56 protein-coding genes (1 of these 56 only partly in view) are annotated in these 56,019 nt (G+C 65.3%); 24 read left to right on the plus strand and 32 right to left on the minus strand.

Going from position 1 to position 56,019, the window contains the following annotated elements:
* Window positions 1-110: 110 nt before the first annotated feature.
* Together cueR and A6A04_RS05170 are read right to left on the minus strand one after the other, a co-directional pair.
* Window positions 111-506, minus strand: a complete 396-nt coding sequence (gene cueR / locus A6A04_RS05165; protein ID WP_068490583.1) for a Cu(I)-responsive transcriptional regulator — start codon at window positions 504-506, stop codon at window positions 111-113.
* Window positions 503-2,638, minus strand: coding sequence for a heavy metal translocating P-type ATPase (locus A6A04_RS05170; protein WP_068490733.1), 2,136 nt, complete (start codon window positions 2,636-2,638; stop codon window positions 503-505). Before A6A04_RS05170 ends, cueR begins: the two co-directional genes overlap by 4 nt.
* Window positions 2,639-2,828: 190 nt before the next feature.
* Here A6A04_RS05170 and A6A04_RS05175 point away from each other — a divergent pair, with 190 nt between their 5' ends.
* Window positions 2,829-3,197, plus strand: a complete 369-nt coding sequence (locus A6A04_RS05175; RefSeq protein ID WP_068490584.1) for a response regulator transcription factor — start codon at window positions 2,829-2,831, stop codon at window positions 3,195-3,197.
* Here A6A04_RS05175 and A6A04_RS05180 read toward each other — a convergent pair.
* On the minus strand, window positions 3,194-4,120 hold the full coding sequence (locus A6A04_RS05180) for a hypothetical protein (RefSeq protein WP_068490585.1): 927 nt from the start codon (window positions 4,118-4,120) through the stop codon (window positions 3,194-3,196). The genes A6A04_RS05175 and A6A04_RS05180 overlap by 4 nt on opposite strands.
* A 169-nt stretch (window positions 4,121-4,289) precedes the next feature.
* Between A6A04_RS05180 and A6A04_RS05185 the strand changes: the two genes are divergently transcribed.
* The 5 genes from A6A04_RS05185 to A6A04_RS05205 are packed head-to-tail and all read left to right on the plus strand — an operon-like array spanning window position 4,290 to window position 8,307.
* Window positions 4,290-5,204 carry an ABC transporter permease subunit gene (locus tag A6A04_RS05185; RefSeq protein ID WP_068490586.1) on the plus strand — a complete coding sequence of 305 codons (915 nt, stop codon included), beginning with the start codon at window positions 4,290-4,292 and terminating at the stop codon, window positions 5,202-5,204.
* A 1-nt stretch (window position 5,205) separates the two neighbouring features.
* Window positions 5,206-6,435, plus strand: a complete 1,230-nt coding sequence (livM, locus tag A6A04_RS05190; protein WP_068490588.1) for a high-affinity branched-chain amino acid ABC transporter permease LivM — start codon at window positions 5,206-5,208, stop codon at window positions 6,433-6,435.
* Complete coding sequence (locus A6A04_RS05195; protein WP_068490590.1) at window positions 6,432-7,262, plus strand: ABC transporter ATP-binding protein; 831 nt, start codon at window positions 6,432-6,434, stop codon at window positions 7,260-7,262. Before livM ends, A6A04_RS05195 begins: the two co-directional genes overlap by 4 nt.
* The gene (locus A6A04_RS05200; RefSeq protein ID WP_068490592.1) at window positions 7,256-7,969 is read left to right on the plus strand and encodes an ABC transporter ATP-binding protein; all 714 of its coding nucleotides are present in this window, start codon (window positions 7,256-7,258) and stop codon (window positions 7,967-7,969) included. The genes A6A04_RS05195 and A6A04_RS05200 overlap by 7 nt, the downstream gene beginning before the upstream one ends.
* Window positions 7,966-8,307, plus strand: a complete 342-nt coding sequence (locus tag A6A04_RS05205) for a DUF6867 family protein (RefSeq protein ID WP_156612485.1) — start codon at window positions 7,966-7,968, stop codon at window positions 8,305-8,307. The genes A6A04_RS05200 and A6A04_RS05205 overlap by 4 nt, the downstream gene beginning before the upstream one ends.
* A 54-nt stretch (window positions 8,308-8,361) precedes the next feature.
* On the opposite strand, the gene A6A04_RS05210 is transcribed toward A6A04_RS05205, so the two are convergent.
* Entirely contained in the window at window positions 8,362-8,823 is a 462-nt protein-coding gene (locus A6A04_RS05210; RefSeq protein ID WP_068490594.1) for a hypothetical protein, read from the minus strand.
* A 164-nt stretch (window positions 8,824-8,987) separates the two neighbouring features.
* On the opposite strand from A6A04_RS05210, the gene A6A04_RS05215 reads away from it, so the two are divergent.
* The 5 genes from A6A04_RS05215 to A6A04_RS05235 all read left to right on the plus strand — a co-directional run bounded on the left by A6A04_RS05215 (window position 8,988) and on the right by A6A04_RS05235 (window position 13,369).
* Window positions 8,988-10,094: a branched-chain amino acid ABC transporter substrate-binding protein gene (locus A6A04_RS05215; RefSeq protein WP_068490595.1), complete on the plus strand. Its 1,107-nt coding sequence runs from the start codon at window positions 8,988-8,990 to the stop codon at window positions 10,092-10,094.
* Between the two features lie 65 nt (window positions 10,095-10,159).
* Window positions 10,160-10,489, plus strand: coding sequence for a four-helix bundle copper-binding protein (locus tag A6A04_RS05220; protein WP_068490603.1), 330 nt, complete (start codon window positions 10,160-10,162; stop codon window positions 10,487-10,489).
* A 13-nt stretch (window positions 10,490-10,502) separates the two neighbouring features.
* The gene (locus A6A04_RS05225) at window positions 10,503-10,781 is read left to right on the plus strand and encodes a hypothetical protein (protein WP_068490604.1); all 279 of its coding nucleotides are present in this window, start codon (window positions 10,503-10,505) and stop codon (window positions 10,779-10,781) included.
* Window positions 10,782-11,966 (plus strand): MFS transporter, encoded by a 1,185-nt coding sequence (locus tag A6A04_RS05230; RefSeq protein ID WP_068490606.1) that lies wholly within the window; start codon window positions 10,782-10,784, stop codon window positions 11,964-11,966.
* Window positions 11,967-11,998: 32 nt separating this feature from the next.
* Entirely contained in the window at window positions 11,999-13,369 is a 1,371-nt protein-coding gene (locus tag A6A04_RS05235) for an FAD-linked oxidase C-terminal domain-containing protein (protein WP_068490612.1), read from the plus strand.
* Window positions 13,370-13,502: 133 nt separating this feature from the next.
* Here the strand turns inward: A6A04_RS05235 and A6A04_RS22205 are convergent, their stop codons facing one another.
* The 3 genes from A6A04_RS22205 to A6A04_RS05245 form a co-directional block, all read right to left on the minus strand.
* Window positions 13,503-13,685 carry a hypothetical protein gene (locus A6A04_RS22205; RefSeq protein WP_156612486.1) on the minus strand — a complete coding sequence of 61 codons (183 nt, stop codon included), beginning with the start codon at window positions 13,683-13,685 and terminating at the stop codon, window positions 13,503-13,505.
* A 111-nt stretch (window positions 13,686-13,796) separates the two neighbouring features.
* The gene (locus A6A04_RS05240; RefSeq protein WP_068490616.1) at window positions 13,797-13,991 is read right to left on the minus strand and encodes a hypothetical protein; all 195 of its coding nucleotides are present in this window, start codon (window positions 13,989-13,991) and stop codon (window positions 13,797-13,799) included.
* Between the two features lie 146 nt (window positions 13,992-14,137).
* On the minus strand, window positions 14,138-14,914 hold the full coding sequence (locus tag A6A04_RS05245; protein WP_082914716.1) for a DUF2189 domain-containing protein: 777 nt from the start codon (window positions 14,912-14,914) through the stop codon (window positions 14,138-14,140).
* 263 nt (window positions 14,915-15,177) lie between these two features.
* Here A6A04_RS05245 and A6A04_RS05250 point away from each other — a divergent pair, with 263 nt between their 5' ends.
* Both A6A04_RS05250 and A6A04_RS05255 read left to right on the plus strand, forming a co-directional pair.
* Window positions 15,178-15,618, plus strand: coding sequence for a MarR family winged helix-turn-helix transcriptional regulator (locus A6A04_RS05250; RefSeq protein ID WP_068490618.1), 441 nt, complete (start codon window positions 15,178-15,180; stop codon window positions 15,616-15,618).
* A gap of 80 nt (window positions 15,619-15,698) precedes the next feature.
* Window positions 15,699-16,478 (plus strand): crotonase/enoyl-CoA hydratase family protein, encoded by a 780-nt coding sequence (locus tag A6A04_RS05255; protein WP_068490620.1) that lies wholly within the window; start codon window positions 15,699-15,701, stop codon window positions 16,476-16,478.
* A 70-nt stretch (window positions 16,479-16,548) separates the two neighbouring features.
* Here the strand turns inward: A6A04_RS05255 and A6A04_RS05260 are convergent, their stop codons facing one another.
* Window positions 16,549-17,631 (minus strand): 3-hydroxyacyl-CoA dehydrogenase family protein, encoded by a 1,083-nt coding sequence (locus A6A04_RS05260; RefSeq protein ID WP_068490622.1) that lies wholly within the window; start codon window positions 17,629-17,631, stop codon window positions 16,549-16,551.
* Between the two features lie 180 nt (window positions 17,632-17,811).
* On the opposite strand from A6A04_RS05260, the gene A6A04_RS05265 reads away from it, so the two are divergent.
* The 9 genes from A6A04_RS05265 (at window position 17,812) to A6A04_RS05305 (ending at window position 27,844) form a co-directional block, all read left to right on the plus strand.
* Window positions 17,812-19,065, plus strand: a complete 1,254-nt coding sequence (locus tag A6A04_RS05265; protein WP_068490628.1) for an ABC transporter substrate-binding protein — start codon at window positions 17,812-17,814, stop codon at window positions 19,063-19,065.
* A gap of 31 nt (window positions 19,066-19,096) precedes the next feature.
* Window positions 19,097-19,966, plus strand: a complete 870-nt coding sequence (locus A6A04_RS05270) for a branched-chain amino acid ABC transporter permease (RefSeq protein ID WP_068490632.1) — start codon at window positions 19,097-19,099, stop codon at window positions 19,964-19,966.
* Window positions 19,963-20,955 (plus strand): branched-chain amino acid ABC transporter permease, encoded by a 993-nt coding sequence (locus A6A04_RS05275; RefSeq protein WP_068490635.1) that lies wholly within the window; start codon window positions 19,963-19,965, stop codon window positions 20,953-20,955. Before A6A04_RS05270 ends, A6A04_RS05275 begins: the two co-directional genes overlap by 4 nt.
* Window positions 20,952-21,686 (plus strand): ABC transporter ATP-binding protein, encoded by a 735-nt coding sequence (locus A6A04_RS05280; RefSeq protein ID WP_068490638.1) that lies wholly within the window; start codon window positions 20,952-20,954, stop codon window positions 21,684-21,686. The genes A6A04_RS05275 and A6A04_RS05280 overlap by 4 nt, the downstream gene beginning before the upstream one ends.
* A 5-nt stretch (window positions 21,687-21,691) precedes the next feature.
* Entirely contained in the window at window positions 21,692-22,396 is a 705-nt protein-coding gene (locus A6A04_RS05285; protein ID WP_082914723.1) for an ABC transporter ATP-binding protein, read from the plus strand.
* A 68-nt stretch (window positions 22,397-22,464) separates the two neighbouring features.
* Window positions 22,465-24,297 carry a feruloyl-CoA synthase gene (locus A6A04_RS05290; protein ID WP_068490641.1) on the plus strand — a complete coding sequence of 611 codons (1,833 nt, stop codon included), beginning with the start codon at window positions 22,465-22,467 and terminating at the stop codon, window positions 24,295-24,297.
* An 89-nt stretch (window positions 24,298-24,386) separates the two neighbouring features.
* Entirely contained in the window at window positions 24,387-25,610 is a 1,224-nt protein-coding gene (locus tag A6A04_RS05295) for a thiolase family protein (RefSeq protein ID WP_068490642.1), read from the plus strand.
* Between the two features lie 74 nt (window positions 25,611-25,684).
* Window positions 25,685-27,349: an acyl-CoA dehydrogenase family protein gene (locus A6A04_RS05300; RefSeq protein WP_068490643.1), complete on the plus strand. Its 1,665-nt coding sequence runs from the start codon at window positions 25,685-25,687 to the stop codon at window positions 27,347-27,349.
* A 219-nt stretch (window positions 27,350-27,568) separates the two neighbouring features.
* Window positions 27,569-27,844, plus strand: coding sequence for an HU family DNA-binding protein (locus A6A04_RS05305; protein ID WP_068490645.1), 276 nt, complete (start codon window positions 27,569-27,571; stop codon window positions 27,842-27,844).
* Window positions 27,845-27,930: 86 nt separating this feature from the next.
* Here the strand turns inward: A6A04_RS05305 and A6A04_RS05310 are convergent, their stop codons facing one another.
* From A6A04_RS05310 to gltB, 3 genes are all read right to left on the minus strand, one after another.
* Complete coding sequence (locus tag A6A04_RS05310) at window positions 27,931-29,619, minus strand: methyl-accepting chemotaxis protein (protein ID WP_068490647.1); 1,689 nt, start codon at window positions 29,617-29,619, stop codon at window positions 27,931-27,933.
* Window positions 29,620-29,919: 300 nt separating this feature from the next.
* Window positions 29,920-31,338 carry a glutamate synthase subunit beta gene (locus A6A04_RS05315; protein ID WP_068490651.1) on the minus strand — a complete coding sequence of 473 codons (1,419 nt, stop codon included), beginning with the start codon at window positions 31,336-31,338 and terminating at the stop codon, window positions 29,920-29,922.
* A gap of 1 nt (window position 31,339) precedes the next feature.
* Window positions 31,340-35,962 (minus strand): glutamate synthase large subunit, encoded by a 4,623-nt coding sequence (gene gltB / locus A6A04_RS05320; RefSeq protein WP_068490653.1) that lies wholly within the window; start codon window positions 35,960-35,962, stop codon window positions 31,340-31,342.
* Window positions 35,963-36,308: 346 nt separating this feature from the next.
* On the opposite strand from gltB, the gene A6A04_RS05325 reads away from it, so the two are divergent.
* Window positions 36,309-37,757, plus strand: coding sequence for a methyl-accepting chemotaxis protein (locus A6A04_RS05325; protein ID WP_068490656.1), 1,449 nt, complete (start codon window positions 36,309-36,311; stop codon window positions 37,755-37,757).
* A 31-nt stretch (window positions 37,758-37,788) separates the two neighbouring features.
* Window positions 37,789-38,484: a Crp/Fnr family transcriptional regulator gene (locus A6A04_RS05330; RefSeq protein WP_068490662.1), complete on the plus strand. Its 696-nt coding sequence runs from the start codon at window positions 37,789-37,791 to the stop codon at window positions 38,482-38,484.
* A gap of 218 nt (window positions 38,485-38,702) precedes the next feature.
* Here A6A04_RS05330 and A6A04_RS05335 read toward each other — a convergent pair whose 3' ends face one another.
* From A6A04_RS05335 to A6A04_RS05435, 21 genes are all read right to left on the minus strand, one after another.
* Window positions 38,703-39,158, minus strand: a complete 456-nt coding sequence (locus tag A6A04_RS05335; RefSeq protein ID WP_068490666.1) for a type II toxin-antitoxin system RatA family toxin — start codon at window positions 39,156-39,158, stop codon at window positions 38,703-38,705.
* Window positions 39,158-40,099 (minus strand): lipoyl synthase, encoded by a 942-nt coding sequence (lipA, locus tag A6A04_RS05340; RefSeq protein ID WP_068490668.1) that lies wholly within the window; start codon window positions 40,097-40,099, stop codon window positions 39,158-39,160. Before lipA ends, A6A04_RS05335 begins: the two co-directional genes overlap by 1 nt.
* A 114-nt stretch (window positions 40,100-40,213) precedes the next feature.
* On the minus strand, window positions 40,214-41,602 hold the full coding sequence (lpdA, locus tag A6A04_RS05345; protein WP_068490670.1) for a dihydrolipoyl dehydrogenase: 1,389 nt from the start codon (window positions 41,600-41,602) through the stop codon (window positions 40,214-40,216).
* Window positions 41,603-41,617: 15 nt separating this feature from the next.
* Window positions 41,618-42,064 (minus strand): hypothetical protein, encoded by a 447-nt coding sequence (locus A6A04_RS05350; RefSeq protein ID WP_245651079.1) that lies wholly within the window; start codon window positions 42,062-42,064, stop codon window positions 41,618-41,620.
* Window positions 42,065-42,110: 46 nt separating this feature from the next.
* Window positions 42,111-42,686 (minus strand): hypothetical protein, encoded by a 576-nt coding sequence (locus A6A04_RS05355; RefSeq protein ID WP_068490678.1) that lies wholly within the window; start codon window positions 42,684-42,686, stop codon window positions 42,111-42,113.
* Between the two features lie 10 nt (window positions 42,687-42,696).
* On the minus strand, window positions 42,697-43,998 hold the full coding sequence (locus tag A6A04_RS05360) for a pyruvate dehydrogenase complex dihydrolipoamide acetyltransferase (protein WP_068490680.1): 1,302 nt from the start codon (window positions 43,996-43,998) through the stop codon (window positions 42,697-42,699).
* Between the two features lie 16 nt (window positions 43,999-44,014).
* Complete coding sequence (locus A6A04_RS05365; protein ID WP_068490681.1) at window positions 44,015-45,394, minus strand: pyruvate dehydrogenase complex E1 component subunit beta; 1,380 nt, start codon at window positions 45,392-45,394, stop codon at window positions 44,015-44,017.
* Between the two features lie 19 nt (window positions 45,395-45,413).
* On the minus strand, window positions 45,414-46,412 hold the full coding sequence (gene pdhA / locus A6A04_RS05370) for a pyruvate dehydrogenase (acetyl-transferring) E1 component subunit alpha (RefSeq protein WP_068490683.1): 999 nt from the start codon (window positions 46,410-46,412) through the stop codon (window positions 45,414-45,416).
* Window positions 46,413-46,685: 273 nt separating this feature from the next.
* Complete coding sequence (locus A6A04_RS05375) at window positions 46,686-46,883, minus strand: hypothetical protein (RefSeq protein WP_068490684.1); 198 nt, start codon at window positions 46,881-46,883, stop codon at window positions 46,686-46,688.
* Window positions 46,884-46,992: 109 nt separating this feature from the next.
* Window positions 46,993-47,247 carry an FtsB family cell division protein gene (locus A6A04_RS05380; protein WP_245651080.1) on the minus strand — a complete coding sequence of 85 codons (255 nt, stop codon included), beginning with the start codon at window positions 47,245-47,247 and terminating at the stop codon, window positions 46,993-46,995.
* 245 nt (window positions 47,248-47,492) lie between these two features.
* Complete coding sequence (locus A6A04_RS05385; RefSeq protein WP_172822735.1) at window positions 47,493-47,999, minus strand: TIGR00645 family protein; 507 nt, start codon at window positions 47,997-47,999, stop codon at window positions 47,493-47,495.
* A 75-nt stretch (window positions 48,000-48,074) separates the two neighbouring features.
* Window positions 48,075-49,352 (minus strand): phosphopyruvate hydratase, encoded by a 1,278-nt coding sequence (gene eno, locus A6A04_RS05390; protein ID WP_068490689.1) that lies wholly within the window; start codon window positions 49,350-49,352, stop codon window positions 48,075-48,077.
* Window positions 49,353-49,385: 33 nt separating this feature from the next.
* Window positions 49,386-50,234 carry a 3-deoxy-8-phosphooctulonate synthase gene (gene kdsA / locus A6A04_RS05395; protein WP_068490690.1) on the minus strand — a complete coding sequence of 283 codons (849 nt, stop codon included), beginning with the start codon at window positions 50,232-50,234 and terminating at the stop codon, window positions 49,386-49,388.
* 8 nt (window positions 50,235-50,242) lie between these two features.
* Window positions 50,243-51,868: a CTP synthase gene (locus A6A04_RS05400; RefSeq protein ID WP_068490693.1), complete on the minus strand. Its 1,626-nt coding sequence runs from the start codon at window positions 51,866-51,868 to the stop codon at window positions 50,243-50,245.
* A 96-nt stretch (window positions 51,869-51,964) separates the two neighbouring features.
* Entirely contained in the window at window positions 51,965-52,303 is a 339-nt protein-coding gene (secG, locus tag A6A04_RS05405; protein WP_068490695.1) for a preprotein translocase subunit SecG, read from the minus strand.
* 252 nt (window positions 52,304-52,555) lie between these two features.
* Window positions 52,556-53,311: a triose-phosphate isomerase gene (tpiA, locus tag A6A04_RS05410; protein ID WP_068490696.1), complete on the minus strand. Its 756-nt coding sequence runs from the start codon at window positions 53,309-53,311 to the stop codon at window positions 52,556-52,558.
* A 76-nt stretch (window positions 53,312-53,387) separates the two neighbouring features.
* The gene (locus A6A04_RS05415; protein WP_068490698.1) at window positions 53,388-53,786 is read right to left on the minus strand and encodes a type II toxin-antitoxin system VapC family toxin; all 399 of its coding nucleotides are present in this window, start codon (window positions 53,784-53,786) and stop codon (window positions 53,388-53,390) included.
* Entirely contained in the window at window positions 53,786-54,031 is a 246-nt protein-coding gene (locus A6A04_RS05420) for a type II toxin-antitoxin system Phd/YefM family antitoxin (RefSeq protein WP_068490700.1), read from the minus strand. Before A6A04_RS05420 ends, A6A04_RS05415 begins: the two co-directional genes overlap by 1 nt.
* Before the next feature lie 128 nt (window positions 54,032-54,159).
* Window positions 54,160-54,687, minus strand: coding sequence for a hypothetical protein (locus A6A04_RS05425; RefSeq protein ID WP_068490702.1), 528 nt, complete (start codon window positions 54,685-54,687; stop codon window positions 54,160-54,162).
* An 11-nt stretch (window positions 54,688-54,698) separates the two neighbouring features.
* Window positions 54,699-55,838, minus strand: coding sequence for an NAD(P)/FAD-dependent oxidoreductase (locus A6A04_RS05430; protein ID WP_068490704.1), 1,140 nt, complete (start codon window positions 55,836-55,838; stop codon window positions 54,699-54,701).
* An 89-nt stretch (window positions 55,839-55,927) separates the two neighbouring features.
* On the minus strand, window positions 55,928-56,019 hold the 3' end of the coding sequence (locus tag A6A04_RS05435) for a sulfurtransferase TusA family protein (RefSeq protein ID WP_068490706.1). Its footprint extends 139 nt past the window's final position; the window shows 92 of its 231 coding nt (coding positions 140-231); the start codon falls outside the window, past its right edge; it ends in the stop codon at window positions 55,928-55,930.

Here is a 56,019-nt window from a genome sequence, read left to right on the forward strand (position 1 = left end):
AAACAGACCCGGAAACGCCGATCAACCGCAATTCACGCCCGGAACAACTCTCAAACCGTCAGAATGAAGAGGTTTCCGGAGGTGCCCAGGTCGGGAGGGGGGCCTCAGCCTCAGCCGACTTCCGACGCCAGTCGGTCCAGGATCGGGCAGTCGGGGTGGTCGTCGCCGCAACAGCGGGTGGTGAGGTCCAGCAAGGTGCGGCGGATGCTGTCCAGTTCGGCGATCTTGCGCTCGATCTCGCCCACATGCCGGAGCGCGATGGCCTTGACGTCGGCGGAAGCGCGCGAGCGGTCGCGCCACAGTTCCAGCAACGCGCCGACCTCGTCCACCGAGAAGCCCAGCGAGCGGGCGCGCTGGATGAAGCGGAGCGTCTCCACCTCGTTGGCGGTATAGGCGCGATAGCCCGAACGGGTGCGCCCCGCCGCCGGGATCAGGCCGATGCCCTCGTAATAGCGGATGGTCTTGGCCGAGACGCCCGAGCGCCGGGCCGCCTCGCCGATATTCATGTCATCCTCCAGCGCCGCAGCAGCAGCGAGTTGGACACCACCGACACCGAGGACATGGCCATGGCGGCGCCCGCGATCACCGGGGTGAGCAGGCCGAAGGCGGCTGCGGGAATGGCGATGACGTTGTAGCCGAAAGCCCAGAACAGGTTCTGCCGGATCTTGGCGGTGGTGGCGTGGGAGATGGACAGGGCCTCGGCCAGCAGCGACAGGTCGCCGCGCATCAGGGTGATCCCCGCCGCCTGCATGGCGACGTCGGAACCGGTGCCCATGGCGATGCCGATATCCGCCGCCGCCAAGGCGGGCGCGTCATTGACGCCGTCGCCCACCATGGCCACCACCCGGCCGCCGGATTTCAACTTGGCCACCTCGGCGGTCTTGTCCTCGGGCAGCACCTCGGCCACCACCCGGTCGACGCCTACCGCCTCGGCCACCACCTGGGCGGCGCGGGCGTTGTCGCCGGTCAGCATCACCGTCTCCACCCCCATGGCCTTCAAGGCGGCGACCGCCCCGGCGGCGGAGGGCTTGACCGGATCGGCCACGGCGATGAAGCCCAGGGCACGCGGCGGCTCGGCCACCCACATCAGGGTACGGCCCAGCCTTTCCTGTTCCGCCGCCGCGTCGGTGAAGGCCGACAGGTCCAGCCCCTGCTCGGCCATCAGGCGGCTACTGCCCAGCAGCAGCGAGTGGCTCTCCACCACGGCGCGGAGGCCCCGCCCGGGCAGGGCGGCGAAATCACTGACTGGGCTCAGGGACTCCGGCGGCACCACCGCCAGCACGGCGCGGGCCAGGGGATGCTCGCTGCCGGCTTGCGCCGAGGCGGCGAGGCGCAGGAAATCGGGCTGTCCCCCATCCACCACATGCACCACCGCCGGACGGCCCTCGGTCAGGGTGCCGGTCTTGTCGAACACCACCACCCGGGTGTGATGGGCACGCTCCAGCGCCTCGGCGTCCTTGATCAGGATGCCGCGCCGGGCGGCCAGCCCGGTTCCCACCATGATGCCAGTGGGAGTGGCCAGCCCCAGGGCGCAGGGGCAGGCGATCACCAGCACCGAGACGGCGGCGACGAAGGCGGTGGCGGGATCACCGGCCAGCAGCCACCAGCCCAGGAAGGACAGGACGGCGATGACCACCACCACCGGCACGAAGATGGCCGAGACCTTATCCACCAGATGCTGGACCGGCGCCTTGGCCGCCTGGGCGCCCTGGACCATGCGGATGATGCGGTTGATGGTGGAGTCCGCCCCCACCCTTGTGGCGGCCAGGCGCAGTAATCCGTCGCCATTGACGGCGCCCGCCACCACGACATCACCGGGACCCTTGGGCACCGGCAGGCTTTCGCCGGTGATCAGGCTTTCGTCCATCTGACTTTCACCGCTCAGCACGCTGCCGTCCACCGGCGCCGCCTCGCCCGGACGCAGCACCACCACCTCGCCCATCGCCACCAATGCTGCGGGAACCTCCAGGATCAGGCCGTCGCGCTCCACCCGCGCCACATTGGGCCGCAGCCGCATCAGGGCGCGGATGGCTCCAGCGGCCGAGCGCTTGGCCCGGGTCTCCAGCAGCTTGCCCAGCAGCACCAGGGTGATGACCACGGCGGCACCCTCGAAATAGAGGTTGTGGTGATGGGCGTCACCCACCGCCACATGCCAGGCCGACAGGCCGAAGGCCGCGCTGGTGCCCAGCACCACCAGCACGTCCATATTGCCCATGCCGCCCCGAAGCGAGGTCCAGGCCCCCTTGTAGAAGCGGGCGCCGATGACGAATTGCACCGGAGCGGCCAACGCCAACTGCAACCAGCCGGGAATCATGACGGGGATGCCGGAAAGATCGAGGATCATCTGCCCCACCAGCGGCAGGGTCAGCAGCGCCGAAATACCCAGCGCCACGAGATGGTGGCGGGCCTCGCGGGCCTGCTCGGCCTCGGCGCGGTCCAGATCCTCCTCGCCGGACTGGGTAAGGTCGGCCTGGAACCCGGCCTTGACGATGGCGGCCACCAGTTGCTCGGGCCGCGCCAGGGCGGGGTCGAAGCGGATATCGGCCCGCTCCGCCGCCAGGCTGACCAGGGCGCGCTCGACGCCCTCCACCTTGCCCAGCACCCGTTCCAGCCGGGTCGAGCAGGCGGCGCAGGTCATGCCCTTGACCGGCAGGGACAGACTGGCGGGCGAAGCCTGATGCGACACGATTTGATCCTCCGATGGCACTTATGACGGCATTGTTGGGCTTCCAGTCACTGGAAGGTCAAGCTCCATTCCATCCCTTGCCGCCTGGCCTGATTGCCGGTATCAATTCAACTGGATGTCGAAGCCGTTACAGCGAGGGGCCATGAGCCGCATTCTGATCATCGAGGACACCAAGCTGATGCGCGACACTCTGGTGGATGTGCTGGGCGCCGCCGGTCACGAGGTGATTACCGCCGACAATGGCGCCATCGCTACAGAGATGGTGACGGAAGGCCAGTCCTTCGAGATCATCATCACCGACATCATCATGCCGGAAATGGACGGCATCCAGACCATCTTGGAATTGCAGACCATGCTGCCCGCCGCCCGCATCATCGCCATTTCCGGCGGCAGCGCCCGCCTGGAGAAGACCCAGGGGCTGGAAACCGCCAAGCGCCTGGGCGCGGTGGCGGTGCTGGAAAAGCCGTTCGAGGTCGATACCCTGCTGGCGGCGGTGGCGGCGGCGGCCTAATCCGCCGATCCGGCCCGCACCGCGTCGATGGTGCGACGCACGTAGTTCCAATAGTCCCGCACCGGCCCCAGCGCCTCGGGTGGCGCGTCGGGAGCCAGGCAGGCCCAGGCCGAGCCATCGGCATAGGCAGACGGCGAGGCCAATCGGATCGTGGCACGCCCGTCATCGGGAATTGGCGCCGGTTCCGCCGGACGGTGGGCCTCGGCGAAGCCCAGTTGGGCCGCATCATCGCCATGAGCGAAAATCCAATCGCACAGGACCCGCGACCAGGCGACGAAATCGTCGCGCTCGGCCACGGTGGCGAATTCCAGGCTCTGGCGCGCGAAGGCATAGCTGAGCGCGGCGAAGGCGCGGCCGTCCGAGCACTGGCTGCGCTGGGCGAAGCGCTCCACCAGCACCTGCTTGGACAAATGCCGGTCAGCCTCCCGAGCCACGCCCTTGGTGCCCTCGGCATCGAACACCCTGGCCTTGAGGCGGCCATCGGCCCCGGGGACCACGCCGACCAGGGCATGGCCCACATGGGACGACAACTCGGTCAGGAAGGCGTCGATGGCCTCGCGCCCCACCGGCTGCGCCAGCACCACATAGATGTAGAGGGGCGGCAGGTCGACCACCCGCTCCTCATTGCCCTGGACCAGATCACAGACCGCGCTGTCGGGAATCTCGTCCCCGGCGGCATAAAGGCTGCCATCGGGAAAGCCCACATAGGCCCCCAGGATGGCCCCCACCCCCTCGTCCACATAGGCGTATTCCACCAGCCGGAAGGGCGCCAGCTCGCGCCAGATGGCGGTAGCGGCGGGATTGGCCGGGCGTCGGGTCTCGCCCTCCGCCGCCTGCTCCGCCAGCAGGTCGAGGAACGCCGCCACCGCCCGCGTGGTGTCGATGCGAATACGGATGACATCGTCCATGATCTCTGGCGGCATGATTCTTGATTTCCCTCCAAGACCAGGAAGTTTAGCAGAGCCCGCGCCAAGCGCGATCAAAAAGCAGACCATCCCCTGGCCGATGCGGCCTTCCCGGTTGACAGAACCGGCGTGACGAGTAGGTTTCATCTGAACACACTGAAACCAACCGTATATGCGGGAACGGTGAATGGAGTATTTCCTCCAGCAGTTAATCAACGGACTGACCCTGGGTGCGATCTATGGCCTGATCGCGCTGGGTTACACCATGGTTTACAGTATTTTGGGCATGATCAATTTCGCCCATGGCACCATCTACATGATGGGAGCGTTCATTTCGTTGATCGCCTATCTGGCCGCTACCACCATCGGCGGTGCTTCGGTGGTGGTCGCCCTGTTCGTCGCCCTGTTCGCCACCATGGGATTCACCGGATTGTGGGGCTGGACCATGGAGCGGGTGGCCTATCGCCCGCTGCGCGCCGCGCCCCGGCTGGCACCACTGATCTCCGCCATCGGCGTGTCCATCATCTTGCAGAACTTCGTCGCCCAGGCCCAGGGCGCGCGGGTCAAGCCGCTGCCCCCGGTGATCCGGGGCGGCTTCAGCCTGATGGAAGGAGACGGCTTCGCCATCAGTCTGAGCTGGATGCAGATCATCGTGGTTCTCACCACCCTGGCGCTGATGGCGGGCTTCACCTGGATGATCACCAGCACCTCGCTGGGCCGCGCCCAGCGCGCCTGCGAGCAGGACATGAAGATGGCGGCCCTGTTGGGCATCGATGTCGACCGGGTGATTTCCACCACCTTCGTCATCGGCGCCTCGCTGGCCGGAGTGGCCGGGCTGATGGTGACGCTGTATTACGGCGTCATCGACTTCTATATCGGCTTCCTGGCGGGCATCAAGGCCTTCACCGCCGCCGTGCTGGGCGGGATCGGCTCGCTGCCCGGCGCCATGCTGGGCGGGCTGCTGATCGGCCTGATCGAGGCGCTGTGGTCGGCTTATTTCTCCATTGAATACAAGGATGTCGCCACTTTCGGCATCCTGGTGATGGTACTGGTCTTCCGTCCCACCGGCCTGCTGGGTCGGCCGGATGTGGAGAAGATTTGACATGACGGCGGCGCTGCGCGACGCATTGCTGGCCGGGTTCGTCGCCGCCGCCATGGCCCTGCCCATCCTGGGCTTCCGACTGGTGGACAGCGCCAACGGCCTGTCCCTGGCCGGGCGCTTCGATCTGGTGGCATGGTCGGCGGCCATCGTGTTCTGCGGCCGCTTGGCGGTCAAGCTGGTGCTGCCCGCCCTGCCCCGCCTGCCCGCGCCGCCCGCCGCTTTCGGCAATCTGCGCCAGATCGCCGGTTGGGGCATGGCCGGTTTCGCCCTGGTGCTGCCCTTCCTGCCCTTCGCCGACCGCAACCTGGTGGACAAGGCCACCTTGGTGCTGATCTACGTCATGCTGGGCTGGGGGCTGAACATCGTGGTCGGCCTGGCCGGGCTGCTGGATTTGGGCTTCGTCGCCTTCTACGCCGTCGGGGCCTATTCCTACGCCCTGCTGTCCCAGACCTTCGGCCTGTCCTTCTGGGTCTGCCTGCCGCTGGCGGGAGTGTTCGCCGCCGGATTCGGCATCCTGCTGGGCTTTCCGGTGCTGCGCCTCAGGGGCGACTATATCGCCATCGTCACCATGGGCCTGGGCGAGATCATCCGGGTGATCCTGCAGAACTGGCAGGATGTCACCGGCGGCCCCAACGGTATTTCCGGCATCGAGCGCCCCTCGCTGTTCGGCCTGTCCTTCAAGGCGGTGCCGCCCGAGGGCCAGCGAAGCTTCGCCGAGGTCGTCGGCCTGGACTTTTCCGCCGACCACCGGGTGATCTTCCTCTATTTCCTGATCCTGGTCCTGGCCCTGGCCACCAATCTGTTCACGCTACGCATCCGCAGGCTGCCGGTGGGCCGCGCCTGGGAGGCGCTGCGGGAAGACGAGATCGCCTGCCGCTCGCTGGGCATCAACCCCACCACGGTCAAGCTGTCGGCCTTTGCCCTAGGCGCCATGTTCGCGGGCTTCGCCGGGTCGTTCTTCGCCACCCGCCAGGGCTTCATCAGCCCGGAAAGCTTCACCTTCCACGAATCGGCGGTGATCCTGGCCATCGTGGTGCTGGGCGGCATGGGCAGCCAGATCGGCATCGTTCTGGCCGCCCTGCTGCTGGTGGGCCTGCCGGAATGGTTCCGCGAGTTGCAGCAGTTCCGCATGCTGGCCTTCGGCGGCGCCATGGTTTTGATCATGCTGTGGAAGCCGTCAGGGCTGCTGTCGCACCGTGAACCCACCATCCGGCTGGGTGAAACGCGATGAGTGCCGCGCCCCTCCTTACCATCGAACACGTGACCATGGCCTTCGGCGGCCTGTTCGCGGTCAAGGACCTGTCCTTCCAGGCGGCCGAGCGCCAGATCACCGCCGTCATCGGCCCCAATGGCGCGGGCAAGACCACCCTGTTCAACTGCATTACCGGCTTCTACAAGCCGCAATCGGGGCGCATGTGCCTCAGCCATTCCGGCGGCGAGTTCCTGCTGGAACGCCTGGACGACCATGCCATCACCCGCAAGGCCGGGGTGGCGCGCACCTTCCAGAACATCCGACTGTTCGCGGGCATGAGCGTGCTGGAAAACCTGATGGTGGCGCAGCATACCCGGCTGATGGCGGCCTCGCTGTTCTCGGTGGCGGGATTGTTGGGGATGGCGCGCTATGCCCGCGCCGAGAAGGCAGCGGTGGACCAGGCGCGCCATTGGCTGGACCGGGTCGGCCTGACCGGTTTCGCCGACGAGGAGGCGGGCAGCCTGCCCTATGGCCACCAGCGTCGGCTGGAGATCGCCCGGGCCATGTGCACCGGGCCGCGCCTGCTCTGCCTCGACGAACCGGCGGCCGGGCTCAACCCCAAGGAATCGGCCGAGTTGAACGCGCTGCTGCGCTCCATCCGTGACCAGGACGGTATCGGCCTGCTGCTGATCGAGCACGATATGAGCGTGGTGATGGAAATTTCCGACCGGGTGGTGGTGCTGGACTACGGCAAGAAGATCGCCGACGGCACCCCCGCCGAGGTCAAGCGCGACCCGGCGGTGATCCGCGCCTATCTGGGCGAGCCCGACGATTCCGACCTGCCGCCGGAGGTTTCGCCATGCTGAGGGTGGAGGGCCTGTGCTCGGGCTATGGCCGCATCCAGGCGCTGCACGGCGTCGATATCCACGTGGCCAAGGGCGAAATCGTCACCCTGGTGGGCGCCAACGGCGCGGGCAAGACCACGCTTCTCATGACCATCTGCGGCAATCCCCGCGCATCGGCGGGCAAGGTGCTGCTGGACGGCGAGGACATCACGCGGCTGCCCACCCATCTGATCATGCGCAAGGGACTGGCCCATAGCCCGGAAGGCCGCCGGGTGTTCCCGCGCATGACCGTGCTGGAAAACCTGCAGATGGGCGCCGCCCTGGGCGATCCCCGCCATTTCGACCAGGATTTGGAGCGGACCCTGGCGCTGTTCCCCCGCTTGAAGGAGCGCCTGAACCAGCGCGGCGGCACCCTGTCGGGCGGCGAGCAGCAGATGCTGGCCATCGCCCGCGCCCTCATGAGCCGCCCCCAGGTGCTGCTGCTGGACGAGCCCTCGCTGGGGCTGGCGCCGCTGGTGGTCCGCCACATCTTCGAGATCATCGCCGCCATCAACCGTGACCACGGCGTCACCATCTTCCTGGTGGAGCAGAACGCCTTCCACGCCCTGAAGCTGGCCCATCGCGGCTATGTCATGGTCAACGGCAAGGTGGCGCTAAGCGGTACCGGCGCAGAATTGCTGGCCAATCCGGAAATCCGCGCCCATTACCTGGATGGAGGCGTGTCGTGATCACCTCCATGGGCGTGTTCATCGGCCTGACCCTGGTGCTGTTCGGCGGCTGCGCCTTCATGACCGGCCAGGCGCTGTCGGCCAGTTGGCGGCCGTGGTGGCACACGGTGCCCTATGCCTTGCTGCTGGCGGCCGCCGACCGCTTCCTGGGCTTCGCCCTGTTCGGCGGCGATCTGCTGTCGCTGGCGGGATTCGCCCTGGATGGCGCCATCCTGGTGGCCATCGCCCTGGGCGCCTGGCGACTGACCCGGGCGCGGCGCATGGCGGAGCAGTATCCCTGGCTGGTGGAACGCACCGGCCCCTTCACCTGGCGTGATTTGCCCCGTCAGGCGCAATAGCAGCCCCCGGACCGCGGGAGACATTAGCGATCCGGGGGCCGGGTCGATGCCGATTTACGACTTCGCCAGCGCCTGGGCCACCACCATGCGCACCCATGCGGCACGGGACAGACCCAGCGCCTCGGCGCGGGCATCGACCTGGGGAATCTGCTCGTCATCGAAGCGGATGATCACCGCCTCCTTCTTCTTCTTGTCCTTCTTCTTGCCCTTCTTTTCCTTCTTGTCCTTCTTGTCCTTGCGGGCGGCCTTGTCCTCGGTCACCTCGGCCGCAGCCACAGGGGCCGTAACCGGCTTGGCCTTGGCGGGCTTCTCGGCCTTGGCCGGCTTTTCTGCCTTGACGGACTTCTCGGCCTTGACCGGCTTCTCCGCCTTGGCGGGCTTGGCAGCGGGGACCGGCTTCGCGGCCTTGGCCTTGGGAGCGGATTTCGCCTTGGTGGCAGGCTTCGCCCTGGCTGCTTCGTCCTTGACGGCTTCAGGGGCCGGAGCAGCGGCGTCCGGCTTGGGTTCGGTGGTCATGGTGATTACTCCTGAATTTCGGCGGGGCATCTGCCCCAGAAAAACTATATCGAAGCGATATCGCTTTTCGAAGTTAAGGTTTTATGACAGCCATTCGGGGTGGCGAATACCGGCAGCCCTGCTAAACTGCCAGGCATGCGTTGCAACCCAACAAGGAGTGCCCCATGAGCAGGACAAGACTTCTGGCCCTGGCCGCCACTGCCCTTTGCGCCGTTTTCGCCGCCCCGACGGCCCGCGCCGACATCACCATCGGCGTCGCCGGTCCGCTTTCCGGTTCCGAGGCCGCCTTCGGCGAACAGTTCCGCCGCGGCGCCGTCAAGGCGGTGGAGGACATCAACGCCAAGGGCGGCGTCCTCGGACAGAAGCTTGTGCTGCATCTGGGCGACGATGCCTGCGACCCCAAGCAGGCGGTGGCGGTCGCCAATGAGATGGCGGCGCGCAAGGTGCCGTTCGTGGCCGGGCATTTCTGCTCCGGCTCCTCGATCCCCGCCTCGGACGTCTATGCCGAAACCGGCATCCTGCAGATTTCCCCGGCCTCGACCAATCCGAAATTCACCGAGCGTGGCCTGGGCAACGTGTTCCGCACCTGCGGCCGTGACGACCAGCAGGGCCAGATCGCGGCGGGCTATATCGCCAAGCAGCTCAAGGGCAAGGTGGTCGGCATCATCCACGACAAATCGGCCTATGGTAAGGGCCTGGCGGACCAGACCAAGGACGCGCTGAACAAGCTGGGCGTCAAGGAAGCGGTCTACGAGGCCATCACCGCGGGCGAGAAGGACTATTCCGCCCTGGTGACCAAGCTGAAGCAGGCCAAGGTCGAGGTTCTGTACCTGGGCGGCTACAAGACCGAGGGCGGACTGATCGTGCGCCAGATGCGCGACCAGGGCCTGAAGACGGTGCTGATGGGCGGCGACGCCCTGGTGACCGAGGAATACTGGTCCATCACCGGCGCCGCCGGTGAAGGCACCTTGATGACCTTCAGCCCCGACCCGCGCAAGAACCCGGCCAATGCCGATCTGGTGAAGTTCTACCGTGCCCAGAACTACGAGCCCGAGGCCTATACCCTGTATACCTACGGCACCATCCAGGCCTGGGCCCAGGCGGCGGAAAAGGCCAAGTCCACCGACGCCAAGAAAGTTGCCGCCGTGCTGAAGGCCGAGAAGTTCGACACCGCGCTCGGCAAGATCGGCTTCGACGCCAAGGGTGACGTCGCCGCGCCGGGTTATGTCATGTATGTGTGGAAGAACGGCAAATACGACTACGCCGAATAAGAACGGCTTGCTCCGGCCCGGCAAACAGGGTGCCGGGCCGGTTTTAACCTCAGGGGAGAAATGAAATGCCTTTGTCCGAATGCATCGAGGCCTGCGAACAGGCCCATCGCGCCTGCACCGAATCCGTCATCCATGGCTTGCAGCATGGCGGCAAGGCGGCGGAATGGGAACTGGTCCAGCTTCTTCTCGATTGCGCCGATATCAACGAGACCGCCGCCGACTTCATGCTGCGTTCGTCGCGGCTGCACCACCTCACCTGTCAGGTGGCCGCCGAGGTCAGCGACAAATGCGCCACCGCCTGCGAGAAGCTCTCCAAGGAGGATGTGCGCCTGAAGGAATGCGCCGAAGCCTGTCGCCGCGCCGCCACGGCGTGCCGCAAGACCATCAAGAACTGACGGAGTTTCGCCGATGAGCGAAGAAACCCGCATCGTCGGCGACCTGCCCAATCTGCGCGTGGAAATCCTCCATCGCCAGGACAGGGACGGCATGGCGGAACATGTGATCCTTCACCTGACCGCCACGCCGTCGTTCCAGGCGGCGGAAAGCCTGCTGCTCGGCGGGCTGTCGCCTGCCGCCTGGACCAATCCCTGGACCCTGTGGACCACCATGGCCCAAGCCATGCTGGCCCCCTGGTCCAATGCCATGACCGCCGCCAATCCCTGGCTGCCGCACCCCAAGCAAGACTGAATGGACCCGTCCCGCACCAGTTGGCCCGCCGTCTTCCTGGCGGTGGGAGCCGGAATCGTGGCGGCGTTCCAGGTGGGCAAGGCCCCCATCGCCCTGCCTTTCATCCGCGACGAGATGGGTCTCAGCCTTTCGGCAGCCTCGTGGATTCTGTCCATCTTCGCCCTGATGGGAGCCAGCGCGGGCGCTTCCATGGGCAGCATCGTCACCCGCCTCGGCGCGCGCCGCATGCTGCCATTGGGCCTTGCCCTGCTGGCCGCCGCCAGCCTGCTGGGCTCTGGCGCGCCGTCCCTGATGCCGCTGCTCGCCAGCCGGGTGGCCGAGGGGCTGGGCTATATGCTGGTCGCTATCTCGGCGCCCGCCCTGATCGCCCTGCTGACCCATCCCGACCAGCGCCAGACGGCCTTTGGCCTGTGGGGCTGCTTCATGCCGGTGGGCATGGCGGTGGCCATGACCGCCGCCCCTGCCCTGCCCCTGGTGGGCTGGCGCGGCCTGTGGCTGGCCATGGCGGTGCTGCTGGCCGCCTATGCCGTCCTGGTCCATCTGCGCATGCCCCATCCGCCAGTCCCCGTCCGGGACGAGGACGACCAGCATCTGCTGCGGGATATCATCGCCACGGTCAAGGCACCGGGACCGCTGATCCTGGCCGCCACCTTCCTGCCCTATTCCGCCGCCTATGCCGCCCTGACCGGGTTCCTGCCGACCTTGCTGATCGAGCGCATGGCGGTCAGCCCCGGTACCGCCGGACTGATGGCGGCGGCGGTGACGGCAGCCAATATCGTCGGCAATCTCGCCACCGGTCCCGCCCTGCGGGCGCGGTTGCCCCGGCGCTGGGTGATGGCCGCCTCCAGCCTGGTCATCGCCTTGTGCAGCCTGGGCATCTTCCTGCCCATCACAACGCCCGAGCAGTCCTATGCCCTGTGCCTGGTATTCTCGGCGGTGGGAGGCCTGCTGCCCGGCTGCATCCTGGGCGGCGCCGCGGTCTATGCCCCCAACCGCCATCTGGTGCCGGTGGCCCTGGGCCTGATCATGCAGGGCAGCAATCTGGGCCAGTTGCTGGGACCGGTGGTGGTGGGCGCCGCCGTCGCCGCCTGGACCTGGCCCGCCGCCGCCGCCGTGCTGGTTCCGGCTTCCTTGATCGGGATCACCCTGGCCCTGGCCTTGCGCCGGGCGGGCAAGGAACCGTAATGTGACGTGGTAAGACCACCGAGGTTGCCACCATGCCCCTGCCCACCGCCCTGCTTGATGACCTTGCCGCCGTGTTCGGCGATCGCCTGTCCACTGCCCAGGCGGTACGCGAGCATCACGGCAAGGATGAAAGCCATTTCCCCCCCTGCCCGCCCGAGGCGGTGGTCTTCGCCTTGACCACCCAGGAGGTGTCGCAGGCGGTCAAGGCCTGCGCCCGGTATGCAACCCCGGTGATCGCCTTTGGCACCGGCACCTCGCTGGAAGGCCATATCGCGGCGCTGAAGGGCGGTGTCTGCATCGATGTCTCGGGCATGAACGCGGTGCTGGAGGTACGCCCCGAGGACCTGGACGTCACCGTCCAGCCCGGCGTCACCCGCAAGCAGGTCAACGAGTATCTGAGGGATTCCGGCCTGTTCTTCCCCATCGATCCCGGCGCCGACGCCTCGCTGGGCGGCATGGCGGCGACGCGAGCGTCCGGTACCAACGCGGTGCGCTACGGCACCATGCGCGACAACGTGCTGTCGCTGGAAGTGGTGCTGCCCGACGGGCGGGTGATCCGGACCGCGCGCCGCGCCCGCAAGTCCTCGGCGGGCTATGATCTGACGCGGCTGTTCGTGGGCTCGGAGGGCACGCTGGGCATCATAACAGAATTGACGCTCCGCCTGCACGGCATCCCCGAGGCGGTTTCCGCCGCCACCTGCCCCTTCCCCTCGGTGGAGGCGGCGGTGCAGACGGTGATCCTGACCATCCAGTCGGGCATTCCGGTGGCGCGGATCGAGTTCATGGACGAGGTCATGGTGGACGCGGTCAACCGCTATTCCAAGACCAGCCATAGGGTGGCGCCCACCCTGTTCTTCGAGTTCCACGGCAGCCAGGCCAGCGTGCGCGAGCAGGCCGAGCGGGTCGAGGCCATCGCCACGGAATTCGGCGCCCAGGGGTTCCAATGGGCCACCGGCGCCGAGGAGCGCACCCGGTTGTGGGCGGCGCGCCACAACGCCTATTACGCCGGAATCGCGCTGAAGCCCGGCTGTCGCGCCTGGACCACCGATGCCTGTGTTCCCATTTCACGGCTGGCGGAATGCCTGTTGGAAACCAAGGCCGACCTGGAGAAGTCCTCGCTGACCTCGGCCATTGTCGGCCATGTGGGCGACGGCAATTTCCACGTCATGCTGCTGGTGGACCCCGGCAGGCCCGAGGAGATCGCCGAGGCCGAAGCGGTCAACCACCGCATCGTGCGCCGGGCCCTGGCCATGGACGGCACCTGCACCGGCGAGCATGGGGTGGGCCACGGCAAGATGGAGTTCCTGGAAGAGGAATTCGGCGAGGCCCTGGACATCATGCGCCGGGTCAAATCCGCCATCGATCCCCAGGGCATCATGAATCCCGGCAAGATCGTCGGCTGAGGTTTTACACCGCTTGAAGTCCGATCTGGCTTTTCACGTCATCCCACCGCCCGAGCCAGCGATGCCGTTTCTGAAAAGCCATGCCAGGACAAGATCCCTCCTACCGATAGTCGTCGGGATGACGGAGCCTTTCCTAAGCCTCGGCCAGGGTGGGCAGCACCAGATCGACCATGAACCGGGCGATGGTGGGGGTTTCATGGGGCATGGCGGCCATCAGAGCGGCCACGGCGGCGTCCCGCTGGTCCTGTTGATCCAGACCAACACTCCGCGCCCGGGTCACCACATGGGTGACCAGATCGATCATTGACTGACTCACGGCACCCTCCCCTGCTTGAACGCTTCCCTGCCCGCTGAACAGAGAATGCGATATCGCTGGCGTTTATGCCACCAACGAAAGGGAAGGAAATGTAATGGCGGCTGGCGGCCCTCAGGCGGCGGCGCTCATCTCGGCGACGAAGGGATACAACTGCTCGACGATCAGATTGGCGATGGAGGGCGACAGGCTGGGGATCATGGACATCAGCACCGCCTCAGCCGCGGCGCGCTCCTCCGATCCGGTCAGTCCCTGTCCGCGCGCGGATAGCACGGCCTGCTTGATGATTTCGATCAGCGACGGGTCCATGGCGGAACCTCCGGGGACAACAACTGTCAAGATTACATATGCATTATCTTGACGTGTCGCCCCTCGGGCTTCCACCGACTTACGGAAAGGAGTTGTGACGCCCTGTCACGCTCCGACCAAGACAGGGCGTCAACCGTGTCAACCCGTCACGCCTGACCGATGGCGTCACGATAGGCGTGCCAGCTGGCATGGCCGATCAGGGGCAGGGTGAAGGCCAGGCCGACGAATACCAGCCCCATGCCGAAGAAGGTCACCACCGCGATGGTGGCCGCCCAGCCGATCATGGTCCGCCAGTTCAGCAGCACGGCGTGAATGCTGAAATCCATGGCCTCCATCACGCCGACATCGCGGTCGAGCAGCATGGGCATGGCGAAGACACTGACGGCGAAGGCGATGGTGGCGATGGCGCCTCCCACCACGGTTCCCACCAGCAGGAAGCGGGGGGAATCGGGCTGCAGCACCACATTGACCACGAAATTGTCGAGGCTGAGCGGAACCCCCGGCGGATGGAACAAGGCAAAAATCAGCAATCCCGCCAGCATCCATACCATCATCAGCATGGACAGGATCAGGCCGAGATTGCCGATCTGGCCGCCCCGGCGCATCACATGACCGACCACCAGGGTGAAGCTGACCGGCTCGTTGGCTTCCAGCCTGCGGCTGATCTCGTAGAGGAACACCGCCGCCAGCGGCCCCACCAGCATGAAACCGGCCACCAGGGGAAACAGCAACGATCCCATCTCCAGGCTCGACAGCAGAAGATAGATCATTCCGCCACCGCCGGCATAAACGGCCCCGAATCCGAGGCTGAGAAGTGGTTGGCGCCACATGTCGCGCCACCCCGCCGTCAGCCATTCCGAGGCCTGGGCGGGCGAAATCAAGCGGGACACCGGCGGATGGGAATCGGCGGTCAAGGTCATCATGGCTGCCCCCTAGGGTCTGAGGGGAGCAAGCCGCTCCCCATACAGATAGGTGGAGTCGCCTCCCCGCCGCCACAAGGCCCCCCAACCGCAGGGATATAATGATTTCTCCCCATCGAGCACGATACGGGCACGAAGGCAGTTGTGCCTCCGGCCGGAAACCAATAAATGTTGGTGGTCACAACAGATACGAGGACACCTTGGCCACGCGAACCGGCGGCAAGAAGACAAAAGCGAAGGCAGGGCCGGACAGGAATGGACTTCCCGTGGCTCCGACCAGCGGTCTTTGCCTGGACATGCTCGACGACATCGTCGGTTATCGCCTGCGCCGTGCCCAGGTCTTGGTCTACCAGGACTATGTCCGCACCGTCGGCTCATTGGACATCCGCCCCGCCCAGTTCGCCGCCATGACCATCATCGGCGCCAATCCCGGCCTCAGTCAGACCACCCTGGCGGCGACCATGGGCATCGACCGCTCGGGGGCGGTGATCCTGATCGACGCCCTGGAGGAAAAGGCCCTGGCCGCCCGCGTGCCTTCACCGGTGGACCGTCGTACCTATGCCATCGTGCTGACCGACAAGGGCCAGGCCACCCTGGCCCAGTTGAAGCAGTTGGTGATGGAACACGACGATCGCGTCACCGCTTGCCTGACGCCGGAAGAACGGGTCCAGCTCAACGCGCTGCTGCTTCGGCTCTACCAGGGCTGAAATACGCCTCGGGTCAAATTGTTGTTGCGCACAACAATTTTGGCAAATAACATCTCTCCCAAGAATCAGGGAGAAGCGGCATGTCCACCCAAGCCTTCACGTTGTTGACCGTCGAAATGCAGGGCCCCGTCGCCGTGGTGGGGCTGAACCGCCCCGACAAGCGCAACGCCATCAACGATCCGCTGATCGACGAAATCTGTGCCTTCTTCGCCGCCCCGCCCAGCGAGGCCCGGGTGGTGGTGCTGCACGGCCACGGCCCGCATTTCTCGTCGGGCCTGGATCTGGCCGAGCACCGCGACCGTGAAGCCTTCGAGGTGATGATGCATTCCCAGAAATGGCATCGCACCTTCCACCATGTCCAGATGGGCGGCCTGCCGGTGGTTTCGGCGCTGAAGGGCGCCGTGGTGGGCGGCGGCCTGGAACTGGCCACCTCGACCCATGTGCGGGTGGCCGAGCCTTCCACCTTCTACGCCCTGCCCGAGGGAAGCCGAGGCATTTTCGTGGGCGGCGGCGGCAGCGTGCGCGTCGCCCGGGTGATCGGTGCCGGGCGCATGGCGGAAATGATGCTGACCGGCCACGCCTACAACGCCCAGGAAGGTCAGGCCATGGGGCTGTCCCATCATCTGGTCGGCGAGGGCGAGGCCCTGCCCAAGGCGCTGGAATTGGCCGGGCGCATCGCGGGCAACGCGCCGCTGTCCAACTATGCGGTGATCAACGCCCTTCCCCGTATCGCCGACATGGCGCAAAGTGACGGCCTGTTCGCCGAGTCACTGATGGCCGCCATGGCCCAGACCAGCCCCGAAGCCCGCGAGCGCATGCGCGCCTTCCTCGAAAAGCGCGCCCCCAAGGCCGGAAGCTGACGACCCCTTTCATCCTCCCGGATGAAACACTGGAGACCTGAACGCCCCGGCGTCAGGTCTCCTCCTTTTTTCAGCGGAACAGACCGTCCAGGCTGCGCGGCAGAGCCCGCCCCTGGAAATGGCGGGCCACCATGCGCTCCACCGCCGCCCGGCCCAGGCTTCGTGCCCCGGCGCAGGGTTGCCATTGCCATTGCAAGCCGATGCGGGCGCCCAGGTCGAAATCCTCGGGCGCCGCCACCCCTTCGTCCAGGGCCTCCAGCACGGCGGTCAACACCGCGCCCTGCAAGCGCTCGACGATGCTTGCGGCCTCGGCGGCGGGAATGTCTGCGGGAAGGGCGGCATTCCACGACTCCCCTGATTCCCCCTTGGTCACCAGCGAGGCGGCGGGCAGGTAGAACCTCCCCATCACCGCCAGCGTGCGACAGGCGTGCAGGGCGATCACCGGCTTGGAAATATCCATCAGCTTGAACGGCCCCACACTGGTGCCGAACCCCCGGGTGACGGCCAGATCGATGGCGCCGGGATCGACGCCCTCGTCCAGCAGCCGCACCGCCTCGTTCAGATAGGGGACGAAGTAGCGGTTGACGGCGAAGCCGAAGGCATCCTTGCAGCGGATGGCCTGCTTGCCGGTGGCCCTGGCGAAGAACTCGGCAGCCACCAGGGTGTCTTCCGAGGTCTTGGCGCCGCGCACGATCTCCAGCAACGGATTGATGGCCGCCGGGAAGAAGTAGTGCAAGCCCAGGAAGCGCCCCGGCCCGGTCACTGCCGCCGCCAGATCATCCACCTTCAGCGAACTGGTATTGGTGGCCATCAGCGCGTCCGGCGCCAGAATGCCCGACAGAGTCCGGAACAGGCCGCTCTTGGCGTCGAAATTCTCGATGATGGCCTCGATCACCAGCGCCGCTGGCGCCATATCGGCCAAATCAGAGGAAGGGGTCAGGCGAGTGAAGGCTGCCTCCGCCTCGGCTGAAGACAGCTTGCCCCTATCCACCGAACGCCCCAGCGAGGCCTTGATCTGGGCCATGGCGCGATCCACCACCGCCGGATCGCGGTCGTTGAGCACCACCGCGAAACCGCTCATGGCGGCGCCCTGGGCGATGGCCGCCCCCATGGTCCCCGCCCCCACCAATCCGATCACGCTGTCGCGGTCCATGACACCCTCCCCCACCGAAATCCATCCATGCTCCATCATGCGATTTTTGTTGCGACGCGCAACAGTTTTTATGCCCAACAATAACTCTTGACGAAATCGGATGCTCGGATCAGGATCATCGCCAACAAGTCGCCAAAGAGCGACCTCCGGAGGTTTTTCATCTGAGAAAGGGGACGTTCAATGTCTGACAACGCCACGATTCCGTCCGCGCTCCACGCCCTGACCCGCCGCCAGTTCACCGCCGCCGCCGGTGCCGGTGCCCTGGCCGCTTCCATCGGCCTGCCCGCCCGCAGCGCCCGCGCCGCCACACCCTTGAAGCTGGGTGTGCTGCTGCCGCGTTCCGGCCATCTGGCCCTGATCGGCCAAGCCTGTCAGCGCGGCGCCGAAATCGGCCTGCCCATGCTGAGGGACCTGGGCTACACCATCGAATTGATGAACGCCGACACCGAATCCAACCCGGATGTGGGCCGGACCCAGGCGGAAAAGCTGATCCGCGAGGGTGCCCATATGCTGATGGGCTGCTTCGATTCCGCCACCACCCTGGCCGTCGCCGGTGTCGCCGAACAGAAGGGCATTCCCTTCGTGGTCAACATCGCCGCCGAGCCCAAGCTGACCGAGCAGGGCTTCAAATACACCTTCCGCAACTTCCCCAGCGCCGGCATGCTGGGCAAGGGCGGCCTGCTGCTCTACAAGGACATGTTCGCCGCCAGCGGCGTCACTCCCAAGACCGCCGTGCTGCTGCACATCAATGACAGCTTCGGCATGGGCATGCTGGCGGGCATCAACGCCCTGATGCCCAAGCTGGACCTGCCGTTCCAGATCGTTGAGACCATCGCCTACGACCCCAAGGCCCGCGACCTGTCCATCGAGGTGGCCAAGGCCAAGGCGGCCAAGGCCGACTTCGTCATGACCGTGACCCGCCTGAACGACGCCATCTTGCTGGTGCGCGAGATGGTCAAGCAGCAGGTCGACACCATGGGCATCACCTCGCCCGGTTCGCCCGGCATGTATGACAAGCAGTTCCTGAAGGCGCTGGGCAAATACGCCGATTTCTGTTCGGTCAACATTCCGTGGTTCGACCCCAAGCAGGACATGGCGGGAGTGCTGCAGAAGACCTTCGAGAAGGCCTATCCCGACGAAAGCTGCGACCTCAATGTCGGCTTCAGCTTCGAGGGCGTGCTGATCGCCGCCGACGCCCACAAGCGGGCGGGCAGCACCGATGCCGCCGCCCTGACCGAGGCCCTGCGCGCAACCAACCTGGCCAACCGGGTCATGCTGGGCGGCGCCATCAAGTTCGAGGCCAACGGCCAGAACATGAACCTGAAGTCGGCGGTGGTGCAGAACCTGGGCGGCAAGCCCACCGTGGTGCTGCCCACCGAGTCCGCCGAAGCCAAGCTGGTCTTCCCGGCCCCCGCCTTCAAGAGCCGCGGCTGATCCTTCCTTACCGCTCGGCCGGGAGTCCGGAATGGACGCGACCTTCTTCCTGAACGTAACCAGCGCCGGTCTCCTGACCGGCCTGGTCTACGGCCTGATGGCCCTCGGGCTGTCGGTGATCTTCGGCGTCATGCGCGTGGTCAATTTCGCCCATGGCGACATGATGGTGGTGGCCATGTACGCCGCCTTCCTGCTGTTCACCAAGTTGGGCATCCAGCCGGTTCCCGCGCTGCCGCTGGTGGCCGGTGGCCTGTTCGTCCTCGGCTACCTGCTGCAGCGCCTCGTTATCAACCGCTTCCTCGGCGCTACCGAGCACATCCAGTTCCTGCTGCTGCTGTCCATCGCCATCATCATCACCAATGGCGTGCTGATGGTGTTCGGACCCGACGCCCGCAACATCCAACTCGACGCCAGCTTCGAAAGCTATTCCGTCGGGCCGCTGGTGCTGGACAAGGTCCGGGTCATCGCCGCCATCACGGCGGGCGGCGTCGCCGCCCTGCTGTGGGCCTTCTTCCGCTACACCACCACCGGCACCGCCATCCGCGCCTGCGCCGACAATCCCGTCGGCGCGCGGGTAGTGGGCCTCAATGTCGAGCAGCTTTACGCCGTCACCTTCGGCATCGGCGCCGCCTGCGTCGGCGCGGCGGGCTGCCTTTTGCTGCTGCTGGTGGACGTGCATCCGCACCTGTCCTCTGACTATACCCTGCTGGGCTTCATCATCGTCATCCTGGGCGGGCTGGGCAGCCTGGGCGGCGCCCTGCTGGGCGGCATCCTGGTGGGGCTGTCGGAAGCGCTGTCGGGCGTGCTGATCGCCCCCAGCCTCAAGAGCATGTTCAGCTTCGGCCTGCTGATCCTGGTGCTGCTGCTGCGACCCCAGGGCATCCTGGGGAAGAAGCCGTGAGCGCCGCCGCCTTGCTGTCCGGACGCGGCCCCCGCCTGCTGCTGGCCCTGCTGGCCGCCCTGGTGGCGGCACCGCTGGGGGTGGGCGACTATGCCCTGTCCATCCTGATCGCGGTGCTGCTGCAGGCCTATCTCGGCATGTCGTGGAACGTGATGATGGGCTTCGCCGGTCAGTTCTCGCTGGGCCACGCCCTGTATGTGGGCCTGGGCGCCTATGCCTCGGGCACGCTGTTCGTCCATTTCGGCACATCGCCCTGGATCGGAATGCTGGCGGGAATGGCGGTGTCGGCCGCCGTCGGCTCGGTCATCGGCCTGCTGGGCTTCCGCTTCAAGGTCATGGGGGTCTATTTCGCCCTGCTGACCATCGCCTTCGCCGAATTCACCCGGGTGCTGTTCGACCACTGGGGCTGGGTCGGCGCCTCGTCGGGACTGGTGCTGCCGGTGACCAACCGCGCCAGCGACGATCTGTGGCTGCTGCGCGGCTCGCCCACCATGTTCTACTACCTGATCCTGGCCATGACCGTGGGCGGCTTCCTGTTCTCGCGCTCGCTGCTGATGCGGCGCATCGGCTACTACTGGCAGGCCATCCGCGAGAACGAGGACGCCGCCGACGCCCTGGGCATCCCGGTGTTCCGCTGCAAGATGATCGCGGTGGCGGTCTCGGCGGCCATGACCAGCATCGGCGGCATGTTCATCGCCTTCTTCAGCAACAACCTGTTCCCCGAGAGCATCTTCTCCATGCACCGCTCGCTGGAGCTGATCCTGGGGCCGATCATCGGCGGCGTCGGCACCCTGTTCGGGCCGATCCTGGGGGCGGTGCTGCTGACCGCCATGGGCGAGGCCTTCACCCTGATGGGCGAGACCATCGGCATCGACGGGGTCAAGCAGATCGCCTATGGCGTCTGCCTGCTGGTCATCCTGATCCTGAAGCCGGGGGGGGTGTGGCCGTGGCTGCGAACCCGGTTTGGGCTTGATGGAGGCGGAAAATGAGTACCGCTCCCATGCTGTCGGTGGACAATATCGGCAAGAGCTTCCGTGGCCTGCGCGCCGTCAACGCCGTCACCTTCCAGGTGCCCCGGGGCGACATCGTCGCCCTGATCGGCCCCAACGGCGCGGGCAAGACCACCACTTTCAACCTGATCGCCGGGGCGCTGCCCCTGTCCGATGGACGGGTGATGCTGGACGGCAGGGACGTCACCGGCCTGGGTCAGGCCCGCATCTGCCGCGAGGGCGTCGGCCGCACCTTCCAGATCGTCAAGCCCTTCGCCGGGTTGAGCGTGGTCGAAAATGTCATGGTCGGCGCCTTGCGCTATGACGGCGGCGACGTGGCCAAGGCGCGGGCCGCCTCGCTGGACATCCTGAATCTGCTGGAGCTGGGCGACAAGGCGTCGCTGCCGGCCCAGACCCTGACCTTGCCCGACCGCAAGCGACTGGAAGTGGCCCGGGCCCTGGCGACACGGCCCAAGCTGCTGCTGCTGGACGAGGTCATGGCGGGCCTGCGGCCGGTGGAATGCGACCGCATGGTGGCGATCCTGCAGGGCCTCAACCGCGAGACCGGCCTGACCATCTTGCTGATCGAGCATGTGATGCGGGCGGTGATGGCGCTGTCCGACCATGTGGTGGTGCTGCATCACGGCGAGAAGATCGCCGAGGGCACTCCGTCCGAGGTCACCAGCCACCCCAAGGTGCTGGAATGCTATCTGGGCGAGGAGCACGCGTGATGGCCATGCTGGAGGTCCAGGGACTCGACCTGTTCTACGGCGACGCCCAGGCCCTGGCGGGCGTCTCGCTCGACGTGGCCGAGCACGAGGTGGTGGCCATCGTCGGCGCCAACGGCGCGGGCAAGACCTCGCTGATCCGCGCCATCGCGGGCATGGCGCGCCCGGCGGCGGGCAAGGTGCTGTTCGAGGGCAAGGACATCACCGGCCAGGCCTCGTCGCGCATCTGCGACATGGGGGTGGCCCAGGTGGCCGAGGGCCGCCAGATCTTCCCCACCCTGTCGGTGCTGGAAAATCTGGAAATGGGCGCCGTCATCCCCCGCGCCCGGGCCAAGCGCAAGGACATGCTGGAACGCTGTTTTCAGTTGTTCCCCAAGCTGAAGAGCCGCCTGGACCAGTCGGCGGGGACGCTGTCGGGCGGCGAGCAGCAGATGCTGGCCATCGGCCGCTGCCTCATGGGCCAGCCGCGCCTGATGATGTTCGACGAACCCTCGCTGGGCCTCGCCCCCGCCGTGGTCAGCGAGATGTTCAAGATCATCCGCGACCTGCATGCCGAGGGCATGACCGTCATCCTGGTGGAGCAGAACGTGCAGACCTCGCTGAAGCTGGCCGATCGCGGCTATGTACTGGAAAACGGCGCCGTCGTCCTGTCCGGCACCGGCACCGGACTGCTGAACGACGACGGGGTCAGGCAGGCCTATCTGGGCCTGTAGGGCCAAGGGCCGAGGAACAACAGGCGGGGCAACAATGCCTCGCCGATAATAAGGTGGGAGGTTGCGTCATGACCTGGGGACCGATCAATTTCGCGCCCGCGCGCGTAGATGTGGAGCACCTGCCCGGCGGCGGCATGATCCTGCGTTCGCCCGACAGCCTGAAGCCGTTCTCGCGCTGCGTCGGCGACCTGTTGCACCACTGGGCCGACCGCATCCCCAACCAGACCTTCCTGGCCCAGCGCGGCCCCGACGGTACCTGGCGCAAAGTCAGCTGGGCCGAGGCGCTGCGTTCGGTTGAGGCCATCGCCCAAAGCCTGCTGGACCGGGGCCTGAACAAGAACCGGCCGGTGATGATCCTGTCGGACAACAGCATCGACCACGCCCTGCTGGCCCTGGCGGCCATGCATGTGGGGGTGCCCGCCGCCCCCATCTCCCAGGCCTATTCCCTGGTGTCCAAGGACCATTCCAAGCTGAAATACATCGCCGAGCTGCTGCGGCCCGGCCTGGTCTATGCCCATGACGGCGCCCGCTTCGCCGACGCGCTGCACATCCCGGAACTGGCCCGGGTCGAGGTGGTGACCAGCATCAATCCCCTGCCCGGCTCGTCCAGCTTCGCCGATCTGCTGGCCAACACCCCCGGCCCGGACGTGGAAACCGCCTTCGCCGCCGTGCGGCCGTCCACCGTCTCCAAGATTCTGTTCACCTCGGGCTCCACCGACCTGCCCAAGGGCGTCATCAACACCCAGCGCATGATGTGCTCCAACCAGCAGGCCATCCGCCAGTGCTGGCCGTTCCTGGCGGATTCCCACCCCGTCCTGGTGGACTGGCTGCCGTGGAACCACACCTTCGGCGGCAACCACAACTTCAACATGGTGATGCGCCACGGCGGCACGCTCTATATCGACGAGGGCAAGCCCATGCCCGGCCTGGTGGAAAAGACCGTGGCCAATCTGCGTGAAATCTCGCCGACCCTGTATTTCAACGTGCCGCGCGGCTACGACATGCTGATCCCGCTGCTGGAAAGCGACGAGGCGCTGCGCGCCAATTTCTTCAAGAACCTGAAGCTGATCTTCTATGCCGGCGCCGCCCTGCCCCAGACCCTGTGGGAGAAGCTGGAAGCCCTGTCCATGAAGGCGCTGGGATACAAGGTGCGCATGGTGTCGTCCTGGGGCTCCACCGAGACCTCGCCCATGGTCACCACGGTGCATTACGACATCGAGCGCGCCGGCAATATCGGCCTGCCCGCGCCGGGCACCGAGCTCAAGATGATTCCCAATGGCGGCAAGCTGGAACTGCGGGTGCGCGGCACCAATGTGACGCCGGGCTATCACAAGCGCGACGACCTGACCAAGAAAGCCTTCGACGAGGACGGCTTCTACATCATCGGCGACGCGGGCAAGCTGGCCGACGAGAACGACCCGGCCAAGGGCGTGCTGTTCGACGGCCGCGTCGCCGAGGACTTCAAGCTGATGTCGGGCACCTGGGTGCCGGTGGGCGCGCTGCGCGTCGCCGTCATCGACGCCGCCCAGCCGGTGCTGCAGGACGCGGTGATCACTGGCCACGACCGGGAAGAGGTGGGCGTGCTGGGCTTCGCCAGCCCCCAGGGCTGCCTGTCGCTGTGCCCCGGCCTGCCCGCCGACACGCCGTTGAAGGAGCTGATGGCGCAACCGGCGGTGCGCGACAGGATGGCCGCCGCCCTGAAGGCCTTGGCCGCCCAGGGCAAGGGAACCTCGCACCGGGTGGCCCGCGCCCTGTTGATGAGCGACCCGCCCAATATCGACGCCAATGAAATCACCGACAAGGGCTACATCAACCAGCGCGCCGTGCTGACCCAACGGGCGGCCCTGGTGGAGCGGCTTTACGCCGAGGGCAACGACCCCGAGGTCATCCGCCTGGGGTGAAGTGTTTCAACGTCACCCCCGGGCTTGACCCGGGGGTCCATGGATGCCCGGATCAAGTCCGGGCATGACGAGCCGGGAGATTAAGAGCGATGACCAACGGGCTTGGCACCGTCTATGACGATATTTGGCTGGTGGATGGGGTGCGGACCGGCTTCGCCGACTATACCAGCACGCTCAGCGCCATTTCCCCCACCGATCTCGGTATCAAGGTGGCCCGCGAGGTCCTGGCCAAGACCGCCATTCCGGCCGATGACATCGACATGGTGGTGGCGGGCAACATGGCGCAAAGCAGCTTCGACGCCTATTTCCTGCCGCGCCATATCGGCCTGTATGCCGGGGTGCCGATTCCGGTGCCCGCCCTGCTGGTGCACCGGCTGTGCGGCACCGGCTTCGAGACCATCATCCAGGCCGCCGACGCCATCACCCTGGGCAAGGCGTCCAAGGTGCTGTGCGTCGGCACCGAATCCATGTCGCGCAATCCGGTGGCGTCCTATACCTCGCGCACCGGCTTCAGGATGGGCCAGGTGGAGTTCAAGGACTTCCTGTGGGAGGCCACCAAGGATACCGCGTCCTCCACCGGCATGGGCGACACCGCCGAGAATCTGGCCAGGAAATACGGCATCACGCGGGACGAGGTGGACGCGTTCGCCGCCCAGAGCTTCGCCCGCGCCGAGGCCTCGGCCGAGTTCCGCGCCGGTGAGATCGTGCCGGTCATCAGCGAGACCTTCTCGCGCGAGGGCTACAATGATCGCGGCATCAAGCTGCCCCGCGGCGTGAAAAGCTTCGCCGTGGACGAGCATGTGCGGCCCACCCCCATCGAGGTGCTGCGCGAGTTGAAACCCGCCTTCAAGGGCGTGCAGACCGGCGGCAACAGCTCCGCCGTGGTGGACGGCGCCGCCGCCGCCATCGTGGTGGGGGGCCGCACCGTCAAGGAACGCGGCCTGACACCGCTGGCCCGGGTGGTCGCCGCCGACATCGTCGGCGTGCCGCCCGAGATCATGGGCATCGGCCCGGCGCCCGCCATCGCCAATGTAGTCAAGCGGGCGGGGCTGAGCCTTTCCGATATCAACCGCTTCGAGATCAACGAGGCCTTCGGCGCCCAATACCTCGCCGTGGAGAAGGAACTGGGCCTGGACCGAGACAAGGTCAATGTCAATGGCGGCGCCATCGCGCTTGGCCATCCGCTCGGCGTTACCGGCGTGCGGCTGTGCGTCACCGTGGCGCGCGAGTTGAAGCGGCGCGGCCTCAAGCGCGGCATCGCCTCGGCCTGCATCGGCGGCGGCCAGGGGGTCGCGGTGCTGCTGGAAGTGTAGAGACCCGGAGCGCGGGCATCCTGCCCGCCCCATTCCTGCGGGCGGGAGGCCCGCGCTCCAGCCGGGACAACCCAATGATCGACTACAAGACTCCCCTGCCCGATATCCTGTTCACCCTGAAGCACGGCGCGGCGGCCGACCGGCTGGAGCACTGGGACGACGAACTGGCCTCGGATGTGCTGACCCATGCGGCGGCCATGGTCGACGGCGTCATCGCGCCGCTGGACCCCATCGGCGATATCGAGGGCACCCATCTGGTGGACGGCCGCGCCATCATGCCCAAACCCTTCGTCGAGGCCTATGCCCAGTTCCGCGACGGCGGCTGGCAGGGACTGGCGGTGGACGAGGCCCATGGCGGCCAGGGCCTGCCCCATATCCTGGCCTCGGCCCTGTCGGAAATGCTGTCGGGGGCCTGCATCACCTATCAGATGGTGCTGTCCCTGGCCCATGGCGCCATGCGTACCCTGATCGCCAGCGGCTCCCCGGAGCAACGCGACCGATGGGTTCCCCGGCTGGCCTCGGGCGAGTATCTCGCCACCATGTGCCTGACCGAACCTCAGGCGGGCTCCGACCTGGGGCTGGCGAGAACCACCGCCACCCCTCACCCTGACGGGTCCTGGCGCATTTCCGGCGGCAAGATCTTCATTTCCGGCGGCGACCAAAACCTGACCGATGGGCGCATCATGCATCTGGTGCTGGCCCGCACCCCCGGCGCCCCCCCCGGGGTCAAGGGTCTGTCGCTGTTCCTCAGCCCCTCCCACCTGCCCGACGGATCACGCAACGCCATCAGTGTCGTGCGGCTGGAGGAAAAGATGGGCATGCATGCCTCGCCCACCTGTCAGGTGGCCTTCGACGGCGCCGAGGCCGAAATCATCGGGGCGCCGGGCGAGGGGCTGGCCCGCATGTTCACCATGATGAATGCCGAGCGCCTGGACGTGGCGGTGCAGGGCGTCGGACTGGCCGAGGTGGCGGCGCAACGATCCTTGGCCTATGCCGCCGAGCGCAAGCAGGGGCGCGCCGGTTCCGGGTCCGGCCCCGACCCCATCAGCCAGCACGGCGACGTGCGGCGCATGCTGCTGACCCAGCTGGCCCTTTCCATGGGCTGCCGCGCCATGGTCTACCGCACCCTGGTGGACCTTGAACTGGGGCGGACCCCGGCGCTGATGGAGCTGATGACGCCGGTGTGCAAGGCCTTCGCCACCGACGCGGCGCAGGAAGCCGCCAGCCTGGCCATCCAGATCCACGGCGGTTACGGCTTCCTGCGGGAATACCGGGTGGAACAGATCGCCCGCGATGGCCGGATCACCCCCATTTATGAAGGCACCAACGGCATCCAGGCCGCCACCGTGGCCGGTCGGGTCATCCGGCTGGATAATGGCGCCGCCCTCGACCAGTTCCATGACGAGATCATCGACGCCATCTCCCAGGCCGGTCCGGAATGGGCAGAGGTGTTGAAGCGAGGCCTGTCGGCCCTGGATCGTGCATCCAAGGCCATGCTGGGCAGACGCGACATCGGCCTGACCGCCACCAGCTATTTGCGCCTGTTGGGCCTGCTGGCCTTCGGCGCCGCCTGGGCGCGGCTGGATGCCGCCGCCGGGCAAGCCCCCAATCCCAGCCGTATCCGTGCCGTCGCCGCCTTCGTCCGCGACTGGCTGATGGGCGAGGTGGATTTCCTGGCTGATCGATGCCAAAGCGGCATGGAACTGGCGGCGGCTCCCGAGGATGTCTTCACGCCTTGAAGATTCCTGTGGGAAACTGGCCGAAAGCCTGGGGTATACGGTTGTATTGTTGACGGATTCACGAGACATTAGCACCCTGTCTGGCGCAGAACGCGCCGTACGGCGCCGTGCCGGGCAGATAGAATCATCTGGCGACCGACTGGTGGCGGCCCGAATTCAGGGTTGACGCCGTGGGCCGTCGTGGCATCTTTTCCGTTTCGACAGTCAATTGGGGGTCTCATGAACAAGCAGGATCTGGTGAACAAGGTTGCCGAGCTGAGCGGTCTGTCCAAGGCGACGTCCGACAGCGTGGTCGATGCCACCTTCGCCGCCATTACCGCCGCTCTCAAGGCCGGCGACGACGTTCGCCTGGTCGGTTTCGGCTCGTTCTCGGTGACGCAGCGCGCCGCCAAGGAAGGCCGCAATCCCCGTACCGGCGCCACCATCAAGATCGCGGCCTCCAAGGCCCCGAAGTTCACCGCGGGCAAGGGCCTCAAGGACGCCGTCAACGGCTGATCCTTACCCTTTTCCAGGGGTGGAATGCAAAAGGGCCCTCGGAGGAAACTCCGAGGGCCCTTGGCATTTCAGCCTGAGATGGCAGACTACATGCCCCTGACCTGACCGACGAAACGATCGACACCCTGGCGCAGGGAATCGGCCTCGCGCGCCAGTCCTCCCGCCGCCTCCAGCACGTCACGAGCCGCCTCCCCCGCCTCTTCCGAAGTCCGACTGACGGATTCGATATGGGTGGAGACATCACGCGCCCCGGCGGCCGCCTCGTTGACGTTGCGGGCGATTTCCTGGGTGGCCGCCCCTTGCTGATCCACCGCGTCGGCGATGGAAGAGGCAATCTCGTCCATGCGCCCGATGGTGCGGCCGATTTCCTCGATGGCGCCCACCGCTTCCCCGGTGGTGGTTTGGATCGAGGAAATCTGATTGGCGATCTCATCGGTGGCCTTGGCGGTCTGGCTGGCCAGATGCTTGACCTCGTTGGCGACCACGGCGAAGCCCTTGCCCGCCTCGCCGGCCCGCGCCGCCTCGATGGTGGCGTTGAGCGCCAGCAGGTTGGTCTGTCCGGCGATGTCGTTGATCAGGCTGACCACTTCGCCGATGCGGTTGGCGGCATCGGACAGGCCGCGAACCACGCCGTCCGTCCGGCGAGCCGCTTCCACCGCCGAGCGGGCGATCGAGGTGCTTTGCCCAACCTGGGAACTGATCTCGCGGATCGAAGCCGCCAATTCCTCGGCGGCAGCGGCAACGGTCTCGACATTGGCGCTGGTCTGGTGCGCGGCGGCGGCGATGGTCTGGGCCTCATGGGCCGCGGACTGAACCGCGCCTTCCAGGGCCGAGGCGTTGTTGCGCATGCGCTCGGCCGACTGGCTGACCGTCTCGACGGTGGCACGGACCCCGCTTTCCAGATCCTTGGCCAAGCCGTTCAGGGTGGATTTGCGCTCGGCCTCGGCCTGTTCGCGCATGGCGGCGCGTTCCTCGGACATCCGCTTGACCTCGATGGAACTAGCCCGGAACACCTCGGCGGCACGGACCAGTTCGCCGATCTCGTCCTTACGCCCCGCCCCCTCGAACCGGACGCCGATATCCCCATCCGCCAGGGCGCGGATGCCATCGGTCAGCCCCTTCATACCGTTGACGATGCCATTGCCGATCCACCACGACACCAGCAGCACGCAGAACAAGACCACCAGGGTAATACCACCCTGGGTGATCAGCTTTTCGCGGAAGGTACTGTCGACGTCATCCACATAGATGCCCGACCCCACCAGCCATCCCCAGTCATCAAGGCCCTTGACGTAGGAAATCTTGGGAACCGGCTGATCCAACCCCGGCTTGGGCCACAGATAGGAGACGAAGCCAGCCTTGTCCTTCTTGACCACGTCGATCATCTCGGCGAAGAACGGCTTGCCGGACGGATCGGTCATCCCCATCAAATCCTTGCCCGTCATGTCGGGGCGCATGGGATGCATCACCATCTTGCCGGCAATGCTGTTGATCCAGAAGTATTCCTTCTCCTCGTAGCGCATGGTCTTGACGGCGGCCATGGCGGCCTCCTGGGCGGCCTCGGTGGTCATGCGACCGGCCTTGGCCTCGCCCACATAAAAACCGATCAGGCTGTGGGCCGTCTCGACCACATGCCGGGTCTTGAGCTGACGGGTCTCCATCAGTTCCTGGCGCAAATTGCCCATGCTGGCCAAAATCAGACAGGCCATGCCAACCAGGGATGCCGCCACGATGACCAAAATCTTGGACTTGAAGCTCAGATTTTCGACCGTCATTCCGCCATGAACCCCACCATGCGACGGACCCGCCCGACGCGAAAGAGATTTTCTAAGACATCCATATGCCATTCGTCAATTGTGGACTTCACTAATTGCAATAGCCGCCAGGCCAGAGAGCCTACGGCAACTTCAATAACTGGTGTGACCACCAACATTTTCACAAAACAACCCGAAACACATTCGTTATCGCGTGATAATTTTTATCGAATATTTGATGGCTTTTTTTGATTTACTTATGAACTTGCAAATTGAAAGCCCGCACCCTGACGAGTGCGGGCTGCATCTACAAGTTAAATTTCAGCACAACGGCAGGTCACTGCTTCCCATCAGGAAGGTATCCACAGCTCGCGCCGCCTGACGTCCTTCGCGAATAGCCCAGACCACCAGACTTTGACCACGGCGGATATCGCCGGCAGCGAATATCTTTGGATTAGATGTTTTGTATGTTTGAACATCCGCCTTCACGTTGCCGCGCGGGTCCTTCTCGATTCCCAGCCCGTCCACCAGCCCAAGGTGAACCGGATGGACGAAGCCCATGGCCAGCAACACCAGATCGGCCTCCAGCTTGAACTCGGTGCCGGGAATCTGTTGGAACTTGCCATCAACCTCGAAGCAGTCGAGGCCGACCACGCGGCCATTCTCGCCCCGGAAGGCGGCGGTGGAGACCGACCAGCGACGGGTGCAGCCCTCGTCATGGGAGGACGAGGTGCGCAGGCGATTGGGCCAGAGCGGCCAGGAGGTTCCCTTGTCCTCGGCGGCGGGCGGCTTGGGCATGATCTCGATCTGGGTGACCGAGGCGGCGCCCTGGCGGTTGGAGGTGCCGACGCAGTCGGCGCCGGTATCGCCGCCGCCGATCACCACCACCTTCTTGCCCGTGGCGAGAATATCCGCGCTGCCAACCGCCTCATTGCCCACCCGGCGGTTCTGCTGGGACAGGAAATCCATGGCGAAGTGGACGCCGTTCAATTCGCGGCCGGGCACGGACAGATCGCGCGGCTTTTCCGAACCGCCGGTCAGTACCACCGCGTCGAACCCATCCACCAGATCCTGGGCCGAGATATCCACGCCCACATGGACGTTGGCGCGGAATTCCACGCCTTCGGCCGCCATCTGGGCCATGCGGCGATCGATCACCGACTTGTCCAGCTTGAAATCGGGAATGCCGTAGCGCAGCAAGCCGCCCATCTTGGCGTTTTTCTCGAACAGAATCACCGCGTGACCGGCGCGGGCAAGCTGCTGTGCCGCCGCCATGCCGGCCGGGCCGCCGCCGACCACCGCCACGGTCTTGCCGGTCTTGGCCCGTGACGTGTCGGGCGTGATCCAGTCTTCGGCCCAGCCCCTCTCGACGATGGCGTGCTCGATGGTCTTGATGGTGACCGCCTCGTCGGTGAGATTCAGGGTGCACGATGCCTCGCACGGCGCCGGGCAGATCCGACCGGTGAATTCCGGGAAGTTGTTGGTGGAGTGCAGCACCTCCAGCGCCTCGCGCCAGCGGTTGCGGTACACCAGGTCATTCCAGTCGGGGATGATATTGTTGACCGGGCAACCCTGGTGGCAGAACGGAATGCCGCAATCCATGCACCGCGCGCCCTGCTTCTTCAGGTCATCCTCGGACAGGGGCCGGGTGAACTCGCCATAGTGGCGGATGCGCTCCTCCGGGGCTTCATAGCCCGGGGTCTGGCGCTTGAACTCCTTGAATCCGGTCGGCTTTCCCATCTCAGCGCCCTCCCCCGGCCGCGACCCTCGGTTCCTGCGCCTTTTGCATCTCAAGCAGGGCGCGGCGGTAATCCACCGGCATCACCTTGACGAACTTGGGCATGTAGTACTCCCAATTCAGCAGGATGTCGTGGGCACGCTTGCTGCCCGTATAGTGCTGATGGTTGCGCAGCAAGGCCTGGATGCGGAAGGCATCGTCGCGGGTCATGTCGCCCAGGATGTCGACCAGCCCATGGCTTTCCAGGTCGCCGGACTGGTTCTCATGGCGGATATTGGCATCCTCTTCCGCCGCCACCGGCTCCAGTTCCACCATGGACAGGTTGCAGCGCTTGGCGAAATCGCCGGTCTCGTCCAGCACATAGGCGACACCGCCCGACATGCCCGCCGCGAAATTGCGCCCGGTGGCGCCGATCACCAGCACCACGCCGCCGGTCATGTATTCGCAGCCGTGGTCGCCGACGCCTTCCACCACCGCGATGGCGCCGGAATTGCGCACGGCGAAGCGCTCGCCGGCCACGCCGCGGAAGTAGCATTCACCCTCGATGGCACCGTAGAGCACGGTATTGCCGATGATGATGTTGTCTTCGGCGACGATCTTGGAGACCTTGGGCGGATAGATGGCGATACGGCCACCGGAAATGCCCTTGCCCACATAGTCGTTGGCCTCGCCTTCCAGCTCCAGGGTGATGCCCCGGGCCAGGAAGGCGCCGAAGCTCTGCCCGGCGGTGCCGTCCAGCTTGATATGGATGGTATCGCCCGGCAGGCCGGAATGACCGAAGCGCTTGGCCACCTCGCCCGACAGCATGGCGCCAACGGTACGGTTGACGTTCTTCACCGGCTTCCTGATCCGCACCGACATGCGGTCCTCCAGGGCGGGCTTGGACTCGGCAATCAGTTCGCGGTCCAGCACGTCGTCCACATCGTGTTCCTGCGGCTCCACATTGCGGGTGGCGACGCCGGGTCCGGCCTCGACCTTGTGGAACAGCTTGGAGAAGTCCAGCCCCTTGGCCTTCCAGTGGTCCACCGCCTTGTTGACGTCCAGCAGATCCGAGCGGCCGATCATCTCCTCGATCTTGCGGAAACCGAGCGAGGCCATGATCTCGCGCAATTCCTCGGCCACGAAGAAGAAGTAGTTGATGACGTGCTCGGGCTGGCCGGTGAAGCGCTTGCGCAGCTCGGGGTCCTGGGTGGCGACACCCACCGGACAGGTGTTGAGGTGACACTTGCGCATCATGATGCACCCCGCCGCGATCAGCGGCGCGGTGGCGAAGCCGAATTCATCGGCCCCCAGCAGGGCGGCGATGGCGACATCGCGCCCCGTGCGCAGACCGCCGTCGCATTGCACCGCGATGCGGCCGCGCAACTGGTTCAGCACCAGGGTCTGGTGGGTCTCGGCCAGGCCGATTTCCCAGGGCGACCCGGCATGCTTGATGGAGGTCAGCGGCGAGGCGCCGGTGCCGCCGTCGAAGCCGGAAATGGTGACATGGTCGGCCTTGGCCTTGGACACGCCGGCCGCCACGGTGCCGACACCGATCTCCGAGACCAGCTTGACCGAGATGCGCGCCGCCGGATTGACGTTCTTCAGGTCGAAGATCAGCTGGGCCAGATCCTCGATGGAGTAGATGTCATGGTGCGGCGGCGGGCTGATCAGGCCGACACCGGGGGTGGAATGGCGCACCCGGGCGATGGTCTTGTCCACCTTGTGGCCGGGCAGCTGACCGCCCTCGCCGGGCTTGGCGCCCTGGGCCATCTTGATCTGGATGTCGTCGGCATTGACCAGGTATTCGGCGGTGACGCCGAAACGGCCCGAGGCCACCTGCTTGATGGCCGAGCGCATGGAATCGCCGTTTTCCAGCGGTACGAAGCGTTCCGGCTCCTCGCCGCCCTCGCCGGTATTGGACTTGCCGCCGATGCGGTTCATGGCGATGGCCAGAGTGGTATGGGCCTCGGCCGAGATCGAGCCGAACGACATGGCGCCGGTGGCGAAGCGCTTGACGATCTCCTTCGCCGATTCCACCTCATCCAGCGGCACGCCATTGCCCGCCGGACGGATTTCGAACAGACCGCGCAGCGTCAGCAGGCGACGGTTCTGCTCGTCGATCTGGCGCGAGAACTCGCTGAACTTTTCCTTGGAGTTGGACCGCACCGCATGCTGCATGGTGGCGATGGTTTCCGAGGTCCAGGCATGGGCCTCGCCGCGCAGCCGAACGGCGTATTCTCCGCCCACATCCAGGGCGTTGCGGTAGATCAGCGCGTCGGAATAGGCGGCGCGGTGACGGCGCAGGGTCTCTTCCGCCACTTCCTTCAAGGAGATGCCCTCGACCCGCGACGAGGTCCCGGCGAAGTAGGTGTTGACGAACCGGGTCGACAGGCCGATGGCGTCGAAAATCTGGGCGCCGCAATAGGACTGGTAGGTGGAGATGCCCATCTTGGCCATCACCTTGAGGATGGCCTTGTCCATGGCCTTGATGTAGCGCTTCTGCACTTCCTTGGCCGAAAGTTCCTCGGGCAGGGTCGGCCGCATGGCTTCCAGGGTCTCGAAGGCCAGATAGGGATTGATGGCCTCGGCGCCATAGCCCGCCAGCACGCACATGTGATGGATCTCGCGGGCCTCGCCGGTTTCCACCACCAGACCCGCCTTGGTACGCAGGCCTTCGCGGATCAGGAAGTGATGCACGGCGGAAACCGCCAGCAGCGACGGCATGGCCACATCGTTCGGCCCCATGGCGCGATCCGACAGCACGAAGATGTTGTAGCCTTCCTCGACCTTGGCCTTGGCCTTGCGGCACAGGGCGGCTATGGCCAGTTCCAGACCGTCGGCGCCCTCGGCCACCGGCCAGGTGATGTCCAGGGTGGTCGAGCGGAAACCAGACCCGGGCAGGGTCTCGATGCGCCGGATCTTCTCCAGGTCCTCGTTGGTCAGGATGGGCTGGCGCACTTCCAGGCGCTTGCCGCTGGCGGCCTCGCCCAGGCCCAGCAGGTTGGGACGCGGACCGATCAGCGATACCAGGCTCATCACCGATTCCTCGCGGATGGAATCAATGGGCGGATTGGTCACCTGGGCAAAGCACTGCTTGAAGTAGTTGAACAGCAGCTTGGGCTTGTCCGACAACACCGCGATGGGCGTGTCGGTCCCCATGGAACCCACCGCTTCCTGGCCGGTGACGGCCATGGGCTGCAGCAGGAACTTGGTGTCTTCCTGGGTATAGCCGAAGGCCTGCTGGCGCTTCATCAGCGTCTGGGGATCGGGCTTGGCGGGCTCGACCGGGATCTCCAGGTCCTCCAGGACGATCTGGGAATTTTCCAACCACTGGGCATAGGGCTTTTCGCCCGCCAACTGGGTCTTGATCTCGCCATCGTCGATGATGCGACCCTGTTCCAGGTCGATCAGCAGCATCTTGCCGGGCTGAAGGCGCCACTTCTTCTTGATGCGCTCTTCCGGAATGGTCAGCACGCCCATTTCGGATGCCATCAGCAGCTTGTCGTCGGTGGTGACCAGATAGCGCGCCGGACGCAGGCCGTTGCGATCCAGGGTGGCGCCGATCTGGCGGCCATCGGTAAAGCACACCGCCGCCGGGCCGTCCCACGGCTCCATCAGGGCGGCGTGATACTCGTAGAAGGCCTTGCGCTTCTCGTCCATCAGCGGATTGCCCGACCAGGCTTCGGGAACCAGCATCATCATGGCATGGGCCAGGGAATAGCCGCCCATCACCAACAGTTCGAGAGCATTGTCGAAACAGGCGGAGTCGGACTGGCCCTCGGGGATCAGCGGCCACAGCTTGGCCAGGTCCTCGCCCAGGACATCGGACGCCATGGTCTGGCGCCGCGCGTTCATCCAGTTGAGATTGCCGCGCAACGTGTTGATCTCGCCATTATGGCAGATCATGCGGAACGGATGCGCCAGCCGCCACGACGGGAAGGTATTGGTGGAAAAGCGCTGATGCACCATGGCCAGCGCGCTGGTCATGCGCGGATCGGACAGCTCGGTGTAGAACACGCCGACCTGATCGGCCAGCAGCATGCCCTTGTAGATCAGGGTGCGGGTGGACAGCGACGAAATGTAGAAATCGCGCTCGGACCCAACCGGCGCATGGTTGAACACCAGCTTGCGGATGACGAACAGCTTGCGCTCGAAAGCCTGCTGGTCGGCGACCCCCGCCCCCATGCCGATGAAGATCATGCGCACCACCGGAACGGTGGGCAGCACCGAATAGCCCAGGCTGGACGAATCGGTGGGAACATCGCGCCAGCCCAGGACCACCTGGCCCTCGGCCTTGATCACGCTTTCGAAATGCTGCTCGCAGGCCTGGCGCAAGGCCGGATCCTGGGGCAGGAAGACGCAACCGGCGCCATAGGAGCCCTCGGCCGGCAAGGTGATGCCGTTGGTCTGGGCCTCGGCGCGCAGGAAAGCGTCGGGAAGCTGGATCAGGATACCGGCGCCGTCGCCCGCTTTCGGGTCGGCGCCCACGGCACCGCGATGGGTGAGATTGACCAGAATCTCCAACCCGCTGCGGATAATGTCGTGGGATTTGCGGTTCTTGATGTCGACGATAAAGCCGACACCACACGCGTCGTGCTCATGGCTCGGGTCATAGAGGCCCTGTGCTTCCGGCAATCCGCTCATCTTCACTCGGTTCCTTTTCGCCTCCGAGGAAACCCGAGGATTCCCGCGGAAAATCATCATATCCGTCCCTGCTGGCAGGCACGAAAACCCTTGCCCGATCCCAACGCCTGCGATCAGCCAAAGAAGCTTCATAGGGCATTTCGTCGCCTTCGCCAAGCCTGGGAAACCAAAGCATTGCTTTCAGCACCGCCAAGGCCTTCCGCTCAGCCAAGTTTCGCTTTGCCCCCAAGGGTTATGACGGTATTGTCGCAAGGGGTAGGACCATTGATCCTGGACGCCGCCGGTCACGTGGCATCGGTCGTGGTGAGGGCGAACAGAAGACGCGAATACGGACACCGATAGTCAGATGAGTGACGATTTCGAGCTTTTCGGCGATGAACCCGCGACCCCGGCGGCGCCAGCACCCGCTTCTACCGGCGGGGGAGACCTGTTCTTCGACGATGATCCCGGCCCGGCAGTCGACGCCGTCCCCACTCTCAGCATGACCGAGCGGGTCGCCCAAAATCTGAAGCTGTTTTGCGTCGACAACACCGTCAACACGACCATCCGCGAGGCCTCGACCCAGGTGGTCGCCAGCATGGACGCGGTGGTGGCCGAGGCATTCGCCTGGGTGCAGCAATTTCCTCCCTTTGGCGAGAAACTGACCGATGATGCTCGCTCCACCCTGTCCGGCGTGCTGATCGAGCATTGGCGCAACCTTTATCGCGGCGAGTTCACCGCCGACTACAACGCCACCGCCCAACAGCTTGGCTTCATGCTGGCCTATATGGACCTGGGCGCCTCGTGGTACCAGGCCATGGCGGCAGCCGGATCGACCAAGGCGCTCTCCATCATTTTCAAGGGCAAGCGCGGATCGGAATCGGCGGCGACCGCCCTGCAACGGGTGGTGATGCTGGACCTCTCGGTGGTGACCCACGACTATTTCGCCGCCGCCACCCAGAACCGGGCCAAGGTCGCCCAGGACCTGGCCAATGCTTTCGAGAAGAGCATCAAGCTGGTGGTGGATGAAGTGGGCGCCATGGCCGTGGGGCTTAAAAGCCATTCCGACGAGATGCTGCGTCGCCTGTCCCATATGGACTTCGAGACGGTGAACATGGCCGCCGCCGCCGAGGAGGCCTCCTACAGCGTCGACAATATTTCCAATAATACCAACGAGCTGGCCACTTCCATCGCCCATATTCGCGATAACGTGGTCCGCACGTCCGAGGCCGCCGAGCAGGCCGCCGAGGCCGCCCGCGCCACCGACGCCGCCATGCGCCAGATGCTGGATGTGGCCAGCCGCATCGGCAAGATCGGCGAAACCATCGACACCATCGCGCGCCAGACCCGCATGCTGGCGCTGAACGCCACCATCGAGGCGGCCCGCGCCGGAGCCGCCGGCCGCGGCTTCGCCGTGGTGGCCCAGGAAATCAAGAACCTGTCGGAGCAGACCAGCCGCGCCACCAAGGAAATCGCCCATTCCGTCGCCGAGGCGGTGCAGGCGACCAATGAAGCGGTGCAGACCATCAACCGCACCGTGGATGCCGTGGCGGGTATCAATCAGGTGGCTACCGAGGTCCGCCATTCGGTCGAGGCCCAGACCGGGGCGACGGCCACCATCGCGGGCCATGTGTCCGAGGCGGCCTCGGGTGCCAAGGCCGTGACCTCCTCGGTCAACAGCGCCATCGAGGCGCTGGGCGTGTCCAGCAGCGCCGCCAGCGAGCTGAACCGTTCCGCCGACGCCCTGTCCATCAAGGCCGCCATCATGCGGACCGAGGTAGACCAGTATCTCGACCGCCTCCACCATATGGGCTAATGTAGCGGACCATTTGACTTAAGGCCCGGCCATGACCGAATCGGTGCAGAAGCGACGTGAAATGCTGGCGAGCACACCGCTGTTCTCCGCCATCCCCGCCGCCTTGCTCGACGAATTGGCGGTAAGGGCCAAGCCAGTCAAGGTCGATTCCCGCGAGATCCTGTTCTCCAAGGGAGACCCCGGCGATCGGCTGTATCTGGTCGCCAAGGGCCTGATCCGCATCGGCGTGCTGTCGGTCGAAGGCCGTGAGGTCACCTATGGCATGATCAAGCCGGGCGAGTTGTTCGGCGAGATCGCGGTGCTCGACGGCGGCGCGCGCTCGGCCGATGCCACCGCCATGGAGGCCAGCGAACTGCTGGCCCTGGAACGCAAGGACGTCAACGGCTTCCTGCAGCGCCATCCCATTCAGGCCCTGCACCTGATCAAGGTGCTGTGCGACCGGGTGCGTCGCGCCGACGATCTGCTGGAGGATGTGGTGTTCCTGTCGCTGCCGTCCCGGCTGGCCAAGCATCTGCTGATGCTGAAGTCCACCCTGTCCGGCGCCGAAGCCGCCAAGGGTCCCGCCACCATCCGCCTGTCGCAGCAGGAAGTCGCCGACCATTTGGGCATCAGCCGCGAAAGCGTCAACAAAGTGCTGTCCAAATGGGAACAGGCCGGGGTGGTCACCCTGGGGCGCGGTCAGATCACGCTCGACAAGCCCGACGCCCTGGAAGATTTCCTGTCCTGACCCCACTTTGGGTCATATGCCCCGACTTGTGTGAGCCCCTTCACATACGCCCCTTGCCGCTCCGCCTATAGTCGGTTCCGTCACCGTATTCCAAGATCGGTCCCTCCTCCGAACGAACGCCGATGAGGACTGACGACGGGCCCTGGGGTGTTATTTGGGGCACTACCTATGGGCAAAAGCCCCCGGCGCCGTGCATGCGACGGGGGCTTTTCTTTTATTTATACCGAATGCGACCGCCCATCGGGTCCGTAGAGCTGCCGCGCCCGCTTCTCGAAGGCCGAGACCATCAGCTTGACCGCCTCGTTGAACAGGGCGCCGATCACGGTTTGCAGCAGCTTCGACTTGAACTCGAAATCCACATAGAAGTCGATCTCGGTGCCGCCATCGGGCTGCCGCCGGAAAATCCAGTGGTTGTTGAGATGATGGAACGGCCCGTCGGTATAGGTCACATCCACCCGCTCGGGGCCGGACAGGGTGACCTTGGAGGTGAAGCGTTCCCGGATCATCTTGAAGCCGATCACCAGATCGGCGAAGAACACTTGGCCATCACGGCGACGAATGCGTGACGCCACGCACCAGGGCAGGAAGTCGGGATACTTCTCCACATCGGCCACCAGGGCGAACAATTGCTCCGGCGTATAGGGAAGGATTCGCTGTTCCGCATGGGTCGGCATCAGTCCCCCATTCTCCTCAACCGCTCCGCCCGCAATTCCGCGAAATCCCTGTCGGCGTGGTGCGAGGACCGGGTCAGCGGCGTCGCCGCCACCATCAGAAAGCCCTTGGACCGCGCCACGGCGCGGTAATCATCGAACTCCTCGGGCGTCACGAAGCGGACCACCGCCGCATGCTTCAGCGTCGGCTGGAGGTATTGGCCGATGGTCATGAAATCCACCCCGGCCGAGCGCATGTCGTCCATCACCTGCAGCACTTCCGCCCGCTCCTCGCCCAGGCCGACCATGATGCCGGACTTGGTGAAGATGGTTGGGTCAGCATCCTTGACCCTTTGCAACAGGCGCAGGGATTCGAAGTAGCGCGCACCAGGGCGGATGCCGGGATACAGGCGCGGCACCGTCTCCAGATTGTGGTTGAACACATCCGGCTTGGCCCGCGCGATCACTTCCGGCCCATCGCCCTTGTCGCGGAAGTCAGGCGTCAGCACCTCGATGGAACAGTCGGGAGCGGCCGCCCGCACCTTCTCGATGCAGGCGACGAACTGGAAGGCGCCGCCATCGGCGAGATCGTCGCGATCCACCGAGGTGATGACCACATGCTTCAGGCCCATGGCCTTGACCGACTCGGCCAGGTTCTCGGGCTCGGCCAGATCGATGGCGCCCTTGGGATTGCCGGTCTTGACGTTGCAAAACGCGCAGGCCCGGGTGCAGGTATCGCCCAGGATCATGAAGGTGGCGTGCTTGTGCTTCCAGCATTCGCCGATATTTGGACAGGCGGCTTCCTCGCACACCGTGTGCAGGTTCTTTTCCCGCATCAGGCGGCGCACTTCCGCCGCCTCTTCCGAGGTGGGGGCCTTGACCCTGATCCAGGCGGGCTTGCGCGGGCTGATCTGGTCCGGCTTCTTGGCCTTTTCGGGATGGCGGAGAGGGGCTTTGTCGCTCATGGCTCGATATTGTCCTCTGCAGGAAAGAGGTCAAGGAAAAGCTCACCCCCCCGAATCGAAAAGGCCAGGAATCGAAAACGCGGGCGAGACGCCCGCGCTCCGATCGAGGCTTGCTTAGAAGTGGACGGCGCGCCCATAGGCGTCAAGCACCGACTCATGCATCATTTCCGACAGGGTCGGATGCGGGAAGATGGTGTGCATCAGGTCGGCCTCGGTGGTTTCCAGGGTCTTGGCCACCACATAGCCCTGGATCAATTCGGTGACCTCGGCGCCGATCATATGGGCGCCCAGCAGCTCGCCGGTCTTGGCGTCGAACACCGTCTTGATCATGCCCTCGGTCTCGCCCAGCGCGATGGCCTTGCCATTGGCCATGAAGGGGAAGCGGCCGACCTTGACCGTATAACCCTTGGCCTTGGCCTTGGCCTCCGACATCCCGACCGAGGCCACCTGGGGATGGCAGTAGGTGCAGCCGGGAATCTTCATCATCTCGATGGGATGGACGTCGGGCAGGCCCTTGATCTTCTCGACGCAGATGATGGCCTCGTGGCTGGCCTTATGCGCCAGCCAGGGGGCGCCTGCGATGTCGCCGATGGCGTAGATGCCCGGCTCGTCGGTGCGGCAATAGGGATCGGTGATGACGTGGGTCTTCTCCACCCGGATCTTGGTGCCTTCCAGGCCGATATTCTCCACATTGCCGACGATGCCGATGGCGGTGATCACCCGGTCCACCGTGACCTCATGGGTCTTGCCGCCCGCCTCGACGGTGACGGTGACGTCGGCGGCGTTCTTCTTGATCCCCTTGAGATTGGCGCCGGTCAGGATGGTCATGCCCTGCTTCTCGAACGACTTCTGCGCCATGGCGGAAATCTCGGCATCCTCCACCGGCAGGACGCGGTCCATGGCTTCCGCCACCGTGACCTTTGACCCCAGCGCGTTGAAGAAGCTGGCGAATTCGATGCCGATGGCGCCCGAGCCGATCACCAGCAACCGCTTGGGGAAGGTGTCGGGGACCAGGGCTTCCTTGTAGGTCCAGATGAACTTGCCGTCGGGCTCGAAACCGGGCAGCACCCGGGCACGAGCGCCAGTGGCCAGGATAATGTGTGGAGCAGAGATGGTCTCCTTGCCCTCGATGGCGACCTTGCCACCACCCGCGAGCTTGGCGGTGCCCTCGATGACGGTGACCTTGTTCTTCTTCAGCAGATGCTTGACGCCGCCCTGCAACTGGGCCGAGACGCCGCGCGAACGCGCCACGATCTTGGCCAGGTCGAACGAGGCGCCGGGCGCCGCCAGGCCATAGGATTCGGCATGCTGCATGTTGCGATAGATCTCGGCCGAGCGCAGCAGCGCCTTGGTCGGAATGCAGCCCCAGTTGAGGCAGATACCGCCCAGATGCTCGCGTTCCACCAGGGCGGCCTTCATGCCCAGTTGGGCGGCGCGGATGGCGGCCACATAGCCGCCGGGGCCGCCGCCGATGACGATGATGTCGAAGCTGGTCTCAGCCATGATTGTCTCCGAGGATTATTCCGGCGAACCGGGGAAGATGAGGTTGAGGCGGCCCTCGATCTCGAGGTCGTAGGCCTCGGCCAGACGCCAGACATGCAGCCCGAGCAATTCGCGGAAGGCGCCCAGCAACTGGAAGAACACGAAGGTGGGAATCTGGTAGCGTCGGCCGGTACGGCGGTCCCAGGCATCGGCCTCGGCCACATATTTGCGGCAGGCCGAGCGCATGGCGGCCAGCAGGTCCAGGGCTGGCGCGCCGGGCGGCAGCAGTTCGGCGGTGTCGCCGATCAGCCGCTTGGCGTCGACCACGGCGCGGTAGCACCGCTCCTGCTCTTCCGGCAGGACGCCGCGATTGCAGAAGGCGGGGTTGTTCTCGATCATGGCCACCAGCCCGGCCAGTGCGGAGCGATCGGCGGCGCTGCCCACCGGAAACGGCGTCGGCATCATCCCCGGCGGCCGGGGCATTTCACGTATCCTCAAGCCCATCTCACTCCCTCCCCGGAGTCTTGTTTCAAGCAGCGCTCAGCGGCCGCCAAGCCCGGTCCAGATCGAAATCCATGTCGTGCTCGGCCACGTAATGGTCGACGAAACAGTCGAAATCGCCGTATTCGCCGGTCATGAAGGCCTCGAAAGTGGCGGCCTTGGCGCGGTAGAGGTCCATCAGGTCGAAGCTCCAGCCCGCGCCCGAGCGCAGCGCCGTCACCACCGAGCCCTGGTCCTCGCCGTCGAAGCGACAGGTAAAGCGCAGCGCCTCGCCCTCGCCGTCCAGCTCCCCAGCCAATTCCCAAGAATCCATCATCAGATCGAGATAGGGAAAGGCCGAGAACGCCATGACGAACACCGCCGCACCACTGGCACCGCTCAGGTCGGCCGGTTCCGGCGTGCCGCGATAGCGAATCACGAAGAACCGGGCCATGGGGTCCAGCGCCTCCAGTTCCTCACGGCCGCCGCTGCGGTAGAGGGCGAGCAACCGCTCGCCCCACTTGGCCGCTTCGCCGCCGATCCGCCCGGCCACCGCATGGAAGCGGCCGTCGCGGAAATCGGACTTCAGGCTATCAAAGGCCGCCAACGCCTGGGTCTTGCTCATGGCCCGCCCCTCACAGCAGCATGGACAGCGGGTCCTCGATCAGCTTCTTGAAGGCGGCCAGGAATTCCGCCCCCACGGCGCCGTCCACCACCCGGTGATCCACCGAGAGGGTGCAGGTCATCACCGTGGCGATGGCCAGGGCGCCATTCTTGACCACCGGGCGCTGCTCGCCCGCGCCAACCGCCAGGATGCAGCCCTGCGGCGGGTTGATGATGGCGGCGAAGTCCTTGACGCCGAACATGCCGAGATTGGAGATGGTGAAGCCGCCGCCCTGGAATTCCTCGGGCTTCAGCTTGCCGTCGCGCGCCTTGGCGGCCAGGGCCTTCATCTCGTTGGAGATGGCGGCAAGGCCCTTGTGGTCGGCGTGATGGACGATGGGGGTGATCAGGCCGGTGGGCGTCGCCACCGCTACCGAGATGTCCACGTCGGTATAGCGCTTGATGGCGTCCTCGCCCCACGAGGCATTGGCCGCCGGAACCTTCTTCAGGGCCAGCGCCACGGCGCGGACCACGAAGTCGTTGACCGAAAGCTTATAGGCATCGGAACGGCCGTTGAGATCGGCACGAACCTTCAGCAGGGCGTCCAGCTCGCAGTCGATGGACAGGTAGAAATGCGGAATGGTCGATTTGGCCTCGGTCAGGCGCCGGGCGATGACCTTGCGCATGGAGGAATTGGGAATCTCCTCGAAGGCGGGTTCGAACGGGCTGGCCACGGCGGGTGCCGGAGCGGGCTTGGGCGCCGGAGCAGCCGGAGCGGCGGCGGGCGCCGATTTGGCAACCGGACCGGCAGCGATGGCGGCCTCCACATCGACCTTGACCACCCGGCCGCGCGGGCCGGTGCCGGACACCAGCTTCAGGTCGAGATTGGCGTCCTTGGCGATGCGACGGGCCAGGGGCGAGGCGAAGACGCGGTCACCACTGACAGCCTTCACCCCCGGCCCCTCTCCCGCAGGCGGGAGAGGGGAGGAAGCGGCGGCGCCCCCTCCCTCGCCCGCTTGCGGGAGAGGGAGGGATGGGGTGGGTGAGGGCTTGGCCGGAGCGGACGCGGCAGTGATCGCCGAGGCGTCCTCCCCGTCCAGCAGCAACACGGCGATGGGCTGGTTGACCTTGACCCCCGAAGTGCCGCCGGGCACCAGGATCTTGCCGAGCACGCCCTCGTCGGCGGCCTCGAATTCCATGGTCGCCTTGTCGGTCTCGATCTCGCAGATGACATCGCCGGATTTGACGGCATCACCCTCGTTCTTCAGCCATTTGGCCAGATTGCCCTCGGTCATGGTCGGCGACAGGGCGGGCATCAGGATTTGCACGGGCATTTCGACTCCCCCCTTCTCAGCGACGATAGCAGACGGAGCGGGCGGCCTCGGCCACCTGATCCACCTGCGGCAGGGCCAGCTTTTCCAGATTGGCGGCATAGGGCATGGGCACATCGGCCCCCGCCACCCGCACCACCGGCGCGTCCAGCCAATCGAAGGCGTTGTCCATCATCTGGGCGGCGATTTCCGAACCGATACCCGCCACCGGCCAGCCTTCCTCCAGGCTGACGATGCGGTTGGTCTTCTTCACCGAGGCGACGATGGTGTCCACGTCCAGGGGACGGATGGTGCGCAGATTGATGACCTCGGCCTCGATGCCCTCGGCCTTCAGGATTTCGGCGGCGTCCAGCGCCACCTGCACCATGCGCGAGAAGGCGGTGATGGTGACATGGGCGCCCGTCCGCTCGATCTTGGCCTTGCCGATGGGCAGGACGAAATCGGGATCGTCGGGCACGTCGAAGCTCTGGCCGTAGAGCAGTTCATTTTCCAGGAACACCACCGGATTGGGATCACGGATGGCGGCCTTCAGCAGGCCCTTGGCGTCGGCGGCGCTCCAGGGAGCGATCACCTTCAGCCCGGGGCAATGGGCGTACCACGAGGCATAGCACTGGCTATGCTGGGCGCCGACGCGGCTTGCCGCGCCGTTGGGGCCGCGGAACACGATGGAACAGGGCTGCTGCCCGCCCGACATGTACAGCGTCTTGGCCGCCGAGTTGATGACGTGGTCGATGGCCTGCATGGAGAAGTTCATGGTCATGAACTCGACGATGGGCTTGAGACCCGCGTAACCGGCACCGCAGGCCAGACCGGCGAAGCCCATCTCGGTGATGGGGGTGTCGATCACCCGTTCGGCGCCGAATTCATCCAGCAGGCCCTGGCTGACCTTATAGGCGCCCTGGTACTGAGCCACTTCCTCGCCCAGCAGGAAGACGCCGGCATCGGCCCGCATTTCCTCGGCCATGGCGTCGCGCAGCGCCTCGCGCACCGTCTGGCGCTTATACGAGGCGTAGACCTTCTCGTCTTCGACGGCCCTCACCCCCAGCCCCTCTCCCGCAGGCGGGCGAGGGGTGGAAGGCGCGCCCCCTCCCTCGCCCGCTTGCGGGAGAGGGAAGGTTGGGGTGGGTGCGGACTGTGTCAGCGTATCGGCGCTTTCACCCTCTTCCAGCAGCACGGCGATGATGGTGTTGACGGCCACGCCCTCGGTGCCGCCGGGCACCAGGATCTTGCCCAGGGTGCCGTCCTCGACGGCCTCCATCTCCATGGTCGCCTTGTCGGTCTCGATCTCGGCCAGGACATCGCCCGCCTTGACGGCGTCGCCCTCGGCCTTCAGCCACTTGGCCAGCTTGCCCTCGGTCATGGTGGGGCTCAGCGCGGGCATCAGGATATTAATCGGCATTGGTGTTTCCCCCTCGCGCTCAGGCTTCGATCAGCACATCGGTCCACAGCTCGGACGCATCCGGCTCGGGACTGGTCTGCGAGAACTCGGCGGCCTCGGTGACCACGGCCTTGACCTCGCGGTCGATCTCCTTGAGACCGGCATCGTCGATCAGACCGTCGGCCAGCAGCTTGTCCTTCAACTGGTCGATGGGATCGTGCTGCTCGCGCATCTTGGTCACCTCTTCCTTGCTCCGGTATTTGGCCGGATCGGACATGGAGTGGCCGCGATAGCGATAGGTGTTCATTTCCAGGATATAGGGCCCCTCGCCCGAGCGGGCGTGTTCCAGGGCACGGGTGGCAGCCTCGCGCACCGCGATGATGCTCATGCCGTTGACCGCCTCGCCGGGAATGCCATAGGCGGCGCCGCGCATGAACAGTTCCTGGCCCGCCGCGTGGCGCACCGTCGAGGTGCCCATGGCGTATTTGTTGTTCTCGATCACGAAGACGACGGGAAGCTTCCACAGCGACGCCATGTTGAAGCTTTCATAGACCTGGCCCTGATTGACAGCGCCGTCGCCGCAATAGACATGGGCGACGCCGTTGTCCTTGGAATATTTGTGGGCGAAGCCGAGACCGGTGCCCAGCGGCACCTGGGCGCCGACGATGCCGTGGCCGCCATAGAACCGCTTCTCGCGCGAGAACATGTGCATGGAGCCGCCCTTGCCCCGGGAATAGCCTCCGGCGCGGCCGGTCAGCTCCGCCATCACCCCCTTGGGGTCCATGCCGCAGACCAGCATATGGCCGTGGTCGCGATAGCTGGTGATGCAGGAATCAGCGGGTCCGGCCGCCGCCTGCATGCCCACCACCACGGCCTCCTGGCCGATATAGAGGTGACAGAAGCCATTGATCAGCCCCATGCCGTAGAGCTGGCCCGCCTTCTCCTCGAAGCGGCGGATCAACAGCATCTCGCGGTAATAGCGGATCAGCTCGTCGGGGGTAGGTACAGCCACCCCCTTCTCCTTCTTCCTGGCAGCCATGGTCCCTCCCAAAGGCCCGATTGATCGAACTGGCGAGATAGGTAAACCTAACTTCCCTATTTTGCAAGCATGATGTATCGCTGAAATCCTTTGTTTATAAGGTGTTCAGCGCAATTAACCTAAACTTGGTTAATTGCGAAGGAATTGCTGCGGCGCAACATTATGATCGACTAATTCCTCTCGCGGCGCAGCATGCAACAACCTCCCGGCCCACCTTGACGGGCGAGCTGGATGACATGTGGGGGTAGGGTGGCAAAAATGGAAGGGCGGGACTCACCCCGGGACGGACGGCACCAGCGGCAGGAAGGCCCGATGAATGCGCTCGCAGGCCAAGGCAAGCTCGCAGGCCTCCCGGTGGGGGCAGTGGATGCTGTCCTCGATATGCTCCCCCACGGCCACCATCTCCCCCTGATTGATCAGGGAGAGGACATGCTGGACACGCCGGGGAAGGCAATTGGGTTCGCGGGCCACGGATACACCTGGGCTGCTTCAGCCATAGACATCCAGGCTAGTCACCACCCTTGTTTCGGGCAAGAGGGAAAACACCCTCCCCCCCGCGATGATGAGCATCAAATGACGGTCACAGGGGACGCTTGCGGTCGAAGACCACCACCTCGCCATCACGCCCCATATTGAGCATGATGCGGGCGCGCTCTTCCAGCATGTCGGGGTCGAGATGGTCGGGCCGCAACAGCAGCACCCGGTGCTCCATCTCCTGGCGCTCGGACGCCACCTTGGCCAGACGCATCTCGGCATCGAGGATTTCGCCGTTCAGCCGCATATAGGCCAGCACGCCGCGATCCCCCTCCACGGTGTGGTACGCGAAATAGGTCACGGCGCAAAGCCCGATCAGCGGACCAGCAAGATGACCAAAGCGGCGGCGAAGTTCCTGTAACATGCGGGGCATGGAATCACAGGCTGATTCCCGGCGTCAATATGCACAAGCCGCAAGGATTCACTTTTCTGTTTCACGAGTCACGACTGTGGCAGAAATGACTCACAATTCCATGACTTCCGTGAAGCACTTCACAATTCCATTGTGAACGTAGTGTGAACACCAATGTTGAGGAAAAACCGCCCTCAATGATGACTCCCGGGTGGTTCATGCAGCTTGTCCATCCAGGCCAGCAGCACGCCGGAAATGACGAACACCATGTGGATGCCGACCATCCAGCCCAGATTTTCCTTGTTCAGCTTGTCCACATCCATGAAGGCCTTCAGCAGATGGATGCCCGAGATGGCGACGATGGAGGCGATCAGCTTCAGCTTGAGGCCGCTGAAATCCACCTTGCCCATCCAGTCGGGGCGGTCCTCGGAATCGCCGGTATCGATCTTGGAGACGAAATTCTCGTAACCGGAAAAGATCACGATCACCAGCAGGTTGCCCGCCAGCGACAGGTCGATCAGCGACAGCACCATCAGGATCATGTGGTTCTCGCTCATCTCCAGCACATGCGGCGCCAGATGGATGAATTCCTGCATGAACTTGATCAGCAGCAGCCCCAGGGCGCCGACCAGCCCCAGATAGAAGGGCGCCAACAGCCAGCGGCTGCGGAAGATCAGACTTTCCAGAATGCGCTCTAACATTTGTTCAATCCGTATCCAGGCATGAGAACGGCCGGAGAGTCGCCTCTCCGGCCGTTTCCGTCAAGCCAAGAGGCGTTAACGCTTCATGATGGTCTTGCCGGCATAGCGGGCACCGGCGCCCAGCTGCTCCTCGATGCGGATCAGCTGGTTGTACTTGGCGATGCGATCCGAGCGCGACAGCGAGCCGGTCTTGATCTGGCCGCAATTGGTGGCCACCGCCAGATCGGCGATGGTGGAATCCTCGGTCTCGCCCGAACGGTGGCTCATGACGGCGGTGTAGCCCGCCTTGTGGGCCATGTCGACCGCTTCCAGGGTCTCGGACAGGGTGCCGATCTGGTTGACCTTGACCAGGATGGAATTGGCCAGGCCCTTGTCGATGCCCATGGACAGGCGGTTGGGATTGGTGACGAACAGGTCGTCGCCCACCAGCTGCACCTTGGCGCCCAGCGCCTCGGTCAGCAACTCCCAGCCCTCCAGGTCGTCCTCGGCGCAGCCGTCCTCGATGGAGATGATGGGATAGGAATTGACCAGCTTGGCATAGAACTTGACCAGGCCCTTCTGGTCATAGGTCTTCTTGGCGCCGGTCATGACATACTTGCCTTCCTTGAAGAACTCGGAAGACGCGCAGTCCAGCGCCAGCATCACGTCCTCGCCGGGCTTGTAGCCAGCGGTCTCGATGGACTTCATGATGAAGTCCAGCGCCATCTCGGCGCTCTTCAGATTCGGCGCGAAGCCGCCTTCGTCACCCACATTGGTGTTGTGACCGGCGTCCTTCAGGGTCTTCTTCAGGGCGTGGAACACCTCGGCGCCGATCCGGACGGCTTCGGCGCAGGTGGCGGCCCCCACCGGCATGATCATGAATTCCTGGATGTCGATGGGATTGTCGGCATGGGCGCCGCCATTGATGATGTTCATCATGGGCACCGGCAGGGTGGAGGCGAAGGCGCCGCCCACATAGCGGTACAGCGGCAGACCGGCCTCGTCGGCGGCGGCCTTGGCGGCGGCCAGCGACACGCCCAGGATGGCGTTGGCGCCCAGGCGGCTCTTATTGGGGGTGCCGTCCAGGTCGATCATGGTCTTGTCGAGGACCACCTGGTCCTCCACATCCATGCCCGACAGGGCGTCATAGATCTCGCCATTGACCGATTCCACGGCCTTCTGGACACCCTTGCCCAGATAGCGCGACTTGTCGCCGTCGCGCAGTTCACAGGCTTCGTGGACGCCGGTGGAGGCACCCGACGGCACGGCGGCGCGACCATAGGTGCCGGTCTCCAGCACCACGTCGACCTCGACGGTGGGATTGCCGCGCGAATCGAGAATTTCGCGGGCGTGGATATCGATAATGGCGGTCATCGGAACTCTCCCCTGGGCGGAAAAGACAAAGGATCAGTCAATGGAGATGGGATAGCACTTGGCGATGGCATCCAGCTTCATCAGCACCTCGATCAGGGCGGGCATGTCGGCCAGCCGGATCATGTTGGGGCCGTCGGAAGGCGCCTTGTCGGGATCGGGATGGGTTTCCACGAACACGCCCGCCACGCCGATGGAAACGGCGGCGCGGGCCAGGACCGGCGCCATGCGGCGATCACCGCCCGAGGAATTGCCCTGGCCGCCCGGCGACTGCACCGCATGGGTGGCATCCATGATCACCGGCCAACCGGTCTGCGCCATGATGGGCAGGGCGCGCATGTCGGTGACCAGGGTATTGTAGCCGAAGGAAGCGCCGCGCTCGGTCAGCAGGATGCGCGAATTGCCGGTGCTCTCGATCTTGGCCGCCACATTGGCCATGTCCCAGGGAGCCAGGAACTGGCCCTTCTTGACATTGATGACCACGCCGGTGCGCCCGGCGGCCACCAAAAGGTCGGTCTGGCGGCAGAGGAAGGCGGGAATTTGCAGGATGTCCACCGCCTTGGCGGCGATGGTGCACTGTTCCTCGGTATGGACGTCGGACAGCACCGGAACCCCAAGGGTCTCGCGGATTTCGGCGAAGATGGGCAGCGCCTTTTCCAGGCCGATGCCGCGCTTGCCCGCCAGGCTGGTGCGGTTGGCCTTGTCGAAGGACGACTTGTAGATCAGCTTGATCCCGGCCTCGTCCGCCATCTGCTTAAGGGCGGAAGCGCATTCCAGGGCATGGGCCCGGCTTTCCATCTGGCAGGGCCCGGCGATCAGCACCAGGGGCAGGTCATTGCCGAGGATGACATCGTCATTGACGGCCACATGGTGAAGCTTGGTCATGGGAGACCTCACACCAGACGGGATTGACGCACGGCCGCCGCGATGAAGCTGGTGAACAGCGGATGCGGGTCGAACGGCTTGGATTTCAGTTCGGGATGGAACTGAACGCCGACGAACCAGGGATGGTCGGGGAATTCGACGATCTCGGGCAGCACCCCATCGGGCGACAGGCCGGAGAAGGACAGGCCGGTCTTTTCCAGCATGGGCTTGTAGTCGAGATTGACCTCGAAGCGATGGCGATGGCGCTCGGAAATGCGATCGACGCCGTAAATCTCGCGCACGCGGGAATTCGGCTTCAGGTCGCAATCATAGGCGCCGAGGCGCATGGAGCCGCCCAGATCGCCATTGGCGGCCCGCTTCTCCAGCATGTTGCCCTTCATCCACTCGGTCATCAGGCCGACCACCGGGGTCTCGCACGGCCCGAATTCGGTGGAATTGGCGCCCTTGAGACCGGCCAGATTGCGCGCCGCCTCGATCACCGCCATCTGCATGCCGAAACAGATGCCGAAATAGGGCACGCCGCGTTCGCGGGCGAATTTCACCGCCTCGATCTTGCCACCGGCGCCGCGCTCGCCGAAGCCGCCGGGCACCAGGATGCCGTGGCAGGGCTCCAGATGCTGCACCACGTCTTCCCGCTCGAAAATCTGGCTGTCGATCCAGTTGAGGCGCACCCGCACATTATTGGCGATGCCGCCGTGATGCAGGGCCTCGGCCAGCGACTTGTAGCTGTCCAGCAGGCTGGTGTACTTGCCCACCACCGCGATGGTGACCTCGCCCTCGGGCTGGCGGAAGCGTTCGACGATGGTGGTCCAGCGCTTCAGGCTGGGAGCCGGAGCGTCCAGGCCGAAATGACGGCAGACCACGGCATCCATGCCCTGTTCGTGATAGCTGACCGGCACCTGATAGATGGTGTCCACGTCCAGCGCCGCGATCACCGCGTCGGGGGCCACGTTGCAGAACAGGGCGATCTTGCGGCGCTCGCCTTCGGGGATCTCGCGGTCGCAGCGGCACATCAGCATGTCGGGCTGGATGCCGACGCTGAGCAGTTCCTTGACCGAATGCTGGGTCGGCTTGGTCTTCAACTCGCCCGCCGACGGGATATAGGGCACCAGGGTCAGGTGCACGAACATGGTCTGGGCGCGGCCCAGCTCGTTGCCCAACTGGCGGATGGCCTCCAGGAAGGGCAGGCTTTCGATATCGCCGACGGTGCCGCCGATCTCGCACAGACAGAAATCCTCGTCGGTGAGATCGCTGCGCACGAATTCCTTGATGGCGTCGGTGACATGCGGAATCACCTGGACGGTGGCGCCGAGATAGTCGCCGCGCCGTTCCTTGGCGATGACGTTGGAATAGATGCGCCCGGTGGTGATGTTGTCGCTCTGGCGCGAGGCGACGCCGGTGAAGCGCTCGTAATGGCCCAGGTCAAGGTCGGTCTCGGCGCCGTCGTCGGTGACATAGACCTCGCCATGCTGATACGGGCTCATGGTGCCCGGATCGACATTGAGATAGGGATCGAGCTTACGCAGCCGCACCTTGAAGCCACGCGCCTGCAGCAGCGCGCCCAGGGCGGCCGAAGCCAGCCCCTTGCCCAGGGAGGAAACCACGCCGCCGGTGATGAAGATGAAACGCGTCATCGAATCTTCGCCCCTGAGTCCTGGTTCCCGCAATACCCGAGCCGATCCAGCCATGGATGACCGGCCCACCCCTTTACATTCATGCCCGACAAGGGGCTAACGCGACAGCGGCGCGCTGGGACCGGTCGGTTCGGCCGGAGCGGCGGGCGCCGCCACCGGAGCGGCCTCGTTGATCCGGTCGAAGGGCGAACCGCCGCCGGTACGCGAATTGGCCAGCAGCGCCAGACCCAGGCTGGTGACGAAGAAGGTCCCGGCCAGGATGGCGGTGGTGCGCGTCAGCAGGTTGCCCGCAGCGCGGCCGCTCATCAGGCCGCCGGCAGCTCCGCCGCCGCCGATGCCGAGCGCTCCGCCCTCGCTCCGTTGCAGCAGGATCACACCCACCAGCGCAATGGCGACGATGAGGTGAATGGCGAGAATGATCGGAAACACGTCCATGACACAACCACCGAAAATTGGCCGTCCGACAGCGGGCCCCTATCGGAACCGCCGCCGGACGAAGAAACAATGTTGGCGCCGTTTTTAGACCCGGCGACCGAGGAAGGCTAGTCCAAAGTTACCGTTGGGAGGGTTATTTATGAGCCCTCAATCGCCGGGCGCCGCCTCCGGCGGCTGGGCTTTCGCGCCATGTGGCGCGTCGGCCCTTGGCCGCAACTCCTCGCGATGCATGAATGCATCGGCTCGTCGGATTCAGCAACTTTCGGCGATGGCCCAGAAATCGGCGACCTTCAGGCTGGCGCCGCCGATCAGGCCGCCGTCCACGTCGGGCAGCGCCAGCAGTTCCTTGGCATTGTCCGGCTTCATGGAGCCGCCATAGAGGATGCGCATGGCCCCGGCGGCCTCGGCGCCCAACGCCTTGACCAATTCGGCGCGGATGGCGGCATGGACCTCCTGGGCCTGGGCGGGCGTCGCCACCCGGCCGGTGCCGATGGCCCAGACCGGCTCATAGGCGATGACGGTATTGGCAGCGGTGGCGCCCGCGGGCAGCGAGCCCACCAGTTGCGACCGATTGACCTCGATGGTCTGGCCCGCGTCGCGCTGGGCCAGGGTCTCGCCGATGCAGACGATGGCCACCAGCCCGGCGGCGATGGCGGCCTCGGCCTTGGCCTTGACCACCGCGTCGCTCTCGGCGTGGTCGGTGCGGCGCTCGGAATGGCCGACGATCACGTAAGTACAGCCCAGATCGGCCAGGGCGGCGGCCGAGCTGTCGCCGGTATGGGCGCCCGAGACCTTGGCATGGCAATCCTGGCCACCGACATGGAGGCCCGACCCCTTCACCGCCTCGGCCACCAGCCCCACCAGGGTGGTGGGCGGGCAGACCAGCAGATCGCAGTTGGGCTTGGCCCCTGCCAGCTTCTCGGCCACCCCCTTGGCCAGGGCCAGGCCATCGGCCTTCTGCCCGTTCATCTTCCAGTTACCGGCGATCAGCGTGCGACGTTGGGACATGGTCCTCTCCTCCCGAAATTCCTGCGCCCATATACCATTGGAACGGGATCGGCGGAACCGACTTCCCGATGGCGCGCTAAATGACCGGCGTTCCTTCCGCCCGCGCGGCCCGAGCCAGTTCGGCATCCAAGGTGGCCAGGGGATACCCCAAACGCTGGGCCAATTCCAGATAGACGGCGTCATAAACGGTCAGGCGATGGGCGCGGGCCAGGCGAAGAATCTCGGCCTCGTCCGGATGGTGGTCGGTAACCACGCCGAGGCGGGCCATATCCCTGAGAAAGGCGGCGGTGTCGGCCTGGGACAATCGCCCTCGCCTCTCATTGACCACCAGGATGTTGCGCAGTTCGTACCACAACAGAGCCGGAGCCACCGTATCCTCGGCCTGAATCAGGTTCAGCGCCCGATCCGCCGCCGGGCTGTCCTCGTCGCCAAAGGCCCAGCAAGCCGCGATCGAGGCGTCGATCACCAGCGCCATCAGCCCTTGCGCCCCTCGTCGCGGGCCGACAGCAGTTCGGCGGCGGAGACCGCAGGCGCCTGGCGGCGGCGGGCCTTGATGGCCGCCGCCGCCCGACGGACCTCTTCTCGCCCCTGGGCCGGTTCGGGAATGAGACGGGCGATGGGGCGGCCATGGCGGGTGATGATCAGGCTTTCGCCGTTCTCGACCTCGTCCAGCAGCCTGGGCAAATGGGTCTTGGCCTCGGAGGCCTGGATCTCACGCATGAGGCGACTTTCGACCAGTTGAATCGACCAGTCAATCTTGAGCGCACATTCTCGCCGGGGTCAATGAAAATGGGGCGGAACCGTTTCCGGTTCCGCCCCAGTCAGGAGGATCGAGCCTTGAGGAGAGATCAGACCTGGGGGCTCTTGGCCAGGTAGACCGCCCGCTTCTTCAAGGAGCAGGCAAAGGACATCATGAAGCGCATGGCTTCCTGGGTTTCGGTCTGGCTGACCATGCGCAGGGTGCCCAGCAGGCCGCCGCCAGCGCCGGGGATGTTGCAGGAATCGATGGCATCCTCCATGGCGCCCTTGGCCTCGTGAGCCAGGGTGGCCAGGTCCTCGGTCCCCAGATTGTTGGCCATGTGCTCGATGAAGGCGAAGGCCCGGTCCACCATGGAATCGGTGGCGGCCGAGCGCATGGCGTGGATCAGGAACATGGCGTCGATCAGGGTCTGCAGCGCGCCGGTTCGGTGCATGGTGCCCACCGCGTCCAGCAGGGTCATGATGCCGTCCTTGACATCGGGCTCGTTGAGCTTGTCCACCACTTCCAGCGCATTGCCGGCGGTGCCGGTGATGCGTTCGACCATGCTGTCGGACAGGGCATCGCGGAGACCCTGGGCCAGCCTGGCCATCTCGTCCGTCTTGGGGGTATCGGTCATGGCGCCCTCCCTCACAGCAGGCCGCGAGCCGACAACCAGTACAGCCGGTTATAGGCAAGCTTGAACCAGTGGATCATCTGGGACGGCGGGCCGGGATTGGGCGGCGTGGTGTAGTTGAACCACACATAGGTCCCCGAGCCCAGGCCGGTCTCGACGAAACAGAACACCTTGCCGTCGTATTCGCGGGCGAAGCTGCCTTCCTGGATCAGCGACACCAGATTGTCGATGGTGACATCGGCCTCGAAATGGGCGGTGGAGCCCGCCTTGGAAATGGGAATGTTGGTGGTGTCGCCGACCACGAACACATTGGTCGAGCCTTCCCGGTGCAGGGTCTTGGTGTTGGTGGGAACCCAACCGCCCTTGCCCAGGCCGGAATCGTCGATGACCTGCGCGCCCTGGTGGGGCGGAATGGTGATCAGCAGGTCATAGGGCAGTTCGGAGCCTTCCATGGACTTGATGACCTTGGCCTCGGGATCGACGCTTTCGGTGTTGAAGAAGGTCTCGTATTTGATGCCCAGGCGCTCGAATTCAGGCTTGGCCCAATGGGCCACCGGCTCCAGCGCGTGCAGGCGGCCGATGGGATAGGTGTAGGTCAGCTCGGTCTTGTCCCACAGCCCCTTGCCCTTCAGGAATTCCTGCAGCATGAAGGCGGCTTCCAGCGGAGCCACCGGGCATTTGTGCGGCGCGTTGACATTGATGACGATCTTGCCGCCCTGGAACTCGTTCAGGGCGGTGCGCAGCTTGCGGGCGCCGTCCAGGTCGTAGAACCAGTGGCCGCCTTCCTTCATGCCGGGAATGGTCTGCGGCATGATGCGCGAGCCCGAGGCCAGCACCAGATAGTCGTATTTGAAGGTGCGCCCCGCCTCGGTGGTGACCTGGTTCTTCTCGACATCGATATGCTTGGCCGGGTCGACGAAGAAGTTGACGCGCTTGTCCAGGACCTTGCGCTGGTCGCGGAACAGCTCCGCCTCGCGCATGCGGCCGAACGGCACGTAAAGCAGGCCGGGCTGGTACATATGGGTTTCGCTGGTGCCCAGCATGGTGATGTTGAGGGCGCCGGTGCGCAGTTCCCCACCCATCTGGCGACACAGGCCATTGGCGACGATGGTGCCCGACAGGCCGCCACCGACGATCAGAATCGTCTTGGACATGAACTCCCTCCCTCGGAAGTGATGCGTTGTCTATGTTCGGCTTGCGCGTCGGCCGTCTTCGCGGCCTTGGCGATCGGGCAAGCCGCCTGCTACTTGGCCTTGCGGACCACCACGCTCCAATAGCCGTCGCGCTCGCCGGTCTCGACCACTTGATGGCCGACCTTGGCGCACCAGGCGGGAA

The organism is Paramagnetospirillum marisnigri (assembly GCF_001650715.1).
Lineage (GTDB): Bacteria > Pseudomonadota > Alphaproteobacteria > Rhodospirillales > Magnetospirillaceae > Phaeospirillum > Phaeospirillum marisnigri.

Bases quoted from the DNA above. Each gene is read 5' to 3' on its own strand.
- A6A04_RS05220 (WP_068490603.1), top strand. From the start codon at position 10,160: ATGCCTTTGTCCGAATGCATCGAGGCCTGCGAACAGGCCCATCGCGCC.
- A6A04_RS05295 (WP_068490642.1), top strand. From the start codon at position 24,387: ATGACCAACGGGCTTGGCACCGTCTATGACGATATTTGGCTGGTGGAT.
- A6A04_RS05425 (WP_068490702.1), bottom strand. From the start codon at position 54,687: ATGACCGATACCCCCAAGACGGACGAGATGGCCAGGCTGGCCCAGGGT.
- A6A04_RS05430 (WP_068490704.1), bottom strand. From the start codon at position 55,838: ATGTCCAAGACGATTCTGATCGTCGGTGGCGGCCTGTCGGGCACCATC.
- A6A04_RS05255 (WP_068490620.1), top strand. From the start codon at position 15,699: ATGTCCACCCAAGCCTTCACGTTGTTGACCGTCGAAATGCAGGGCCCC.
- tpiA (WP_068490696.1), bottom strand. From the start codon at position 53,311: ATGTCCCAACGTCGCACGCTGATCGCCGGTAACTGGAAGATGAACGGG.
- A6A04_RS05260 (WP_068490622.1), bottom strand. From the start codon at position 17,631: ATGGACCGCGACAGCGTGATCGGATTGGTGGGGGCGGGGACCATGGGG.
- gltB (WP_068490653.1), bottom strand. From the start codon at position 35,962: ATGAGCGGATTGCCGGAAGCACAGGGCCTCTATGACCCGAGCCATGAG.
- A6A04_RS05330 (WP_068490662.1), top strand. From the start codon at position 37,789: ATGACCGAATCGGTGCAGAAGCGACGTGAAATGCTGGCGAGCACACCG.
- A6A04_RS05355 (WP_068490678.1), bottom strand. From the start codon at position 42,686: ATGAGCAAGACCCAGGCGTTGGCGGCCTTTGATAGCCTGAAGTCCGAT.
- A6A04_RS05385 (WP_172822735.1), bottom strand. From the start codon at position 47,999: ATGTTAGAGCGCATTCTGGAAAGTCTGATCTTCCGCAGCCGCTGGCTG.
- A6A04_RS05200 (WP_068490592.1), top strand. From the start codon at position 7,256: ATGCTGAGGGTGGAGGGCCTGTGCTCGGGCTATGGCCGCATCCAGGCG.
- A6A04_RS05415 (WP_068490698.1), bottom strand. From the start codon at position 53,786: ATGGCGCTGGTGATCGACGCCTCGATCGCGGCTTGCTGGGCCTTTGGC.
- A6A04_RS05270 (WP_068490632.1), top strand. From the start codon at position 19,097: ATGGACGCGACCTTCTTCCTGAACGTAACCAGCGCCGGTCTCCTGACC.
- A6A04_RS05235 (WP_068490612.1), top strand. From the start codon at position 11,999: ATGCCCCTGCCCACCGCCCTGCTTGATGACCTTGCCGCCGTGTTCGGC.
- A6A04_RS05215 (WP_068490595.1), top strand. From the start codon at position 8,988: ATGAGCAGGACAAGACTTCTGGCCCTGGCCGCCACTGCCCTTTGCGCC.
- eno (WP_068490689.1), bottom strand. From the start codon at position 49,352: ATGACCGCCATTATCGATATCCACGCCCGCGAAATTCTCGATTCGCGC.
- lpdA (WP_068490670.1), bottom strand. From the start codon at position 41,602: ATGGCTGAGACCAGCTTCGACATCATCGTCATCGGCGGCGGCCCCGGC.
- A6A04_RS05300 (WP_068490643.1), top strand. From the start codon at position 25,685: ATGATCGACTACAAGACTCCCCTGCCCGATATCCTGTTCACCCTGAAG.
- A6A04_RS05225 (WP_068490604.1), top strand. From the start codon at position 10,503: ATGAGCGAAGAAACCCGCATCGTCGGCGACCTGCCCAATCTGCGCGTG.
- A6A04_RS05365 (WP_068490681.1), bottom strand. From the start codon at position 45,394: ATGCCGATTAATATCCTGATGCCCGCGCTGAGCCCCACCATGACCGAG.
- pdhA (WP_068490683.1), bottom strand. From the start codon at position 46,412: ATGGCTGCCAGGAAGAAGGAGAAGGGGGTGGCTGTACCTACCCCCGAC.
- A6A04_RS05400 (WP_068490693.1), bottom strand. From the start codon at position 51,868: ATGACGCGTTTCATCTTCATCACCGGCGGCGTGGTTTCCTCCCTGGGC.
- A6A04_RS05180 (WP_068490585.1), bottom strand. From the start codon at position 4,120: ATGCCGCCAGAGATCATGGACGATGTCATCCGTATTCGCATCGACACC.
- A6A04_RS05360 (WP_068490680.1), bottom strand. From the start codon at position 43,998: ATGCCCGTGCAAATCCTGATGCCCGCCCTGTCGCCGACCATGACCGAG.
- secG (WP_068490695.1), bottom strand. From the start codon at position 52,303: ATGGACGTGTTTCCGATCATTCTCGCCATTCACCTCATCGTCGCCATT.
- A6A04_RS05170 (WP_068490733.1), bottom strand. From the start codon at position 2,638: ATGACCTGCGCCGCCTGCTCGACCCGGCTGGAACGGGTGCTGGGCAAG.
- A6A04_RS05310 (WP_068490647.1), bottom strand. From the start codon at position 29,619: ATGACGGTCGAAAATCTGAGCTTCAAGTCCAAGATTTTGGTCATCGTG.
- A6A04_RS05280 (WP_068490638.1), top strand. From the start codon at position 20,952: ATGAGTACCGCTCCCATGCTGTCGGTGGACAATATCGGCAAGAGCTTC.
- cueR (WP_068490583.1), bottom strand. From the start codon at position 506: ATGAATATCGGCGAGGCGGCCCGGCGCTCGGGCGTCTCGGCCAAGACC.
- A6A04_RS05305 (WP_068490645.1), top strand. From the start codon at position 27,569: ATGAACAAGCAGGATCTGGTGAACAAGGTTGCCGAGCTGAGCGGTCTG.
- A6A04_RS05350 (WP_245651079.1), bottom strand. From the start codon at position 42,064: ATGCCCCGGCCGCCGGGGATGATGCCGACGCCGTTTCCGGTGGGCAGC.
- A6A04_RS05195 (WP_068490590.1), top strand. From the start codon at position 6,432: ATGAGTGCCGCGCCCCTCCTTACCATCGAACACGTGACCATGGCCTTC.
- A6A04_RS05420 (WP_068490700.1), bottom strand. From the start codon at position 54,031: ATGCGTGAGATCCAGGCCTCCGAGGCCAAGACCCATTTGCCCAGGCTG.
- A6A04_RS05315 (WP_068490651.1), bottom strand. From the start codon at position 31,338: ATGGGAAAGCCGACCGGATTCAAGGAGTTCAAGCGCCAGACCCCGGGC.
- A6A04_RS05240 (WP_068490616.1), bottom strand. From the start codon at position 13,991: ATGGACCCGTCGCTGATCGAAATCATCAAGCAGGCCGTGCTATCCGCG.
- A6A04_RS05325 (WP_068490656.1), top strand. From the start codon at position 36,309: ATGAGTGACGATTTCGAGCTTTTCGGCGATGAACCCGCGACCCCGGCG.
- A6A04_RS05245 (WP_082914716.1), bottom strand. From the start codon at position 14,914: ATGATGACCTTGACCGCCGATTCCCATCCGCCGGTGTCCCGCTTGATT.
- A6A04_RS05290 (WP_068490641.1), top strand. From the start codon at position 22,465: ATGACCTGGGGACCGATCAATTTCGCGCCCGCGCGCGTAGATGTGGAG.
- A6A04_RS05210 (WP_068490594.1), bottom strand. From the start codon at position 8,823: ATGACCACCGAACCCAAGCCGGACGCCGCTGCTCCGGCCCCTGAAGCC.
- A6A04_RS05175 (WP_068490584.1), top strand. From the start codon at position 2,829: ATGAGCCGCATTCTGATCATCGAGGACACCAAGCTGATGCGCGACACT.
- A6A04_RS05185 (WP_068490586.1), top strand. From the start codon at position 4,290: ATGGAGTATTTCCTCCAGCAGTTAATCAACGGACTGACCCTGGGTGCG.
- A6A04_RS05230 (WP_068490606.1), top strand. From the start codon at position 10,782: ATGGACCCGTCCCGCACCAGTTGGCCCGCCGTCTTCCTGGCGGTGGGA.
- A6A04_RS05265 (WP_068490628.1), top strand. From the start codon at position 17,812: ATGTCTGACAACGCCACGATTCCGTCCGCGCTCCACGCCCTGACCCGC.
- A6A04_RS05285 (WP_082914723.1), top strand. From the start codon at position 21,692: ATGCTGGAGGTCCAGGGACTCGACCTGTTCTACGGCGACGCCCAGGCC.
- kdsA (WP_068490690.1), bottom strand. From the start codon at position 50,234: ATGACCAAGCTTCACCATGTGGCCGTCAATGACGATGTCATCCTCGGC.
- livM (WP_068490588.1), top strand. From the start codon at position 5,206: ATGACGGCGGCGCTGCGCGACGCATTGCTGGCCGGGTTCGTCGCCGCC.
- lipA (WP_068490668.1), bottom strand. From the start codon at position 40,099: ATGAGCGACAAAGCCCCTCTCCGCCATCCCGAAAAGGCCAAGAAGCCG.
- A6A04_RS05335 (WP_068490666.1), bottom strand. From the start codon at position 39,158: ATGCCGACCCATGCGGAACAGCGAATCCTTCCCTATACGCCGGAGCAA.